Here is a 57,671-nt window from a genome sequence, read left to right as displayed (position 1 = left end):
GAAGGTCTTTTTCATCATCACGCTGCCGATGATTATGCCTGCGGTGATCTCCGGCTGGCTGCTGGCCTTTACCCTGTCGCTCGACGATCTGGTGATCGCCAGCTTTGTTTCCGGGCCAGGGGCGACGACGCTGCCAATGCTGGTCTTCTCCAGCGTGCGCATGGGGGTGAACCCGGAGATCAACGCCCTGGCGTCGATTATCCTCGGCGTGGTCGGAATTGTCGGATTTATCGCCTGGTATTTGATGGCGCGCGCGGAAAAGCAGCGCGTGCGCGATATCCAGCGTGCAAGACGCGGCTGAAGGAATTATTATTTCCAGTGATGTGCCGCGCATGACGCGGCACTGTTTTTCAGGGAAGTAAAACATTGGGATTATTAAAAAAATCACGTCTTACGCACGCTCGTCCAAACGTACCTGCGCTGGTGCAGGTGGCGGCGCTCGCTATTATTATGATCCGCTGTCTTGATGTACTGATGATCCTCAACACCCTGGGGGCGCGCGGCATCGGTGAGTTCATTCACCGCAGCGTGCAAACCTGGAACCTCACGCTGGTATTCCTCAGCAGCCTTGTGCTGGTGTTTATCGAAATCTACTGCGCGTTTTCGCTGGTTAAAGGGCGCAACTGGGCGCGTTGGATCTATCTGCTGACGCAGGTGACCGCCGCCAGCTATCTGTGGGCCGCCTCGCTGGGCTATGGCTATCCGGAGCTGTTCAGCATTGCCGGTGGATCCAAACGCGAGATCTTCCATGCGCTGGTCATGCAGAAATTACCCGATATGCTGGTGCTCCTGCTGCTCTTTGCTCCAGCCTCAAGCCGGCGGTTCTTCCGCCTGCAATAATGTGTATAATCGCAGCCCTCGTTATTCTTAAGGTTTTCCTATGCAGTGCGCACACTATGACGCCGGACGCTGCCGCTCCTGTCAGTGGATAGAACAGCCGGTCTCTCAACAACTCACCGCCAAAATGGCCGACCTGCAACAGCTGCTGGCTGAACATGCGGTGGGTGAGTGGTGCGCCCCCGTCAGCGGCCCGGAGCAGGGTTTTCGTAATAAAGCCAAAATGGTGGTCAGCGGCAGCGTAGAAAAACCGCTGCTGGGCATGCTGCATCGCGACGGTACGCCGGAAGATCTCACCGGCTGCCCGCTTTATCCTGCCTCGTTTGAGCCGGTCTTCGCGGCACTCAAACCGTTTATTGCCCGCGCGGGGTTAACGCCTTATAACGTCGCCCGTAAGCGCGGCGAGCTGAAATATCTCCTCCTGACCGAAAGCCAGATGGACGGCGGTATGATGCTGCGTTTCGTGCTGCGCTCGCAAGCCAAGCTGGAACAATTGCGCGCGGCGCTGCCGTGGCTGCAGGAGCAGCTTCCGCAACTGAAGGTCATTACCGCCAATATTCAGCCGGTGCATATGGCGATTATGGAGGGGGAGACAGAGATCTTCTTCACCGGGCAGCATGCGCTGGCGGAAACGTTCAACGACGTGCCGCTGTGGATCCGCCCGCAAAGTTTCTTCCAGACCAACCCGACGGTGGCGAGTGCGTTATATGCCACCGCCCGCGACTGGGTAAGGGCGTTAAACATCCATCATATGTGGGATCTGTTCTGCGGTGTCGGGGGCTTTGGTCTGCACTGCGCCACGCCCGAGATGCAGCTGACCGGGATTGAGATCGCCGCCGAAGCGATTGCCTGCGCGAAACAGTCTGCCGCTGAGCTCGGATTAACCAATCTGCACTTCCAGGCGCTGGACTCCACGCAGTTCGCGACCGGCCAGGGCAACGTACCGGAGCTGGTGCTGGTCAACCCGCCGCGCCGGGGCATTGGCAAGGCGCTGTGCGACTATCTGAGCCAGATGGCGCCGGATTACATTATTTACTCCAGCTGCAACGCCCGTACCATGGCGACAGATATCGCTCATCTGCCGGGCTACCGCGTTGAACGCGTTCAGCTTTTCGATATGTTCCCGCATACCGCGCATTATGAAGTGTTGACGTTGTTGGTGAAAACGCGCTAATCCTTAACATCGCCCGGTGGCGCTGCGCTTACCGGGCCTACAAGTTCGGGTAGGCCGGGTAAGGCGTAGCCGCCACCCGGCTTTGTTTGCTTACCCCAGTAATGCGACTCCCGCCTCTGTTTTTAGCCAGCGTGGCGCTTTCAACTGGTCGGCAAAATAGCCTGTCAACTCAAAGAGCAGATCGCCCATTACGCGCGCTGACTCCGGCGCAAGTACTCCCCCAAGGACAGAAAGGATAAGTTAAATCCTGCGAGGCTGATTCAGAAAATACAGAGGCGATCGGTTGAGTGGTTTGTTAGCCCGCAAATCTTCAACAAAATGTGAACTCTTCAACCCTGCGAAATCAGGTAAGCTTACGTCATAAGAGATGAAATAAGGCTTACCCATGAAGCAGATCCTGCTGGTGGAAGATGACCACGATATCGCGGCACTTCTGCGACTCAATTTAGAAGATGAAGGCTACACCATCACCCACGAGCCCGACGGCGGCAACGCGTTACAGTGCCTTGAAAAACAGCCGTGGGACGCGGTGATCCTCGATCTCATGCTCCCCAACGTCGACGGCCTGGAGATTTGCCGTCGTATTCGCCAGATGACCCGCTACCTGCCGGTGATCATTATCAGCGCCCGCAGCAGCGAAACCGATCGGATCACCGGCCTGGAAACCGGCGCGGATGATTATCTGGCAAAACCGTTCTCGGTGCAGGAGCTGATTGCGCGCATTAAGGCGCTGTTCCGCCGCCAGCAGGCGATGGGGCAGGCGCAGAGTGCCGGGAATATTCAGGCGCATGGCCTGACGATCGACCCGCTGGCCCGCAGCGTGCTGCTTCACGGCCAGATAGTGGATCTCACCCCGCGCGAGTTTGAACTGCTGTACTTCTTTGCCCGCCATCCTGGCGAGGTCTTCTCGCGTCTGGCGCTGCTGGAGCAGGTGTGGGGCTATCAGCACGAAGGTTACGAGCATACCGTTAACACCCATATCAACCGCCTGCGCATCAAGATTGAAAAAGACGCTGCCGAGCCGGAGATCATTCGCACCGTCTGGGGCAAAGGTTATAAATTTGCGGAGCCGCACCATGATGCGCCGCTTTAGCCTGAGCCAGCGCCTGACGCTGCTGTTCATTTTATTGATGATGCTCTGTGCCGCCGTCGCCTGCGCCGTCCAGCTCTACAGCAGCATGCAGTATGGTAACGCCATGGTTCAGCGTCTCTCTGGCGGCCTGGCGCAACAGATCGTGCAGCGCGAACCAATTCTGAACGCCCAGGGCAGGGTCGACCGTACCGCGCTGAAACCGCTCTTTGACAGGCTGATGACCTTCAACCCGAGCGTGGAACTGTACGTCGTCTCCCCGGATGGCGATATTCTGGCCGATGCCGCCCCGCCTGGCCATATTCAGCGACAAAGCATCAATCTCGCGCCGGTACAGGAGTTCCTCAGCGGTGCGGCCATGCCGGTTTTTGGCGACGATCCGCGTAGCCAGAACAAAAAAGTGTTCAGCGCGACGCCGTTACGTCAGGACGGCGAGCTTAAAGGCTATCTGTATATTATTTTACAGGGCGAGGAGTCGAACGCGCTGGCGGACATGGCCTGGCACAAGGCGCTGTGGAGTACGGTGCTCTGGTCAATGCTGTGGGTGGCGCTGTTTGGCCTGCTGGCGGGCTTACTGATCTGGTACTGGGTCACGCGTCCGGTTAAACGATTGACGCGTGAAGTGGCCGGGCTGGAGCATGACAGCATGAGCGCGATACGCGCGCTGGCGGTCCAACAGCCGGATGTGGCAGCAAAAGATGAAGTGGCGCTCCTGCGTAACAATTTTATCGAGCTGGCACGCAAAATCACCCACCAGTGGGATCAGCTGGCCGACAGCGACCGCCAGCGGCGGGAGTTTATCGCCAATATTTCCCACGACTTACGCACGCCGCTGACTTCGCTGCTGGGCTATCTGGAGACGCTGTCGCTGAAATCCGCCACCCTGACGCCGCAGGAGCATCAGCAATACCTCGCCACGGCGTTGCGTCAGGGGCAAAAGGTGCGTCATCTGTCACAGCAGTTGTTTGAGCTTGCGCGTCTTGAGCACGGCGGCATCAAGCCCCAGCGCGAGCGTTTTGCGATGGGAGAGCTTATTTCCGACGTGGCGCAAAAGTTTGAGCTCACGGCGCGCACGCGCGAGCTTCAGCTCCAGATAGACGTTCCCGGGCCGCTGCCGCTGGTGTATGCCGATGTCTCGATGATAGAGCGCGTGGTGACCAATCTGCTGGATAACGCCATCCGCCATACCCCCACCGGCGGCAAGATCCGTCTCGCCGTATGGCAGGAGAATGAAAAGCTACAGGTTGAGGTGGCCGATTCAGGAACCGGTGTGGATGCCGCGCTGCGCGACGATCTGTTCCAGCGGCCTTCAGCGTTGAATCCGCAGGCAACGCGGGAGAATCGCGGTGGGTTAGGGCTGTTGATTGTCAAACGGATGCTGGAACTACACGGGGGAGGGATCAGGCTGATGGAGTCGGTGAGCGGGGCGCGATTCAGGTTCTTCGTGCCGTTGTGAGAGAGTGCCGGGTGGCGCTGCGCTTACCCGGCCTACAACTTCCCCCGTAGGCCGGGTAAGGCGAAGCCGTCACCCGGCAAAAAAAGTTACTGCGGGAACCACTGGTCGCTGATTTTCTGATATGTACCGTCAGCTTTAATCGCCTTCAGCGCGCCGTTCAGTTTTGCCAGCAACGCTTTGTTATCCGGACGCACCGCAATGCCCAGACCCGTACCGAAGTACTGCGGATCGGTCACTTTTTCGGTTGCCGTACCGAGCTGCGGGTTGGTTTTCAGCCATTCGTTTACGACCGCGGTGTCACCAAATACGCCATCGATACGGCCATTTTTCAGATCGATAATCGCGTTCTGATAGCTGTCATACGCCACGGTTTTCACTTCAGGATGTTTGTCCTGCAGGTACTTCTGGTGCGTGGTGCCGTTTTCCATCCCGATGCGTTTGCCTTTCAGCTCATCAAAGGATTTATAAGCCCCTTTCTTCGCAATGACCACCGCCGAGTTGGCGTAGTACGGGTCGGTGAAGGCCACCTGCTTGCTACGCTCTGGCGTGATGTCCATACCGGAGATCACCGCGTCGTATTTTTTAAATTTCAGGGACGGGATCAGGCTGTCAAAGGCATGGTTGGTAAAGGTGCAGTCGGCCTGCATCTGTTTGCACAGCGCTTTCGCCAGATCGATATCAAAACCCACGATCTGGTTGCTGGCATCCAGCGATTCAAATGGTGGATACGTGGCAGAAACGCCGAAATTGATTTTATCGGCAGCCGTTGCGCCTGCGGCAAACGTTGCCAGTAATGCGGCCAGAACTAACTTTTTCATTGTAATACTCCCGTCTGTAGGTCTTATGAAAGTACAATGCCATTTAATGAATTTATATTCAATATAAATGATTAAATATTTATTGTGGAATAAAAAAAAGCGGATAACCCATCAGGTTATCCGCTTTATCAATACCGTTTTATGCATTTACGTGATTAATTTCTGCGCTCAAATGCCAGCGCTTTACGCTCGATCAGGCGCATCATCAGCGTCAACAGTCCGTTAACCACCAGATACACCACGCCTGCCGCGCCAAACACCATCACATCGTAGGTGCGTCCATAGAGCAGTTGCCCGTGGCCCATCACTTCCATCAGGGTGATGGTGTAGGCCAGCGAGGTACTCTTGAACACCAGCACCACTTCGTTGGAGTAAGAGGAGAGGGCACGCTTAAAGGCGTACGGCAGCAAAATGGCCAGCGTATCTTTTTTGCTCATGCCGAGCGCGCCGCAGGACTGCCATTGTCCTTCCGGAATGGCGCGGATCGCTCCGTAGAACAGCTGAGTGGTGTAGGCGGCGCTGTTCAGTGAAAGGGCGATCAGGGCACACAGCCACGGCTCAGAGAGCAGATGCCAGATAACCGGATACTCCTGTAGCGACGGGAACTGGCCCGGGCCGTAGTAAATCAGGAAGATCTGCACCAGCAGCGGCGTACCGGTAAAGAGGGTGATATAGCCGCGCACAATCCACACCAGCACCGGCGTTTTCAGCGTCAGGATGATGGTAAAGATCAGCGCCAGGATCAGCGCCACGATGATGGACGCCACGGTCAACGTCAGGCTGGTGTGCAGCCCTTTCATCAGCTCGGGTAAATAGTCCAGCATCAGCCTGGTCTCCGTTCAAAGCGCGTCGCACGCAGGTCAATACGCTTAAGGATGTACTGACTCAGCAACGTGATCACCAGGTAGATAGCCGCCGCCACAATGTACCAGGTAAACGGCTCCTGGGTGCGGGTAGCGATGCTTTTGGTTTGCAGCATTAAATCGTTAACGCTTATCAGGCTCACCAGCGCGGTATCTTTCAGCAGCACCAGCCACTGGTTCCCTAAACCCGGCAGGGCATGACGCCACATCTGCGGCATCACCAGGCGGAAGAAGATCGCCGCTTTCGACATTCCCAGCGCCTGGCCAGATTCCCATTGTCCTTGCGGTACCGCTTTCAGCGCACCGCGCAGGGTTTGCGACGCGTACGCAGAATAGAGCAGGGAAAGGGCAATGACGCCACAGAGGAACGGGCTGACGTCGAAGTTTTCAATCTGCATCTGCACCGGGATCTGCACGACGCCAAGATTGAGGGTAAAGCCGTCCGACAGCGTCAGCAGCAGCTGTGAGGAACCGAAATAAATAAACAGGACCACCAGAATCTCCGGTAGCCCACGCAGCACGGTGACCAGCGCGGAGCCAGTCCAGGCGACAGGGAACCACTTTGCAGATTCCCATACCGCAAAGAACATCGCCAGCACCAGGCCGATAATCAGTGCGCAAACGGCAAGGCCGACGGTCATCCCGGCGGCGCTTGCTAAAGGAAGAATTTCATTCATCAGGAATTACTTCTGGAACCATTTTTTATAGATGGTTTCGTAGGTGCCGTCTTTCTTCACTTTTTCCAGCGCAGCGTTGAATTTCTGCTGCAGCTCAGTGTTGCCCTGACGAACGGCAATCCCCAGACCTGTGCCGAAGTAGTCCTTATCGGTCACTTTGTCGCCCACCGGCGCGAGTTTATCGTTGGCTTTCAGCCATTCGGTCACTACCGCGGTGTCACCAAACACGCCATCGATACGGCCATTCTGCAGATCCAGCTTCGCGTTCTGGTAGCTGTCGTAAGGCACGGTGGTGATTTCCGGATGTTTATCCATGATGAATTTCTGGTGCGTGGTGCCGTTCTGTACGCCCACTTTTTTGCCTTTCAGCTGGTCAACAGAGGTAAATTTCCCTTTCTGACCAATAAACAGGGCGGAGTTGTCATAGTACGGCGTGGTGAACAGCACCTGCTTTTCACGCTCTGGGGTGATGTCCATACCGGCCATCACGGCGTCGATACGGCGGAACTTCAGGCTTGGGATCAGGCTGTCAAACGCCTGGTTGCTGAAGGTACAGGTCGCGTCGATCTCTTTACACAGCGCGTTAGCCAGATCGACATCGAAGCCCACAATCTTGTTGTTGGCGTCGATAGATTCAAACGGAGGATAGGACGCTTCGGTGGCGAAACGGATGGTCTGGGCTGCGGTAGCGGAAAGGCAGACGCTAGCGAGCAGCGCGGCAATCAATACTTTTTTCATTATCATTTTCCCTGGCACTCTCAGTGAGATAAGTAGTTTTTGAAGGCATCGGTTTGCGGGTTGGTAAAGCAACTCGCATCACCTTGCTCAACGATATACCCGTTTTCCATGTAGACCACACGGCTGGCGGTTTTACGCGCCACTTCCACTTCATGGGTGACGATGACCTGAGTAATGTTGGTTTCCGCCAGCTCACGAATGATGCTCACGATCTGGGCGGTGATTTCCGGGTCCAGCGCGGCGGTCGGCTCATCAAACAGCAGCACCGCTGGCTCCATCATCAGCGCACGGGCAATCGCCACACGCTGTTGTTGACCCCCGGAGAGATGCAGCGGATAACGATCGCTGTAGGGCTTAAGGCGCAGACGCTCCAGCAGCTTTTCAGCACGCGCCATCGCCTGATCCTTGCTCAAACCGAGAACGCGGCAGGGCGCTTCAATCAGGTTTTGCAGGACGGTCAGGTGCGGCCAGAGGTTGTATTGCTGGAAGACCATGCCAACGTTTTGACGCAGTTCACGAATCGCTTTATCGGACGGCGTTTTCGCAAAATCAAAGTGGTTACCGGCGATAGCCAGCGTTCCTGAACGGGGCATTTCAAGCAGATTAAGGACACGCAAAAGAGAACTTTTACCCGCGCCACTTGGGCCAAGCAAAACCAGCGTTTCGCCTTCCGGGCACTCCAGCGTGATGTCGAACAGCGCCTGGTGTGCGCCGTAGAAGCAGTTAATGCCGTTTAGTTTAATACTCATCGGGGCAGTCTTTACTCATCCAGGCAATCTATAGCAATTGAGGCCGCAGATAGTACCGTTGACAGAATAGTTATGCAATATTTCTGCGTTAAAAGTTAAATATAACCCGTAATACCCCTTAAACATAGCACAAAATAGCGAAGCCCAAGGTCGGCGAGTATAAATGTCGGCATTCCGCATGAAATGCCGCACATTTTTCGGGGTTTACAATTCTGAAACAGTGGGTTTAGCGATTCTCAATCGACTGGCGCAGCGTGCCTGCCGGGGCATGTACGCTCCCGCCGATATAGCGTACGTCATCCACCGCCCAGCACTGGCCTTCGCGGATCATCAGCACTTCATCCTGCCAGGTTTGGGTGCCCTGGGTCAGCTTCACACGCAGGGGGATGTTACGCGCATCGGTGTTCGGGATGGTCGAGGCGCTGGCCACCTCGGCGCTGTCCGGCAACGTCGTGCGACTGGAGAACGGATCGGATTTCAGCAGCGCGTTGTGCTGCGGATCGCGCGTGGCATCGTTCAGCAGTTTTGCCAGCCCATCGCTCAGATACGGACGCAGGCCGGTGAGATCGTTGCTGCGGTGTTGAATGCGATAATCATAGAACTGTTGCGCCACGGTATCCGGGCCGCCCTCTATACAGGGGCCGCTGCGGGTACCGATATCCTTAAAGGCTGGCGTGACCGTGGTGGTACACGCGCTGAGCACCAGCGCGCAGGGCACCAAAAGCGTTAAAGCAGAGTAGCGCACGTTGATTTCCTTATTTATTAACTATCCTTTCAATCATAGCGTAACGAACCGATAATGCTGGTGAAGTTATGGGCTAAGGCATTGAACGCTAAAGAAGGAGAGAAACCATGCAGTTTTCAACAACGCCAACCCTGGAAGGGCAGCCGATTACCGAGTATTGCGGTGTGGTCACGGGCGAAGCCATTCTGGGGGCCAACATTTTTCGCGATTTCTTTGCCGGTATCCGCGATATCGTCGGCGGCCGCTCTGGCGCGTATGAAAAAGAGCTGCGTAAAGCCCGGGAAATCGCCTTTAAAGAGCTGGGCGAACAGGCCAAGGCACTGGGGGCGGATGCGGTCGTGGGAATTGATATTGACTACGAAACCGTCGGTAAAGAAGCGAGCATGCTGATGGTGAGCGTAAGCGGTACGGCGGTGAAAACCCGTCGATGAAACGCGCGTTTTCAACACTCCTGCTGGCGCTGTTGCTGGCAGGGTGCGCCACGGAAAAAGGCATTGTGGATAAAGGCGCCTATGAACTGGATACCCGCCACCAGGCGCAGGCGGCCTATCCGCGCATCAAGGTGCTGGTTATCCACTATACGGCGGATGACTTTGACAGCTCGCTGGCCACGCTGACGGACAAGAACGTCAGCTCCCACTATTTGATCCCGGCGAAGCCGCCCGCGCCGGACGGTAAACCGCGTATCTGGCAGCTGGTTCCCGAGAACGAACTGGCCTGGCATGCGGGTATCAGCTTCTGGCGCGGCACCAACCGCATTAATGATACGTCGGTTGGCATTGAGCTTGAGAATCGCGGCTGGCAAAAAACGGCCGGGGTAAAACACTTTTCCCCGTTCGAACCCGCGCAAATTGCGGCCCTGGTGCCGCTCGCAAAAGACATTATTGCCCGCTATCACATTAAACCCGAGAACGTGGTGGCCCATGCGGATATCGCGCCTCAGCGCAAGGACGATCCCGGTCCGCTGTTCCCGTGGCGCGAGCTTGCAGAGCAGGGGATTGGCGCCTGGCCCGACGCGTCCCGGGTGGCGTTCTATATGAACGGGCGGCCACGGTATCAGGCCGTGGAGACCGCAGCGTTACTCGATTTGCTCGCGCGTTACGGTTACGAGGTCCCCGACAACAGCACCCCCGCTCAGCAGAAGCGCATCATTATGGTCTTCCAGATGCACTTCAGGCCGCAGCTGTGGAACGGCGTGGCAGATGTGGAAACGCTGGCCATTGCCGAAGCACTTTTAGAGAAATACGGGCAGGGGTAATCCTTCGGGATTAACCCGAATGCCTCGTTTTTGTGAGATTGATCATAAGATTAATCTTAAGTACATTCTCAATTCATTTTAAGTAAATTGATTTAAAATCGCCCTCAACTAAGATTGATTCATCGATTCACAGCATGAATCAAATTAAAGAAACAGTCCTCTTCTGGTTTTTTTAATTTCAAAAAGAATACCAACACATTTTACGGCAACGTAACGCCTTGCCGGACAATTTTCTTATTTAAACATCTTAATTGGGTATAATAATGTTAAGCATTTTTGGTAAAAAAACACGTCCCCATCATGAAATGGAAGCCATTATTTCTGCAACGGCCGGGTATGAAGAAAAAACGTTAAGAAAATGGCAAAAAATATCAACCTGCAACTCCGATAATATTCACATTATCGTCAGCGGAGAAGTCGAATTCCGCCGCAGTTCTGATGACTTATGTATGTTTACGTTACAGGGACAATGTATCTTTGGTCTCTCCGCTATTTTCTACAATTCTACGCATATGCAGGGCGTGGTGCGCAGTAATACCGTGGTTCGTACCATACATAAGGACGAATTCCAGCAGTTAATGACTCAGCACGGGCTGTGGCCTGAACTGACTAAAGTGCTGGCATGGTATATCTGTTTGCTCAGCAAGCGTGATGATGTTTTGGTTGCCCGCAGCGCGTACTCCGTCGTCCGTGAATTCCTGATAGAAATTAACGAACTGATTGTTGATCATCAGCGAGATATTAATATTTATGATTATATTCAGGAATACACCAACCTGGCACGTAGCACCATTATTAAAATTCTCTCAGACCTGAAAAAAGGTCAATATATTGTGGTCGAAAAAGGGCGACTGATTAGCCTGACCTCCCTGCCGGAAAAATATTAATCCCCTCCCGCGTCTCCTTTTATTATCTAAGGAGACGCATTTTGCGTTTCGTCAACCGGTGGTGCGGGCATTTTTCCCTTCGCCATATCATCCTGCTGCTGTTTTAGCGCCTGCATAAATAACGTTTTTAATGAATTGTCTTCATCCGGCTGCGTTGCCTGCGCGTGTTTCATCGCCTGTTCGTGCGCTTCGGTGCCGGGTAAGGTATCGCGCGAGGTATCATGCGTGACGGGGCTGTCCGGCAATGCGCCATCAGGTGCCTGCTGCCAGTCATTTTCGTCGCTATTAATGGGCATATTGTCCATCGGCGGTAAATCTTCCTGCACTTTTACCGACTGCGGCTTTAGCTGCGGGTGCGGGAACGGTTTGGTGACATACACATAATGCATATCAGAAAGGGTGGTGTCTGGCTTCGCGACGCTCACCTTTTTTATCACCGGTGCCGGGTGGCGCAGGTTCCAGTACACGTGCGCATAGAGGCCAGCGACGATCAGCGCGCACAGCCCCAGACACCAGAGCGTCACCACGCTGATAATTTTACTGAATGACGGCAAACGCCATGAGAACCAGACCGGTTCCCCGGTGGTATAGCTGCGCTGGGCAGCGAGGCAGATGGTAGACATTATGCGTGCTTCTCTTGCGTAGTCGGGTTAGCCTGGGTTGTCTGGATCAACACGCTCGGCGTGGTATGGGTTTCGCGCATCAGCTGCATCAGGGTGTCTTCACCCGGAATACCGTCGACGCGGAGGTGCATTTTTTCCTGGAATTCGCGGGTGCGCTTCATCAGCTCCGCCGTCCAGTTTTTATCGTGCGTTTCGCTTTCGCCCAGCGCCACGCTCAGCTGCTGATCCAGCCACTCAAGATCTTTACTGTCGCTGGCGGCGGTGATTTCGTCTTTGCCTGACGGGGTCAGGCGGTGCAGAAGGGTGTAATTGCCCGTTGCATGCTGGTTATACCACGTGCGGCTCACCTGCCAGGTGCGGTTGTTCATCAGTAGATCGAGGGAATTTTTCCCGGCACGCGCCACGACGGCGTAATTAATGTGATCGCCTGTTTTAATCTCGCTCACCCACGGGTAACCGTCATTCGCCAGCGTGTCCAGGGAGGCATTACCCTGTTTACACATCAGGTTCACTTTTGCGGCATTCTGGCACAGGGCATCGTCGGCAGAGGCGTCATAGCCCCACATGGCGTAAAGCTGGTGCATGGCATCGGGCTGATTCACCACCTCCTGTTCGATAACCGGAAGTACCGGCGCGTCTGGCGTTTTTACCTGCTGTTTCCAGCTGGCCGGTACCGGCAGCGCCATCGGCAGTTTTGCCGTAATGGACGAGGTCATCATCCAGCCGCAGGCGGCGAACAGGACGGACGCGAACAACCCGACGGAGGCCAACGTTTTACCACGCTTAGGCGCTGGCAGGGCTTCACCGGTGGCGAGACGCAAATGACGCGGTCCAACGTTTGGCGCCCGTTCGGTCCAGGCGGCCAGCATGGAAAGATGAGCCAGTTCGTTCAGCTTGCTGATGTTGCCTTTAGTCAGGGCGTGGATTTTTTTCACGCGAGCGGGCGTAAGCGGAGAGACATCCGCGCCGTGCTCGTGGCACTGGGCGTCAACGTAGCTCAGGAACTCGCGGCAGGTCAGGTTGCGCAGGGTGTGGCAGGTCAGCACATATTCCTGCAGGGCAGAGGCTTTCAGCATCACTTCCTGGTCGGCCGTGCCCATCAGCACAATCGACAGGCGAACATCCAGCTCCTGCGCACGGGTAAGCAGTATGCCCAGCACGTCATAGCCGCTGGCCTTCATCGCCTGCGCCTGGGAAATGACCAGCACCTTGTGGGTCGACTTCGCATCGCGCCACTGGCGAATAATGGCGTCAACCGCCTGGAGCTTGTTCTTCTCTTTCGCTACCGGGTTGAGTTTGAAGAGCAGGCTACTGGCGCTCAGCTTTGGAAAGGCATTAATGCAGAGCACCGACTTGCTGCTGGCTTTGAGGGCATCGCTGAACTGCCCCAGCAGTTCGCTGTCGTGGTAAAAGAGCCCGATGATCCCTGCCTGCTGGCTTTTCTCTTTCAGAAGATTAAACACATCCTGATGATAAGGCACCAGAAAATCGCCCGACTTGCGGGTGATATTTCTGAACGGCGGGGTACTGAATTTAAAATGGCTCTGATACATAACGACTTACCGTCTCTTCTCTTTAATAGCAATGGGCGAAAAGTACGGTAAGCCCCTGTCATGGTCAATTTAACACCAGAGTAAAAATAACCTGTCAGGCTGCATCTAACATTACCGTTTTTTCCGGTCAATCATTTTCTTCATTAAAGTTAATAGCGAAGCCGGTGGTTTGCACTGGTCACGCTTATTACTATTTGCTCACTAAGTTATGCAGCATACCGCTGCGAATTCCTGCTTTGCTAAAAGGCCCGATAATAATGAGGAACGCATTCCTTTCCAGGCTAATGACGCCCTGCATAATGCTAGTCATGCTAATTTTTTGCAGCCAGCAGGGTTATGTCGTTTTTAAAGATTATAAAAAGGTTACGAATAAGTTAGCGAATGCTGATAAAGCGCCGCTAAAACCGCGTAACAGTGACAAAACGTTTGGTCTTTTTACGGCTGCGGTCCGTCAGGCCGACGTTCCGGCGGCGGTAAAAGCGCCGCTGTCTGCAGAAATTGAAGGCATCATCCGCAGCGATGAGTCGTGGCTGTCGTTCGCCGTGATTAAGACCCCGGCCGGGCAGCAGAGCTACCGGGAAGGGGAACCGCTGGTGGGGTTCGACGACGCGTATGTGGATGAAATTAATAAAGATAATGTGGTTGTTCAGTATGAAGGCACGAAGCAAACGCTCGCCCTCAAACAGCCGCCTTATTTTAAGGGCGATGCAGGCAATAGCCCGGTGACGAAATCGAAAAAAGATGCCGGCGCGGACAGTCTGCATCTCGATGATTATCTGGTGTTAAAGCCGTTAATCGATAAAGGCCAACTGGAAGGCTTTAACATTAATCCACGCAATGCTTCGCCTTTTTACAGTGAAACAGGACTGAAACAGGGTGATGTGGTGGTGAAAGTGAATGACGTCGATATGACGAAAGAAGCGCAGGCGAAAAATATTATCGCCAACTGGTCGAAAATGAAAGAAGCGGAGGTCGTCGTCAGACGGCACGCTCACCTTGAAAATATTCGGGTTAATGTTCTAAACAATTAACAAGTGTAAATCATGAAGAAATTTCCATGGGCGTGCGTGGCGCTGACCGCATTGTCGTTATATTCCGGTTCGCTGTTTGCAGCCAACTTTAGCGCCAGTTTTAAAAATACCGATATTCGCGAATTTATCGATACGGTAAGTCGCAATCTAAATAAAACGATTCTCGTCGATCCGTCCGTTCAGGGCACGGTGTCGGTGAGAACCTATAACGTGCTGTCGGAAGAGGAATATTATCAGTTCTTCCTGAGCGTGCTGGATCTCTATGGTCTGTCGGTTATTCCGATGGATAACGGCATGGTCAAAGTGGTGCGTTCCAGCGTGGCGCGTACCGCCGGGGTGCCGGTGGCCGACAGCAAAAACCCGGGCAAAGGGGATGAGATCATCACCCGCGTAGTGCGCATGGAGAACGTGCCGGTACGCGAGCTGGCCCCGCTGCTGCGCCAGCTGAACGATGCCTCGGGGATCGGTAACGTGGTCCACTTTGAACCCTCTAACGTGCTGCTGTTAACCGGGAAAGCCTCGGTGGTGAACCGCCTGGTGGATTTGGTTCAGCGCGTGGACCGTTCCGGTATGCAGCGTCGCGAAATCGTACCGTTGCGCTATGCCTCGGCGAAAGAGCTCTCCGATATGTTGAACAACCTCAACAATGAAGAGCAGAAAGGGCAGAACGCGCCACAGCTGGCGACTAAAGTGGTGGCCGATGATGAAACCAACAGCCTGGTGATCAGCGGCACCGAAGATGCCCGCGCGCGTACCCGCTCGCTGATTGGCCAGCTCGACCGCGAACAGAACAACGAGGGCAATACCCGCGTCTTCTACCTGAAATACGCCAACGCCTCGAAAGTGGTGCCGGTGCTGACCGGTATCGGTGAGCAGCTGAAAGACAAAGCCGGTACCGCGAAAAGCAAAACCGCCACAACCAATAGCGAGCTGAATATCACCGCCGATGAGTCCACCAACTCGCTGGTGATCACCGCTCAGCCAAACGTCATGAACTCGCTGGAGAAGGTGATCGACAAGCTGGATATTCGTCGTCCGCAGGTGCTGGTGGAAGCCATCATTGCGGAAGTGCAGGACGGTAACGGCATGGATCTCGGCGTGCAGTGGACCGGCAAACACGGCGGCGTGCAGTTCGGTTCAACCGGTCTGCCCATTAGCCAGGTCAAAAACGGCACGATCAAAGGGGCCTCCTTTACTGGCCTGGCGACCGGTTTCTTCAACGGTGACTATGGCGCACTGCTGACCGCGCTCTCCACCAGCGGCAAGAACGATATTCTCTCCACGCCAAGCGTGGTGACGCTGGATAACAAAGAAGCGTCGTTCAACGTGGGTCAGGATGTGCCGGTGCTGTCGGGTTCTCAGACCACCAGCGGCGACAACGTCTTTAACTCAGTTGAGCGTAAAACCGTCGGTACCAAGCTGAAGATTGTTCCGCAGATCAACGACGGGGACATGATCCACCTGAAGATCGAGCAGGAGGTCTCCAGCGTTGACGCCAGCGCCACCGAAGACGCCAGCCTCGGCCCAACCTTCAACACCCGTACCATCAACAACGAAGTGATGGTCCACAGTGGCCAGACGGTGGTGCTGGGCGGTCTGATGGAAAACGTCAGCAAACAGAACGTGTCGAAAGTGCCGCTGCTCGGCGATCTGCCGCTGGTGGGACAGCTGTTCCGCTATACCTCGGAGGATACGTCGAAGCGCAACCTGATGGTCTTTATCCATACCACCGTCCTGCGTGATGACGACAACTACAGCGCGGCGACGAAGGAGAAATACGACCAGATCCGCGCCCGTCAACAGCAGCGTCTGGAGGAGAAAAAGCTCGGCATTGTTGAGAACACCGATAACGCCGTCCTGCCTGCCTATCCAAAGCAGGATCACTCCATGCCGGTCGGCGTGAGCGCACCTGCCACCACGCGCAACCCCTTCAAAGAGTAAGGGGAGGTGACGCGTGGATGAACTGACGAAACAGCTTTGCACCAGCGGCTTTGCGAAGGAGAACGGCATCCTTTTCTGGAACGACACGGTCTATATCCGTGACGACGTCCCCGCGTTTGCGCTACTGGAGATGCGCCGGGTACTGGGGCGCGCCTTTGTGCCCCAGACGCTGAGCGCGGAAGCGTTTGATGAGATGCTGGCTAAAATCTGGCAGCAGAACAGCGGCGTTTCGCAGCAGCTGGTGGACGATATGGATGCGGATATCGATCTGATGGCGTTAACCGAGGAGATCCCGGACAACGAAGATCTGCTGGATAACGACGAAAACTCGCCGGTGATCCGCCTGATCAACGCCATTCTCGGCGAAGCGGTGAAAGACGGTGCATCGGATATCCATATCGAAACCTTTGAGCGCACGCTGAGCATCCGTTTTCGCGTTGACGGCGTGCTGCGCCCGGTGCTCCAGCCCGCACGTAAACTGGCCCCGCTGCTGGTCTCGCGTATTAAGGTCATGTCGAAACTCGACATCGCCGAAAAACGTCTGCCGCAGGATGGCCGTATCTCCCTGCGCATTGGCCGCAAGGCGATTGACGTGCGTGTCTCGACCATTCCGTCGCAGTACGGCGAGCGCGTGGTCATGCGTCTGCTCGACAAGAGCAACCTGAAACCGGATATCAACAAGCTCGGACTCATTGATGAAGAGCTGGAAAAACTGAAAGGGCTGATTAACCGCCCGCACGGCATCATCCTGGTCACCGGGCCGACAGGCTCCGGTAAAAGTACCACCCTGTATGCCATTCTGTCGGCCCTGAACGGACATGAACGCAACATTCTGACCGTCGAAGATCCGATTGAGTACGAGCTGGAAGGGGTGGGGCAGACGCAGGTCAACCCGCGCGTGGACATGACCTTTGCCCGCGGCCTGCGCGCCATTTTGCGTCAGGATCCGGACGTGGTGATGATCGGGGAAATTCGTGACGGTGAAACCGCGCAAATCGCGGTGCAGGCGTCGCTCACCGGTCACCTGGTCATGTCTACGCTGCACACCAACAGTGCGGCGGGGGCCATCACCCGTCTGCGGGATATGGGGCTGGAGTCCTTTTTAATCGGTTCGTCGCTACTCGGCGTCATTGCCCAGCGTCTGGTGCGTCGGCTGTGTCCGCACTGCCGTACCACCAGTCCGCTGGATGACAATGAAAAAGCGCTGTTTAGCTTTATGGATAAGCCACCAAAGGCCATCTATCGCGCCGTTGGTTGCGACCAGTGCCGCCAGAGCGGGTATCAGGGACGCGCGGGCATTCACGAGTTTCTGGTGGTCGATAGCGCCATGCGTCGCGCCATTCATGAAGACAAAGATGAGATGTCCATTGAGACCGAGCTGTTCAAACAGGCCTACAGCCTGCGCGAAAACGGGCTGATGAAGGTCATCAGCGGTATCACGTCCCTTGAAGAGGTGATGCGCGTGACCGCCGAGCGTGGAGGCGATGAATAATGGCTTTCTACGCGTGGACCGCGACCGATGCCGCCGGAAAAACCCAGCGCGGCACGCTGCAGGCGGAAGGACCTAAGCAGGTGCGCCAGTCGCTGCGTGAGCAGAAGCTGATGCCGCTCACCATCACCGAAACCCGTGAAAATGCGGCCAGCGCTAAAGCCAAAACCGGCGCCAGACTCTCTGTGCCGGTGCTGTCGATGTTCACCCGTCAGCTGTCAACGCTGGTTAACGCGTCGCTGCCGCTGGAAAGCGCCCTGAAGGCCATTTCAAAGCAGACGGAAGACAAAAAGCTGGCGGCTATGGTGACGGAGATCCGCGAGAAAGTGGTGGAAGGCCATACGCTGTTTGATGCCTTCAGCCAGTTCCCGCGCACCTTTGACAAGCTGTACTGCACGCTGGTGATGGCCGGGGAAAAAACCGGCCACCTCGGCGATGTGCTGGAGAAGCTGGCGGAGTACAACGAGCAGCGCCAGAAGATGAAAAGCAAGCTGACGCAGGCGATGGTCTACCCGATCACCCTGACGGTGGTTGCCGTGGCGGTGATCAGCATCCTGCTGGTGGCGGTGGTGCCGCAGGTCATCGAGCAGTTCGTGCACATGAAACAGCAGCTGCCGATCACCACCCGCACGCTGATTGCGGTGAGCGATTTTCTGCAGGCGTACGGGATCTACATTGCCGGGGGGCTGTTCGGCGCAATCGTGGGCTTTAAGACGTGGGTGAAGAAAACCACGAACCGCTTTCGCTGGCACAGCTGGCTGGTGAATGGCTCGCCGATCAAAAAGCTGGTTTGCGCCATCAACAGCGCCCGCTATATCCGCACGCTCAGCATTCTGCAGGCCAGTAGCGTCCCGCTGCTGGAGGGGATGTATATCGCGATGGACGGGATCGAAAACCTCTATGCCCGGCAGGTGCTGGAGCAGGCGGCGGATACCGTACGTCAGGGCGCTTCTCTGTATAACGCGCTGGACCAGGCGAAGCTCTTTCCGCCGACCATGCTGTACATGATTGCCTCCGGCGAAGAGAGCGGGGAATTAGGTTCATTAATGGATCGCGCCGCGGAAAACCAGGAATCGGCATTACAGCATCGAATTACGTTAACGCTGTCGGTATTTGAACCGGCACTGGTGGTGACAATGGCGACAGTGGTTTTATTTATCGTGCTGTCAATATTACAACCGCTTCTTCAGCTCAATAATATGGTGGGTTAAATATGTCTTTAAAACGAAATAGCCTGAAAGGTCAGGCCGGCTTTACCTTGCTCGAATTAATGGTGGTGATCGTTATTCTCGGTGTGCTTGCCAGTATGGTGGTACCAAATTTAATGGGGAATAAAGAAAAAGCCGATGCCCAGAAAGCAACCAGCGATATTGTGGCGCTGGAAGGTTCGCTGGATATGTACAAGCTGGATAACCACCGTTACCCCACGACGGAGCAGGGGTTGCAGGCGCTGGTCACCAAACCTGATATCGCGCCTATCCCGAAAAACTACCGTGATGATGGCTATATTCGCCGCCTGCCGGAAGATCCGTGGGGCAATGATTATATTCTGGTCAGCCCGGGTGAACATGGCGCAGTGGATGTTTTCTCTGCGGGCCCGGATGCCGAAGCGAATACCGCGGATGATATTACCAACTGGTCTTTAGATAAAAAAGAGAAGTAATGAATAAGCAACGTGGGTTTACCTTACTGGAAATTATTCTGGCGCTGGTGATATTCGCCTCCTGCGCCATGATGGTGGTGTCGACAATCCCCTCGCGCAGCGGCGCGGATATTTTCGGTCAGCAGTTAAAAGCCCTCGTTGAATATGGTTCAGACCGTGCGGTAATGGACGGAAATATCGTTGGGCTGGTGATCACCACCTCAGAATATCAGCTGGTGACCTGGGCCGAAAAAGAGGGCGAACGACACTGGGAACCCTTAACCGCCGGGCGCATTGTCACCCACGGCCAGTTCCCGGAAGAGATGCACGTGTCGCTGTCACCGCAGCGCATTGCTGCCACAACCGACGCCACGCCGCAGATTGTCTTTTTGCCGGACGGGGAGATAAGCCGCTTCACGCTGTCCCTGCAGAGTTTCGATAAAAAACAGCGTTTTCGCGTGGTGTCGCAGGGGGCATCACCGGTTTCGGTAGAGAACGATGACTAAACGCAAAGAACAGGGGATGACCCTGCTGGAAGTGATGGTCGCTCTGGTCATCTTCTCCACCGCCGCGCTGGCGCTGATGAACTCCGTCTCGCTGAACGTGCGCTTTACCCATGGCCTGGCCGATTCGCTGCAGGCGAGCTGGGTGGCGGAAAACCAGCTGGCGGAAGCAAAGCTGAGCAACACGCCGTTCCCGGATGCCCTGCAGACAGGGACAGAAATCATGGGGGGGCGAAGCTGGATCTGGCGCAAGCAGCGGGTGAAAACCGCCGAAAATCGCTTTGCCGATGAAGTGCAGGTGTACGCCGAAGATGATGAAGACAAACCGGTGTTGAGCCTGCAGATACCGGAACCCGGAGAGGTGAAATGAGCAAGCACATTCAGCGTCAGCAGGGCTTTACGCTGCTGGAGATCATGATTGCGCTAACCATCTTCGCGGTTATCAGCACGCTTGCCTGGCAAATTCTGGACGGGGCGATGCGCACCTCGAACGCCACCGACGTGGCGGCGACTCAACTCAACCAGCTTCAGCGCGCCTATAACCTGCTGGAGCGGGATTTCTTTCAGCTTCAGGCACGCGCGCCACGCAACGAGCCTGACGTATTTGTCCAGCACGACGATGCGCTGGAGCTGACCACGCTGAACGGCGTGAGCGGTCAGGTCCAGCTGGAGCGCGTGCGCTGGCGGCTTGAGGACAAAAAACTGTGGCGCGATATCTGGCCGGTTATCGACAGCCCTGCCGATGTGAAGCCTGAAGAGGTGCCGATCCTCAGCGATGTCAAAGAGATGACGTGGCGCTTCTGGAAAGAGGGCTGGCAGAACAAATGGACCGACACGGCGCATCAGCCGGACGGCGTAGAACTTCTGCTGACCATGGAGAATGGCGATACCTGGCGCTGGGTATTTACCACGCCGGGTGATATGCCGGTCGCCCCGGCGGCACCAACAGAACAAACGCCTGCGCCATCGGGGGATGCGGCCACGCCAGCGCAGCCACAACCGCAGCCGGTGCCCGCTCCGTCAGGAGAGAACAAATGAGCGGAAAATCGGTTCGAAAACAGCGCGGTGTCGCGCTGCTGGTGGTGCTAATTTTGCTGGTCATGATGTCGGCGCTGGCGGCCAAAATCAGCCAGCAGTTCTGCCGCAATTTGCAGAAAACCCGTTATCAGGTGAGTCAGCAGCAGCTGCGCTGGGCCATTCAGAGCCAGCAAAAAACCATTGAAGGTCTGCTTCAGACCTACGCCAGCGGTGACAGCCAGGGGCTGTCGCCCAAAGGGGAGTGGACAGAGCCGGTGGAGACAGAGGGTGAACACTACACCGTGGTGAGCCAGATTGAGGATGCCCAGACCTGCTTTAACGTCAATAACCTGCTGGCGGCCGATCCGACCCCCGCGGTACAGACCGCAGGGGCGCTGCCGGAAAAACCGGTCAAAGCGCGCATCGTTGAGCAGCTTCTGACCGACAGCGGCATTTCCGCCGGTGACGCAGAAGAGATTTACCAGCAGCTGATGGACTATCTCGACGGTGATACCACAACGGCCAAAGAGGGGCTGGAGACAGATGCCTGGGCCGGCGTTGAGCCCGCGCGGCTGCCTGCGAATCAGATGATGCGCACCCCGGGGGAGCTAAAGCTGCTGCCCGCGTTTCCGGTGGCGGCCTACGGCAAGGTCAGTAAAGTGCTGTGCGCCTTACCCGACACCGCCAGCAAGGTGGATGTAAACACCCTGACCGAAGAACAGGCACCGCTGCTGGCAGCCCTGTTTATCGGCTCGCTGAGCGAGGACGAGGCCGCCCGTCTGATCGCCTCCCGCCCGGAAGAGGGCTGGGAGTCGATGGAGGCATTCCAGAAAGAGCTTGAGACAAATTATCCGCAGACCAAAGACGCCCTCAAGCAGGTTCAGGCGTTTCTTGCGGTAAACAGTCACTATTTCCGGGTCAACAGTACCGGCAATACCGATGATTTAACGCTGCGCGTCGTCAGCCAGCTTCATGTTGATAATGAAGCCGGGAAGGTGATTACCTGGCAACGTCGCTACCGAATGGTTGAATAACACAAGACGAATTCTATGAAACAGGTGCTTTTTATTCGTCCCGACACGCATGAGGACGGGAACATAATGTGGTGCGAGTCCGGTAGCGACCAGGTGGAACAGCGTCAGGGCGGGGCGTCACTGGCGGCGCTTGCCGGTCACGCGTTAGCCGCACGCGTCTGCCTGCTACTGCCGGCCAGCGAAATGATCTTCCGTCGCTTCACGTTGCCCAAAAAAGGCAGCGTTGAGTTCTCCTGGCTGGCGGAAGAGACGCTGATTGGCGATGTGGACACGCTTCACTGGACGGTGCTCAACAAGAAGGGGCGGGAAGTGGACGCGGTGGCCATTGATGCGGCGCGTCTGCAGTACTGGCTGGACCGCTGTGCCGATGCCGGGCTGACGGTGGTGCAGGTGCTGCCCGATGCGATCCTTCTGCCGGTGACGGAGGGCGGCAGCACGCTGGTGTCCACCGACAGCGGCTACTGGATGCGTTATTCGCCGTTTGGCGCCTGTGAAACCGACGCTGCCCTGTTGCCGCTGCTGTTGAGCCAGCAGTGCGCCGGTAACCTCGTCTGTTACGGCGATGTGCCAGCGGATGTGCAGGTGGATGAGCAACGGGCCTGGCAGCATCCGCTGGTGCTGATCCAGCCGCAGTGGAAAAGCAGCAAAGCAAACCTGCTGCACGGCATTTTTAGCGCCACGGGTGCACAGACCGGTTTCCGTTATGCGAAATCGGCCCTTGCCGCCATGGCGGTGCTGAGTATCGGGTTGCTGGTTGGCCCTCGTATCGGCATGGCCTGGATGCTCTCTAACCAGGAAAACCTGGCCCAGCAGCAGATGGTGGAATTGGCCCAGCACTATTTCCCCACGCTGCGCCAGACCACCAACCTGAAGTACCACTTCGGGCAGAACATCAAGAAAGAGAAGAAAGGGATCTTTCTTCAACTGGACGCACTGGAGCAGGTCAAGCAATCGCTCCCGGCGGTCGAACTGAGTGAAGTGGGATACGACGACACCCAGAATCAGCTCACGCTGAACATCCGTTCGATGGATCCCACGGCGTTGCAGGCGTTCGTCAATAAGGCGAGTGATACCTTCGACTTTACGCTGCAGCCGGTCTCCAGTGAAGCGCCTTATACCGCTATCATCACAGGGAAATATAAATGAAAGAGAAAATTGGACAATTAAAAGCACGCTATTTGCGTTACAGCCCGCGCGAACGAACGCTGATTAAACTCTGTGGTTCGGCGCTCTGTTGCGCCATTATCTGGTACGGTGTGATGACCCCACTGGATAATATTATTAAAAATGAGAAAGCCACGCTGCAAAAACAGAAACAGACCCTGAACTGGATGCGTGCAGAAATTAATAAAAATCACCTTCAGGCGAAAGTATTAAAAACCAGTAACCCGAGAAGCGTGGTGGAAGAGAGTGCCAAAGAGATCCACGTTGCGCTGAGTAATATCCAGCAGGACGGGCAAACCCTGACGTTTAATATTGATCGGGTCAACGTTTATGAACTGAAAAACTGGCTTCGGGAGGTGAATTTAACCACCGGGGTTCGTCTGGAGAAAATGGATCTCACGCCGGTTGATCACCTTAGCGATGTAAAGGCCCAGATTAAGCTCTCCTGGGCGAAAGTGGCATGAACTCGCTGACGCTGCTTCAGGGCAGCCAGATGCCCGCCCTTTGCCTGCTCAGTGGCACGCTTGGCGGCATTATCGGCAGCTTTCTGGGGGTGGTGGTCGAACGCATTCCCCCGCTCATTAAAGAGGAGGAGGGTGCCGGAAACCTGCTGTTTCCGGCCTCCCACTGTCCCGCATGCTCCCACACGCTCGCCTGGTGGGAAAATATCCCGGTTCTGAGCTGGTGTTGCCTGCGTGGGCGCTGCCGCTGCTGCCAGACCGCGATCCCGCTGCGTCTGCTGTTGCTTGAACTTTCCAGTGCCCTGTTTTTTGCCCTGACGGCGGCGTACGCCCCGTCTGCGGCTGCATTGATGTCGCTATGGGTGCTCTGGTGTGGACTGCTGCCGCTGGCGGCGATAGACGCAAAACACATGCTGCTGCCGGACTGCCTGACGCAGCCGCTGCTTTGGGCGGGCCTGCTGAATCATGCGCTTTTTCATACCTTACCGTTGTCGGATGCCCTGTTTGGCGCAGCGGCGGGCTACCTGTCGCTGTGGCTTCTCTACTGGGCCTTTCGCCTGACAACAGGACGCGAGGGATTGGGCTACGGTGATTTTAAGCTGCTGGCTGCGCTGGGCGCGTGGTGCGGCTGGCAGGCGTTACCTTCGTTATTGCTCGCGGCGGCATTAAGCGGTATCGCACTGTATTTTGTTTTTTATAAAGCGGTTAAAGAAAATAGCGTTATTCCGTTTGGCCCTCTGTTGTCACTCGCCGGTTTGGTTATTTTTATTCTGCAGACCTTGCAATTCACATTCTGATTTACGCGGTCAAGTTTTTTTTGAAATTTTTTCGCTGAGGGAATGAAAGGACGTCAACAAATTCCCGGAGTATTGTAAGAAACATAAGCTGTAAGGATTGCCGCTCATGTCTTTTTATGGAGGGTATATTAGCACTATACATGGTTAGTAAAATTAAATTGGGTTTGTGGTTTTAATTAAATAGCTTATTCAGTACTCGCCCATGTTATATGGAATACATGGTCCTTTTCATTTATCAAAAATAAGATTATCAGGAATTAATAATGAAATTTATGAAGCCAACCTATCTGGCACTCTTTGTCGCAGCCGTTTCCGGCTCTGCGTTCGCCGCAGCGCCAGGTACGCCTTCAATCAGCAGCGGTAACGATAAATTTGCCATCGTTGAAGTGGACCAGGCCGTAGTGGACTACGGTAATCTTGTTAAGGTTCATAACGACGGTGTCGACGTAAAAGTCGAGTGGAACGTCTGGAGCGGCGACGCGCCGACCTCCGGTAAAGTGCTGCTGGATGGCAAGACCGTCTGGTCCGGTGCTGCCGGTGCATCCGGTTCTGCCACCTTTAAAGTGAAAAAAGGCGGTCGCTACCAGGAGCAGGTTGAACTCTGTAACAACAGCGGCTGTACCAAAAGCGCAAGCAAGCTGATCATCGTGGCGGATACTGACGGTAGCCACCTCCTGCCGCTGAATGCGCCTCTGCAGGAAAACAACAAAACCTTCGCAAAACATACCGATAAAGTGGTTGCCGCCTACTTCCCTGAGTGGGGCGTTTATGGCCGTAACTTCCCGGTCGATAAAATCCCTGCCGCTAACCTGAACCACATCCTGTACGGCTTCATTCCAATCTGTGGCGGCGACGGCATCAACGACGGTCTGAAAACCGTTGAAAATGGCAACAGCTTCGCCAACCTGCAGAAAGCCTGTGCTGGCCGTCCTGACTACACCGTGGCGATCCACGATCCGTGGGCTGCGCTGCAGAAACCACAGTCCGGCGTATCTAACTGGGACGACCCGTACAAAGGTAACTTCGGCCAGCTGATGGCGCTGAAAAAAGCCCATCCTGACCTGAAAATTCTGCCATCCATTGGCGGCTGGACCATGTCCGATCCGTTCTATCACATGAACGATTCCGCGATCCGTGCACGTTTCGTGGCCTCTGTTAAAGACTTCCTGAAAACCTGGAAATTCTTCGACGGCGTGGATATCGACTGGGAATTCCCGGGCGGCGGCGGTGTGAACGAATCGCTGGGCAACCCGCAGGTGGATAAAGCAACCTACACCGCGCTGATGCACGATCTGCGTACCATGCTGAACGAACTGTCAGCTGAAACCGGGCGCACCTATGAACTGACCAGCGCCATCGGTGCCGGTAAAGATAAGATTGAAGACGTGGATTACACCACGGCGCAGCAGTATCTCGATCACATCTTCCTGATGAGCTACGACTTCTACGGCGCGTGGAGCATGACCGATCTGGGCCACCAGGCTGCGCTGCATGCACCAGCATGGCGTCCGGACACCAACTACACCACCGAAAATGGCGTTAACGCGCTGCTGGAGCAGGGCGTACAGCCAGGCAAAATCGTGGTGGGTACCGGCATGTACGGTCGTGGCTGGACTGGCGTTCACGGCTATACCGGCAACAACCCGTTCACCGGTACCGCGACTGACGGCGTGAAAGGCACCTGGGAACCAGGCGTTGTTGACTATCGTCAGATTGTGAACGAGTACAAAGGCAAGCCAGGCTGGGAATATGGCTATGACGCAGACGCTGAAGCGCCATACGTCTTCAACAAATCCACCGGCGAGCTGATCTCTTATGAAGATGCCCGTTCCGCAACGGCAAAAGGTAAGTACGTTCTGGCGAAAAACCTGGGCGGCCTGTTCGCGTGGTCTATCGACTCCGATAACGGCGATATCCTGAACGCGATGAACGAAAGCCTGCTGGGCAGCTCCACGCCAGATCCGGTGGTGACCAACCATGCGCCGGTTGCTTCTGCGGCGGATCAAACCGTGACCGGCCCTGCGACCGTGACTCTGGATGGCTCTGCCTCCACCGATCCTGATGGCGATGCGCTGACCTACAAATGGACCCAGATCTCTGGCCCAAGCGTTACCCTGACCAACAGCACCAAAGCGAAGGCGACCTTCTCCGTTGGCGCTGTGACCAGCAACCAGACCCTGGCATTCCGTCTGACCGTGACCGATCCAAAAGGTCTGAGCAGCACCGCTGACGTACAGGTTGTGAACAAAGCGCCGAAAGCCAACCAGGCCCCTGTGGTTAACCAGATGCAGAACGTCACTCTGGAAGCCGGTCAGACCTACGCCCTGAACGTGCAGGCAGCGGATCCAGACGGTGATGCACTGACCTACGCCTGGAGCGTACCATCTGATATGCACGCGACCGGTACTGATACCTCCAGCGTACAGATCACCGCGCCGGACGTTACAACTGACTCAACCTACACCCTGAGCGTTGTCGTAAGCGACGGTAAAACCAGCGTACAGTCTAACGTACAGGTTACCGTAACGCCGAAAGCCACCCCGGTTGTGCCTGATGAAGACAATACCCCGTCTGACGAAGGCAACACGCCATCCGATGAAGGTAACACCCCATCTGATGAAGGCACTGCAACCGGCAGCTGCGATAACCCGGTAGATGCCAATGCCAGCAAATACGCGGCATGGGAATCCAGCAAAATCTACAACAACGGCGACATGGTCAGCTCCGATAATCTGGTATGGAAAGCGAAGTACTGGACTCAGGGCAACAAACCTGGCTTTAACGCCGATGCATGGGAACTGGTCAGCCAGGTGAAAATGAACTGGCGCTCCGACATGGTCTACAACGGTGGTGACAAGACAACCTATCAAGGTTTCGAGTACCGCGCGAAATGGTGGACAAAAGGTGACAAACCAGGCAACAGCGATGTATGGGTGAAAGAAGGCGCGTCAGCAGACTGCAAATAATCTTCTGAGCTTGAAATTGTGGGTGTGATATCAGCCCACAATCACTGGTCACACCCCGCTTCGGGTGTGGCCAGTACCTTCCACTAATTTAACAGGACGTGTTTGAGGAGAATAAAAAACGGCCACGCAGGTGAAGAATGAAAAGGTTTCTGTTTTTGTTATTGATATTAAGTCATAGCGCATTTGCAAATTGCTGGAATAAAGCGGCGCATTATTATCATATTGATCCGTTTTTACTTTATGCCATCGCGAATGTGGAATCGGGAATGAACCCGAACGCCATTGGCATCAATCATGACGGAACGCGCGATGTCGGATTAATGCAAATCAACAGCTCGCACTTTCCTGAACTTGAACGCAAAGGCATTAATGAAAACCGTCTGATGACAGAGCCCTGTACCTCCATTATGGTCGGCGCCTCTATTTTGTCAGGCATGATTAAGGTTTATGGATACAACTGGGAAGCGGTAGGTGCGTATAACGCCGGGCTTAAAAAAGAAAATTACCCTAAGCGCATGGTCTATGCCCATAAGGTCTGGAAAAAGTATCAGCAGTTAAAATTAGCCGCCCGCGACAGAACCAACTGGTGAGTTTTTTGTTTTTTGAAGAGTACCCACCCGTATTCTTCAGAAAATGAAAAGCAGCTGTCTGAAGTTTATTTATTAACGGATTAATAAATGAATTTAGATTTATTTAACTTTATCGAAATTAACAGGAATAACCGAGATGAATAAAAGGACATTACTGAGCGTGCTTATTGCCGGTGCCTGCGTAGCGCCGGTAATTGCTCAGGCCACCATGCTGAAGGCGGAAAGCAGTGTGCCTTACACCATGAAAGCCAGCGATCTGGCTAAAAAGGAAAAAGAGCTCACCGATTTCCCACTGATGAAATCCGTGAAGGATACCATCCGTACGCTGGACAACGCTCAGGTCGAGCAGATTGAGCCAGGCCGTGCAGCCAACCCGGTAAACGTGAAACGCGTTGAAGGGATCCTTAAAGAGAGCGACTGGGAATACCTGTTCCCGCTGCGCGCGAAGGATTACAGCTACAGTAACTTCCTGAAAGCTGTGGGTAAATTCCCGGCGCTGTGTGATACCTACAACGATGGCCGCGACAGCGAAGCTATCTGCCGTAAAGAGCTGGCAACCATGTTTGCTCACTTCGCACAGGAAACCGGCGGCCACGAAAGCTGGCGTCCGGAGCCGGAATGGCGTCAGGCGCTGGTCTATGTGCGTGAGATGGGCTGGAGCGAAGGCCAGAAGGGCGGCTATAACGGGGAGTGTAACCCGGACGTCTGGCAGGGTCAGACCTGGCCGTGCGGTAAAGACAAAGATGGCGACTTCCTGAGCTACTTTGGCCGCGGCGCTAAGCAGTTGTCCTACAACTACAACTACGGCCCATTCTCTGAAGCAATGTACGGCGATGTCCGCACGCTGCTCGACAAACCTGAGCTGGTGGCCGATACCTGGCTGAACCTGGCGAGCGCCATCTTCTTCTTCGCCTATCCACAGCCGCCAAAACCAAGCATGCTTCAGGTTATCGACGGCACCTGGCAGCCGAACGACCACGATAAAGCCAACGGTCTTGTCCCTGGCTTTGGCGTGACCACCCAGATCATCAACGGCGGCGTAGAGTGCGGTGGCCCGACTGAAATTGCCCAGTCTCAGAACCGTATCAAATACTACAAAGAGTTCGCTAACTACCTGAAAGTCCCTGTACCGGCTGACGAAGTGCTTGGCTGTGCCAACATGAAGCAGTTTGATGAAGGTGGCGCAGGTGCCCTGAAGATCTACTGGGAACAGGACTGGGGATGGAGCGCGGATACCCCTGATGGCAAGACCTACGCTTGCCAGCTGGTGGGTTACCAGACGCCATTTAGCGCGTTCAAAGACGGCGACTACACCAAGTGTGTACAGAAGTTCTTTAACGTAAACATCGTTAACGACGACGGTTCCGCGGTCGTGCCGGATGAAACACCGGCTCCTGCTCCAGCCCCGTCTGAAGATGAGACGCCAGCGCCGACACCAACACCGGATGAAACCCCGGCACCTGTGCCAGACGACATCCCGGCCGTGGTAAACCATGCGCCAGTAGCGCAGATTGCCGGTCCGATCGGTGCGGTTGAAGCCGGTGCGCAGGTCTCCCTGAGCGCAGAAGGCTCTACCGACGAAGACGGCAATAAGCTGACCTACACCTGGCGTTCCCAGGACGGCCAGACCGTTACCGGCGACGATAAAGCGGTGGTGACCTTCAACGCGCCTGAAGCCGCGACGGCGCAGCAGTATGAAATCAGCCTGACCGTCAGCGACGGCGAGCTGAGCAGCACCACCACATACCTGCTGAACGTAAAAGCCAAAGCAGCCACCCCGTCTCAGGACGAAGGCACTTCCGGCTCTTACCCGGCGTGGAGCGCGAACAGCAAGTACAGCGCAGGCGATATCGTGAACAACCACGGTAAACTGTTCCAGTGCAAACCGTTCCCGTACAGCGGCTGGTGTAACAATGCACCAATGTACTATGAACCAGGCGCAGGTCTGGCATGGTCTGAGGCCTGGACGGCATTATAAACAGCAAACGGCAACCGAAAGGTTGCCGTTTTAGTCTTTACTCTCTCTCCCTGTGGGAGAGGGCCGGGGTGAGGGCATCAGGCCGCACCCAATTAACTACCGATGCAACTTCCCATGGTCCCGCAGCCACGCCGCGGTACGCACAATCCCTTCATCCAGGGTCACAATCGGCTTATACCCCAGCTCGTTCTCCGCGCGCGAAATATCCAGCGTGAAATCAAAATTCAGCTTCGACACGCCGTAATGCGTCAGCGCAGGCTCTTTGGCGGTTTTGCTGCCAAAACGCTCCATGCTGCGGGCAATCATATCCAGCATAGGATAAGGCACCGAGCGAATGCGGCAGTCGATGTGCAGCTCGTCGATCAGGCGCTGCACAATGGTGCGAAGGCGGCAGGGTTCACCGTTGGTAATGTTATAGGCGCGACCGGACGCCAGTTTATCGCTGTCCGGCTGGCTCGCCAGCCACATGGCGTACACGGCATTTTCGTAGTAAGTCATGTCCACCAGCGCATCACCGCCGCGCGGCAGCAGCACGCTGCCGTAGTGGTGCATCATCTGCGCCAGGCGTGGAATAAACACTTTATCGTGCGGTCCGAAAAGACTTTGCGGACGCAGGATCGTAAAGCGCGTATGCGGGTTCGACTGCGCCAGCAGGTCGATCACCTCTTCGCTGGCCGCCTTGCTGCGGGCAAACTCACAGGCAAAACGGGCCGGACGGAACGTTTCCTGGATATCCCGGTGGTGGTGATAGTCGAAGTAGAGCGACGGAGAGGAGATATGAATAAAGTTACGCACGCCCCAGGCAACGGCCCACTCGCCCAGACGGCGCGTGGCGCGCACGTTGGCGAGATCAAAGGCTTCCTGGGTTCCCCATGGAGAGGTAAAACTGGAGCAGTGCCACAGGGTGTCGATTCCGGCGAGCATCACTTTCGCCTGAGAGGAGACCAGCTCCGTCAGGTCGGCATGGACAAACTCTGCGCCCATTTTTTGCAGCAGCTTACCCATCGCCTCGTTGCGACCGGTAGCCCTGACGCTAATGCCTTTGTTGCGCAGAAATTCGACCGCATTTCGGCCTAAGCCGCTGGTCGCCCCGGTAACCAGTACCTTCATAACAATCCACTGTGTTGAAAAGAATTTCGTGCGCATTCTTTCGTGAATTACGGCGGGTTGCAATGGGAAAGGTGAAAGAAAGCGAGTTTTATTTAGTTCTTTTCCGTTTTTTGTTCTGCCAGTTGCGCAATCCGTTTTGCCATCCCGCGGAAGATAAACAGATGTGCGGGGATCATCAGTAACCAGTAGAACAGACCGGGCATCCCATGTGGGTGCCACCAGGCGCGGACGTCCAGTTCACGGCAATCGCCTTTGTCTTTCAGCGTGAAGCAGAGCCGTCCCAGCCCTGGCGCTTTCATGCCGAACAGCAGCGCCAGCTGTTTTTCCGGTTCGACGATGATGACTTTCCAGCTGTCGACCGTATCACCCACTTTGAGGTACGGCTGCGCAGGGCGGCCTTTCGCCAGCCGGTGGCCCACCAGCAGATCCATCGCTCCGCGTGTCTGCCAGAGAATATTGCCGAAGAAATAACGCTCTTTGCCGCCGATCTGGTTCACCACCTCCCACAGCGATGCCAGGCTGGCCGAGGTTTTCACCGTGCAGCCCGCCTGTTTCGGGTAATAACCGTACTCCGGCCGCCAGCGGGCAAACGCCTGCGCGTCGTAGCCCCAGTCGCTGGAGTTCACCAGCTTCTCTTCTTCTTTCAGGGTATGGCGTACCGCGTCGTCAAAACGGATCAGCGTCTGCGGAATTAATGCGCGCAGTTCGCCATCGTCCGCCAGCAGATCGTGCTTCAGCCCCTGGATCAGCGCTTTCGCTGTCGTCGGCGGCACCGAGGTAATAACGTTTAAAAACCACACGGAGATCCAGCGGGTCGGGAAGGGAACGGGGATGAGCCAGCGTTGGCGGCCGCTGACGCGCATAAAATGCTCGAACTGTTCCTGATAGCTCAACACCTCCGGCCCCGCGGCCTCAAGCACGCGGTGCTGTTCGGCGGGATGGTCCAGCAGTGCCACCAGGTAATGCAGCAGGTTTTCCAGGGCAATCGGTGTGGTGCGCGACCGCACCCAGCGCGGTGGGGTGAGTACCGGCAGGTTGTAGACCATATCGCGCATCACTTCGAAGGCGGCAGAGCCCGCGCCGACGATGATCCCCGCCCGCAGTTCGGTGACGGGGATATCCGCACTGCGCAAGGTGTCCGCGGTAAGCTGACGGGCGCGCAGGTGGTCGGACTGCTCATTTTCGGGCGCCTGGAGCGAGCTTAAAAAAATCACCTGCTTAACCGGCGTTTGCCGCAGGGCATCGCGGACGTTCAGGGCCACCTGACGTTCGTGGGCGATAAAATCGCCGCCTTCGCCCATGCTGTGCACCAGGTAATACAGCGTGTCGACCCCTTCCAGCAGCGCGGGCAGCGACTCAGGCCAGTTAAGGTCGACGTTGTGGCAGGTGACGCCAGGCAGGTTTAGTTTTTGCAGGCGTTCCGTGTTGCGTGCCGCCGCCAGCACCTGATGTCCCTGCTGGCTTAACGCCGTGGTCAGATGCTGACCGATATACCCGCTGGCACCAAGCACCAGAATACGTTGCGGCACGTTCTGCTCCTTAACGCCGTAAAAACGCCTGCCAGTGTTTCACAACGTCCAACAGCTGCTCGCGGCTGACGTCGAGATGCATCACCAGACGCACAACAGGTGACGCGTTGATGAGTACGCCACGCGCTTTCATGAACTCCCCAAGCGCAGCGGCGTGCTCATCACCCACGCGAACAAACAGCATGTTGGTGTCGTGTCGCATCACGTCGGCGCCAATTTCACGCAGTTGCCCGGCCATCCACGCGGCGTTGTCGTGATCGTCCTGCAGGCGTGCCACGTTGTTTTTAAGGGCATACAGACCCGCTGCGGCCAGAATACCGGCCTGGCGCATGCCGCCGCCGGTCATCTTGCGCCAGCGGTTGGCGCGTTTGATGTAGTCCGCATCGCCCACCAGCAGAGAACCCACGGGGGTGCCCAGCCCTTTTGAGAGGCAGATGGTGAACGAGTCACAATACTGCGTAATCTCGTTCAGCTCGCAGCCGTAGGCCACCACGGCGTTAAAGATTCGTGCGCCGTCCACGTGCAGGCCGAGCCTGCGCTCGCGGGTAAATTCCCACGCCGCTTTGAGGTACTCGCGCGGCAGGACTTTGCCGTTGTGGGTGTTTTCAAGGCTGAGTAATTTGGTGCGGGCGAAGTGGATGTCGTCGGCTTTGATTTTTGCGGCGACCTTGTCGAGCGGGAGAGTGCCGTCCGGTGCGGCGTCGATCGGCTGCGGCTGAATGCTGCCGAGCACCGCCGCGCCGCCCGCTTCGTACAGGTAGTTATGCGCTCCCTGGCCGACGATGTACTCTTCACCGCGTTCGCAGTGGCTGAGCAGCGCCACCAGGTTGGCCTGCGTTCCGGTGGGCAGGAACAGGGCGGCCTCTTTACCGCTGAGTTCTGCGGCATAGCGCTGCAGTTCGTTGACCGTTGGATCGTCACCGTAGACGTCGTCCCCGACCGGGGCGGCCATCATCTCTTCGAGCATGGCGCGACTCGGACGGGTAACGGTATCACTGCGTAAATCAATCATTTCACATCCCTTTATTTTAAGAGGTCATGCGAAATGTTTTACCTGAGCCAGTTAGTTTTTGCCAGTTCGATCACTTCATCGCCGCGGCCGCTGATGATCGCCCGCAGCATGTAGAGGCTAAAGCCTTTGGCCTGCTCCAGCTTGATCTGCGGCGGGATGGCCAGCTCCTCTTTGGCGACCACCACATCCACCAGCACCGGGCCGTCGATGGAAAACGCCCGTTGCAGAGCTTCATCCACCTCGGAGGCTTTCTCCACGCGGATACCGGTTATGCCGCAGGCTTCGGCAATGCGGGCGAAGTTGGTGTCGTGCAGCTCGGTGCCGTCCGTCAGATAGCCCCCGGCCTTCATCTCCATCGCCACAAAGCCCAGCACGCTGTTATTGAAGACCACGATTTTCAGCGGCAACTTCATCTGCACCACCGACAGGAAATCGCCCATCAGCATGCTGAATCCGCCGTCACCGCACATCGCCACCACCTGACGCTCCGGGGCGGTGGCTTTGGCGCCCAGCGCCTGCGGCATGGCGTTGGCCATTGAGCCATGGTTGAACGAGCCGAGCAGGCGGCGTTTGCCGTTCATCTTCAGGTAGCGTGCCGCCCAGACGGTTGGCGTGCCGACGTCACAGGTAAAGATGGCATCGTCGTCCGCGAAGTGGCTGATCTGCTGCGAGAGATACTGCGGGTGGATCGCTTTGTCGCTCGGTTTGGCGAGTTCGTCCAGCCCCTTACGCGCATCGCGGTAATCGCTCAGGGCTTTGTCGAGGAATTTACGATCCGTTTTCTCTTCCAGCAGCGGCAGCAGGGCGGCAAGGGTGGATTTAATGTCGCCCACCAGCGCCATATCGACCTTGCTGTGTGCACCGATGCTGGCCGGGTTAATATCGATCTGAATGATTTTGGCATCCGTCGGGTAGAACGCGCGATAGGGGAACTGGGTACCGAGCAGGATCAGCGTGTCGGCATTCATCATGGTATGGAAGCCGGACGAAAAACCGATCAGCCCGGTCATGCCCACGTCGTAAGGGTTATCGTACTCAACGTGCTCTTTGCCGCGCAGGGCATGAACAATTGGGGCTTTTAGCTTACCTGCAAATTCAAGGAGTTCCTTATGCGCGCCAGCACAGCCGCTGCCGCACATCAGGGCGATATTGCTGGCGTAACGCAGCAGTTGCGCCAGTTTTTTCAGCTCCTCTTCAGCTGGGGTAACGACCGGCTGGGGGGCGTGATACCAGTGGGTGCTGGCCCCTTCGGGCGCAGCCTTGAGCGCCACATCCCCCGGGATCACGACCACAGAAACACCCCGGTTCAGCACCGCCTTGCGCATGGCTATCGCCAGAACCTGCGGGATCTGCTCCGGCGAGGACACCAGCTCGCAATAGTGGCTGCATTCACGGAACAGCTCCTGCGGATGCGTCTCCTGAAAATAGCCACTGCCGATTTCAGATGAGGGAATATGGGCGGCAATTGCCAGCACCGGCACGTGATTGCGGTGACAGTCGAACAGCCCGTTAATCAGGTGCAGGTTCCCTGGGCCACACGACCCGGCGCAGACGGCCAGCTCCCCGGTGAGCTGTGCTTCGGCCCCGGCGGCAAAGGCGGCGACCTCCTCATGACGGGTCGGCATCCATTCAATGGTTTTCATCTTGTTGAGGCTGTCGCTCAGCCCGTTCAGTGAATCGCCGGTTACGCCCCAGATACGTTTTACACCTGCCTGTTCAAGGGTCTTCGCTATGTATGCAGCCACGGTTTGTTTCATGGTTGTCCGTCTCCTTTTTGTGATATCGCTTTCAAGCTTAGAAGAAAGTCACTGTATTGCCTGCACAATACCCCTCATTTCAGGGTGGTTTTCACCGGCAATGATTCGGCATAATCTGGCGACAGATTGGGTGAAAACGGGAATCATTTCAGATGGTTAAATCATTGTTAATTGCTGTAAACGAAAAGCTAACGTGCGACGATCTCGGCAAACTCTTGTTACGACTTGCCGTCGGTGGGCTGATGTTGTTTCACGGATTACACAAGTTATTTGGCGGTGTGGGCTTTATCAGCGGCCTGCTGGTGGAAAAAGGGCTGCCGGGGTTTATTGCTTACGGCGTATTGATTGGCGAAGTGGTGGCACCGATCCTGATCATTGTCGGCCTCTTTACGCGCCCGGCGGCGCTGGTGCTGGCGTTTACCATGATTGTGGCATGGCTGATGGTGGGCACGGGCAAAACCTTTGCACTCGATGCCGTTGGTGCGTGGGCCATTGAGAGCCTGGTGTACTTCTTTATCGGCTCGCTGGCGGTGGCGTTTTTAGGGGCAGGGCGGTACGCGGTAGGGAAAGGTCCTGCGTGGCGATAGGGTTGTTGTAGGTCGGGTAAACGTAGTGCCACCCGACAAAAAGCCCGGTGGCGCTGACGCTTACCGGGCCTACGATCGAACATTTAACGTTTATGCAAGGACCAGGTCCCCCTGCGGATGACATGAGCACGCCAGCACATAACCTTCAGCAATTTCTGCATCGGTCAGCGTCATGGTGCTGGTCACGCTGTACTCCCCGGAGACTACCTTCGTTTTACAGCATCCGCATACGCCCGCGCGACAGGCAGCCACCACGGGCACCTTATTGCTTTCCAGCGCCTCCAGCAGCGTGGTGCCGACGCGGCCAAAGAAGGTTTGCGCCGGTTGCAGTTTGGTGAACTGAATCCCGCTGGTTGCCGCCTCCGCCACCGGCGTGAAGAACTGCTCTTTGAAGAAGCGGGTTACGCCCAGGGCTTTCACTTCCTGTTCCACAATCTCCATATACGGTGCCGGGCCGCAGGTCATCACGGTACGGTTCGCTATATCGGGCACGCTTTGCAGCAGCTCGCGGCTCAGACGTCCCTCGACAAAACCGTGCGTCGCGTTGTGCTCTGCCACCAGCGTCACCGGGTAGTTGCGCCACTCATCGGCAAAGATCACATCGTCCGGCGAGCGCACGCTGTAGATCACCTGCACGTCGGCCTGCGGGCGTTTTTTGGCCAGCCAGCGACGCATTGACATGATCGGCGTGACGCCACAGCCTGCGGCCAGCAGCAGGAATTTATCTTCGCTCTTGTCGTCACAGGTAAATTCCCCCTGAGCGTCAGACAGCCAGATGTAATCCCCGCGCTTGACGTCACGCGTGAGCCACTGCGAGCCTGCACCGTCATCGATGCGGCGGATAGTGAGCGTAATGTATTCGCTCACGCCCGGCGTCGAGGAGATCGTATAGGCGCGCAATGTGTCCGCGGAGTTGCGGACACTGACCAGCGCATACTGACCGGCACGGTACGGGTAGTAGTCATGGCACAGCAGCGACAGCGTCCACACATCCGGCGTCTCCTGATGGATGTGATGAACCTGCATCCGCCACGGGCACTGAGAGGTTGGCATGGTCATGAAATACTCCTTACGCGCTCAGCAGTTGCTGCATATCTTCTTCTACGGTGGTCACGGAACGCAGACCGAATTTCTCGTTCAGCACGGCCAGCAGGTCCGGCGTCAGGAAGCCTGGCGCGGTTGGGCCGGTGACGATATTGGTTACGCCCAGAGAGAGCAGGGTCAGCAGGATCACAATCGCTTTCTGCTCGAACCAGGAGAGCACCAGCGACAGCGGCAGATCGTTCACGCCGCAGCCCAGTTTCTCCGCCAGCGTGACCGCCAGAATGATGGCTGAATAGGCATCGTTACACTGACCAGCATCCACCAGACGCGGCAGCCCTTCGATGTTGCCGAAGTCCAGCTTGTTGAAACGGTATTTACCGCAGGCCAGCGTCAGGATCAGGCAATCTTCCGGCACGCGGGTGGCGAAATCGGTGAAGTAGTTACGCTCACCGCGCGCGCCGTCACAGCCGCCAATCAGGAAGATGTGGCGCAGTTTTTCACGGCTGACGAGGTCAATCAGCGAGTCTGCGGCGCCGAGCAGCGTTTCGCGGCCAAAGCCAACGGTGATCAGGTGCGGAATTTCACTGTACGGGAAGCCCGCCATCTGCTGCGCCTGGGCGATCACCGGACCGAAATCGTCACCTTCAAGGTGGCTCACGCCCGGCCAGCCGACGATGCTGCGGGTCCAGATGCGGTCATCATACGCGCCGACGGTCGGGTCGATGATGCAGTTAGAGGTCATCACAATTGGGCCCGGGAAGCGGGCGAACTCAACCTGCTGATTCTGCCAGCCGCTGCCGTAGTTCCCGATCAGATGTTTGAATTTACGCAGTTCCGGGTAGCCGTGTGCGGGCAGCATTTCGCCGTGGGTATAGACGTTAACGCCGGTGCCTTCGGTCTGCTTCAGCAGGTTGTAGAGATCTTTCAGGTCGTGGCCGGAGATGAGAATACATTTGCCTTCGGTCGCTTTCACATTGACCTGCGTTGGCGTTGGATGACCGTAGGTGCTGGTTTCACCGGCATCCAGAATGCTCATCACTTTGAAGTTCATCTGGCCGATTTCCATAGAGCACTCAAGCAGCGCATTCATATCGGCAGGCCAGGTGCCCAGCCACGCCATGATTTTGTGGTACTGCGCGTAGATGTCGTTATCGTACTGGCCAAGCACGTGCGCGTGCTCCATATAGGCTGCGGCACCTTTCAGGCCGTACAGGCACAGCAGGCGCAGGCCGAGAATGTTCTCGCCAATCGCCGCTTTGTCTTTGTTCGGGGTAAATTCTGCGGCCTGACGCTGTAATTCGCCCAGGTCGTCACTCACCAGCTGCAGTTCTGACATCGGGTTGTCCACGCGGGCGCTGGCATCGGCATTCAGGCACTGCGCTTTCAGCGCTTCGCGCAGGGCAATCGCTTCACGGGCGTACCCGACAATGCGCGGCGAATCAAAGTTAACGTTAGTCAGCGTGGAGAAAAAGGCGCGCGGCGCAAAGCTGTCTACGTAGTGGTCGACAATACCGTACTCGCGGGCTTTGAATGCCCAGGCGGAAAGCCCCTGCAGGGCAGCAATCAGCAGATCCTGCAGGTCTGATGTTTCTGCGGTTTTACCGCACATACCCTGCGCGTAAGAACAGCCATTGCCTGCCGGGGTACGGATAGTTTGTTCACATTGCACACAAAACATAATCACACCTGTTAAAGTTATATTTGATATACATGTTTAAGGTTATGCCTGTGTCCGGGCGGTGAAAAGGGCTTTTTTTGACAAAGTAGAGGGAGATTGATTTAGCGCAATTTTGGCGGCAGGAACCCTACCGCCAGAGAGGTATCAGGCGGAGAAAAAGGCCATCAGAACAGGCACCAGCAGGCTCAGAATAAAGCCGTGTACGATGGCGGCGGGCACCATTTCCAGCCCGCCAGAGCGTTGTAATACCGGCAGGGTAAAGTCCATCGACGTCGCCCCGCTCAGACCCAGCGCGGTAGAGCGGCTGCGGCGAACCAGACCCGGGATCAGCATGATGGCGATTAACTCCCGCGCCAGGTCGTTAAAGAAGGCGGCGCTGCCAATAACAGGGCCAAACGACTCGGTTAGCAGAATACCGGAGAGGGAATACCAGCCAAATCCGGAGGCCATGGCCAGGCCGGTTTTGAGCGGCAGGTCGAGAATCAAGGCGTTAATGACGCCTGCTACCATTGAACTGGCGACCACAATAACGGCAACAATCATTCCCCGACGATTCAGGACAATCTGTTTCAGGGTCATGCCATTATTGCGTAGCTGGATACCAATAAGGAACAGCAGGAAGATCAGGGTATATTCGCTGGCTTCGGTGGCGTGCTGCAAAAAAGGCCATCCGGTGAGTCCAAGGACAAAACCGAGCACCACGACGCCGCACAGTTTTAATGATTCCAGCGCCATCGCAATTCGGGAAGGCAGTTTTTCCTGATGGTGATGGTTTTTCCACGGAATAGTGCGTTCAAGCCAGAATAAGGCGGCGATATTGCAGAGCAAAATAACCACAACAGTGACCGCAGAATAATGCAGGATGGAAAGCAGATTGGTCGCCAGGTTATCCAGAAAGGCCAGGCTAATCCCCATAAAGAACAGAATGACGTAAACAATCCAGCTGAGAAAACGGTTGATAAGCCGTAATGCCGATGCCTGATGCAGCGGGATAAGATAGCCCACAATAAGGGGCAGCAGAATAATGAGGAGTCCTGAGAACATGAACAACCGGTCCTTGTGAGTAGCTGTTGAGCGCCAGAGACACTACCCAATAAAGGCTGTTCAGTAAAGCGGCAAAAGAAAGCCGGGTGTCGGCTGCGCCTTACCCGGCCTGTTGCCCTCACCCTGGCCCTCTCCCACAGGGAGAGGGAGGGAAAGATTAATCGCGTTTTTCCAGCAGGGTGCGATACAGCACGCCGCCCAGAATACCGCCGACGATCGGCATTACCCAGAACAGCCACAGCTGCTCAAGTGCCCAACCGCCCTGGAAGATGGCGACGGCGGTGCTGCGCGCCGGGTTCACCGAGGTGTTGGTCACCGGAATGGAGATCAGGTGAATAAGCGTCAGTGCCAGACCAATGGCGATAGGCGCGAAGCCCGCAGGGGCGTATTTGTCGGTCGCGCCGTGGATCACCAGCAGGAAGCCGGCGGTCAGCACAATTTCAATCACAATGGCAGAGAGCATAGAGTAGCCGCCAGGCGAGTGCTCACCGAAGCCGTTGGAAGCAAAACCGCTGGCTGCGGCGTCAAAGCCGGCTTTACCGCTGGCAATCACGTACAGCACCGCGGCAGCAATAATACCGCCCACAACCTGAGCGACAATATAGCCAATGACCTCTTTGGCCGGGAAGCGACCACCAGCCCATAAGCCTAATGTCACGGCCGGGTTAAAATGACCACCGGAAATATGTCCTACGGCGAAGGCCATGGTTAATACCGTTAAACCAAATGCCAGCGCGACGCCGACAAAACCAATGCCGAGTTCCGGAAATGCTGCTGCCAGAACGGCACTACCGCAGCCACCAAACACCAGCCAGAATGTACCAAAGCATTCTGCTGCTAATTTTCTGAACATAACCACCTCAATTAACTACCGCACGCTTTCCCGCGCGCGGGATATATCGCCATAAAGGGATGACGACTCAAAGAGCCATTATTTTAGAAACCAACAACACCCCTTCGCCACTTAAATAAATTCGGATAATTTGATTTAAGGCAATGTGATGTCAATCCTTGTTCAAACTGGAGGTGAATAGATCATAGTCCAATTTGCGGGCGATAGTTTGTGGTGCTATTGAGACTATTTCAAATGAAACCTTGCACGTAAATTCTGAATTTTTCGTGCTGAGACAAAATAATCAGGAGGCCTGACAGTGTTCTGCGCGGCATCCTCCCGCTATACTGCTGATAACTTAAAGGAAAAAGTGATCATTTCTCGGGGGATGTATGCTTCTCGAACGTGTGGAAATTGTCGGGTTTCGCGGTATAAACCGTCTGTCACTCCAGCTGGAGCAGAATAACGTCCTCATCGGCGAGAACGCCTGGGGTAAGTCCAGCCTGCTGGACGCGCTGACGCTGCTGCTTTCGCCCGAAGGCGATTTGTATCACTTCGTTCATGATGATTTCTGGTTTCCGCCCGGCGATGTCAACGGCCGCGAGAAGCATCTCCATATCATTCTGACGTTCCGCGAATCCGAGCCGGGGCGTCACCGGGTGCGTCGCTTCCGCCCGATGTCACCGTGCTGGGTTCAGAGCGATGATGGCTTCCACCGTATTTTTTATCGTCTGGAAGGCGAGATGTCAGAGAATGAAGGGGTGCTGACCCTGCGTGAATTTCTCGACCAGAAAGGCAACCCCATCCCACTGGACAATATCGACGAGCTGGCCCGGCATCTGATTCGTTTGATGCCGGTGCTACGCTTGCGCGATGCGCGTTTTATGCGGCGTATCCGTAACGGTACCGTGCCGCATATGCCGGAAGTAGAAGTCACCGCCCGCGAGCTTGATTTCCTGGCACGCGAGCTGGTTTCGCGTCCGCAAAATCTCACCGATGGGCAAATCCGCCAGGGGCTCTCTGCCATGGTGCAACTGCTGGAGCACTATTTTTCCGAGCAGGGAACCTCGCAGTCGCGCCATCGTCTGATGCGCCGTCGGTCCCATGATGAGCAACGAAGCTGGCGCTATCTCGATATCATTAACCGGATGATCGACCGGCCCGGCGGACGCACTCATCGGGTGATTTTGCTGGGGCTGTTTTCCACTCTTCTGCAGGCCAAGGGAACCGTTCGTCTGGATCGCGATGCGCGTCCGCTGCTGCTGGTGGAAGACCCGGAAACACGTCTGCACCCCATCATGCTCTCCGTTGCCTGGCACCTGCTGAATCTGCTGCCGCTTCAGCGCATTACCACCACCAATTCCGGCGAGTTGTTGTCGCTGACGCCGGTCGAGTATGTTTGCCGCCTGGTGCGTGAATCATCGCGCGTTTCTGCTTACCGGCTGGGGCCGGGAGGGATGAATGCCGAGGATGGTCGCCGTATTGCGTTTCATATCCGCTTTAATCGCGCCTCGTCGCTTTTTGCCCGCTGCTGGCTTCTGGTGGAGGGGGAAACCGAGACCTGGGTCATCAACGAGCTGGCGCGCCAGTGCGGCCACCATTTTGATGCGGAGGGGATTAAGGTCATCGAGTTTGCGCAGTCAGGGTTAAAGCCGCTGATCAAATTCGCCCGGCGGATGGGCATAGAATGGCACGTGCTGGTCGACGGCGATGAGGCGGGTAAAAAATACGCATCCACCGTGCGCAGCCTGTTGAACGATGAGCGAGAAGAAGAGCGGGATCATTTAACCATGCTGCCCGCCATGGACATGGAGCACTTTATGTACCGCCAGGGGTTCGATGACGTGTTCCACAGGATAGCGATGGTGCCGGTCGATGTGCCGATGAACATGCGGCGCGTGATCGCCAAAGCGATCCACCGCTCTTCAAAACCGGATTTAGCCATTGAAGTGGCAACAGAAGCAGGGCGGAGAGGGATCGAATCGGTGCCTACGCTGCTGCGTAAAATGTTCTCCCGCGTCCTGTGGCTGGCACGCGGGAAAGCCGATTAACGCCGGGTTGCCTGGGTGACCTGCTCCGTCAGGCTATCCAGCAGCTCATAGCGGCGGCGATATTCCGCGCGTTTTTTACTGGCAATCTCTTCCATGGACTTACGCGGCATGGCAAGCGGCAGTTCAAAGTTACCGTTATCCTGTTTGTGTCCGCCGAGGGAGATCCAGAAGCTGTCGTAATCCGCCAGCAGTTTCCCCTCTTTTTTCTTGCGATATCGCCAGCTGCGATAGATGTGGGTGGCATTACTCACCGCCACAATCTGCTCCACCGGAAAGGCGCTGCCGAGCGTCATAACCGCTTCAACCAGCAGACGTTTCGGGAAAAGGCCATGGCACGCCTTGGTTGCCTTCTGGATCAGCTCATGCGGAACGTGGGCTTTCGCCCCCTGCAGACCGCCGATAAAGAGCGTGCTTTTGCCTTCAAACGGGCACAGCGTAAACGTTATTTCCGCCAGCACGGTATCCTGATGGTCACTGAAAAAGAGGGTAGCTTCTCCCTCTTTATCCAGGAACGCATCGGCGCACAACCGAACGGTAAACTGCTGTTCATCCTTACCGGTTAAGGTCAGGAGCGTCACGCCCTGCTTAGAAAGATAGCCTTTGAGCAGCGCGGCCGGCAGGTGGTCACTCATGGTCTGGTAGTGCCAGTTCAGGGCTTCCAGCGCATGCGGGCGATCCATATTCACGGTCAGCCAAGGGCGATGCAGGCGACAGGGCAGGCCAGGCTGGACCTGCAGCATTTGCATCAAACGGGGCTGCTTTGCCAGGCTTGAGAGCAGACGTGCGGTGCTGAGCGGTGTGGCCAGCGTGCGAAGCGCAAACTTACGTCGATAGGCGGGATTTTGCCATGCCAGGCCCGGCGTAATGGCGCCAGTGACCAGGCTTTTAAACAGCTGCCAGCCGGATTTAGGCTGCGACAGAGTGGAATACGGTGTATCGACGATGGAAGACATGTGAGATCCTGCTTCTTATGGAATGGCGTTATTTCAGCAGGCCCTTTGTCAACGTTGTGTCAACAAATCCAGGCATTTCCTGAATTCAGGGGTTTCGTTGAGGAGTGGTTTAGATAGAATCGACGTTGATGTAAGCCAGAATAATTATTTGGAATATTTATGAACCTCAAGGGAAAACGCAGAAAGTGGTTTCTGCTGCTGGCGATAGCGGTGATAGCGGCCGGATACTGGTTATGGCAAGTGCTCAACGCGCCGGTTCCGCAGTATCAAACGCTGATCGTCCGTCCGGGTGAATTGCAGCAAAACGTACTGGCGACCGGCAAACTTGATGCGCTGCGCAAGGTTGACGTGGGCGCACAGGTTAGCGGGCAGTTAAAAACGCTGTCCGTTGAGATTGGCGATAAGGTGAAAAAGGGGCAACTGCTCGGCGTTATCGACCCGGAACAGGCTGAAAACCAGATCCGGGAAGTGGAAGCCACGCTGATGGAGCTGCGCGCGCAGCGTGCGCAGGCGCTGGCGGAACGTAATCTTGCCCAGGTGACCCTGACGCGTCAGCAGGCGCTGGCCAAAACGCAGGCGATCTCGAAACAGGATCTCGACACGGCCGCCACCGAACTGGCGGTGAAACAGGCGCAGATTGGCACCATTGACGCGCAAATCAAGCGCAACCAGGCCTCGCTGGATACGGCGAAAACCAACCTCGATTATACGAAGATTGTGGCGCCCATGGCCGGGGAAGTGACCCAGATCACCACGCTTCAGGGTCAGACGGTGATTGCCGCCCAACAGGCGCCGAACATTCTGACGCTGGCGGATATGAGCACTATGCTGGTGAAAGCGCAGGTTTCCGAGGCGGATGTTATCCATCTTAAGCCGGGGCAGAACGCCTGGTTCACCGTACTGGGCGATCCGCAGACGCGCTATGAAGGCGTGCTGAAGGACATTCTGCCTACGCCGGAAAAAGTGAACGACGCGATCTTCTACTATGCCCGTTTTGAAGTCCCCAACCCGCAGGGCGTGCTGCGTCTGGATATGACCGCGCAGGTCCATATTCAGCTGACCGGCGTAAAAAACGTGCTGACCGTTCCGCTCTCTGCGCTGGGGGAATCCGCCGGGGATAACCGCTATAAGGTGAAGGTGTTACGCAACGGCGAAACGCGCGAGCGTGAAGTGGTGATTGGCGCACGCAACGATACCGACGTGGTGGTGGTGAAAGGGCTGGAAGAGGGTGACGAGGTGGTCACCAGCGAAACCCTGCCCGGAGCGGCGAAATGACGGCGTTGCTTGAGCTGACTGATATTCGTCGCAGCTATCCGTCGGGCGATGGTCCGGTGGAGGTGCTGAAGGGCATCTCCCTGCGCGTGGAAGCGGGCGAGATGGTGGCGATTGTTGGCGCGTCGGGTTCCGGTAAATCGACGCTGATGAACATTCTTGGCTGTCTGGATAAACCGACCAGCGGTACCTACCGCGTGGCCGGAACGGACGTTTCCACTCTGGACGGCGACGCGCTGGCAAAGCTGCGTCGGGAACACTTCGGCTTTATCTTTCAGCGTTACCATCTGCTCTCTCACCTGAGTGCGGCGCAGAACGTGGAGGTCCCGGCGGTCTATGCAGGCGTGGAGCGCAAGAAACGCCTTGCGCGCGCGCAGGCGCTGTTAACGCGTCTTGGTCTGGCGGAGCGGGTAGAGTATCAGCCCTCGCAGCTTTCTGGCGGTCAGCAGCAGCGCGTGAGTATTGCCCGTGCGCTGATGAACGGCGGGCAGGTGATCCTGGCCGATGAACCCACCGGAGCGCTCGACAGCCATTCCGGTGAAGAGGTGATGGCGATCCTCCATCAGCTTCGCGATCAGGGGCACACGGTCATTATCGTGACTCACGATCCGCAGGTGGCGGCGCAGGCTGAGCGCATTATCGAGATCCACGACGGCGAGCTGGTGAGCAACCCGCCACCGCGTGCGTCCAGAGCGGCCGCGCCAAAAGAAGCCTTGCCTGCTGCAACCGGCTGGGGACAGTTTTCCAGCGGTTTTTGCGAGGCGCTGACCATGGCCTGGCTGGCGATGGCGGCCAATAAAATGCGCACCCTGCTGACCATGCTTGGGATCATCATCGGTATTGCATCGGTGGTGTCGATTGTGGTGGTGGGCGATGCAGCCAAACAGCTGGTGCTGGCGGATATCCGCGCTATCGGGACCAACACCATTGACGTCTATCCCGGGAAAGACTTTGGTGATGACGAACCGCAGTATCAGCAGGCGTTGAAATACGACGATCTGGCGGCCATTCAGAAACAGCCGTGGGTCAATTCGGCGACGCCTGCCGTGTCGCAAAACCTTCGCCTGCGCGTGGGTAACGTGGACGTTGCCGCCAGCGCGAACGGCGTCAGCGGAGATTATTTCAACGTCTACGGCATGACCTTCAGCGAAGGGGCGACCTTCAACGCCGAACAGCTGGCGGGCAGGGCGCAGGTGGTGGTACTGGACGCGAACTCGCGCAGACAGCTCTTCCCCAATAAAACCAACGTCGTGGGCGAAGTGATTCTTGTAGGGAACATGCCAGCCACCGTGATTGGCGTGGCGGAAGAGAAGCAGTCCATGTTTGGCAGCAGCAAGATCCTGCGGGTCTGGCTACCGTACAGCACCATTTCCGGGCGGATTATGGGGCAGTCATGGCTGAACTCCATCACTGTTCGCGTGAAGGAGGGCTATGACAGCGCGCTGGCCGAACAGCAGCTTGAGCGGCTGTTAACCCTGCGTCACGGGAAGAAGGATTTCTTCACCTGGAATATGGACGGCCTCTTGAAAACGGCGGAAAAGACCACACGTACTCTTCAGCTGTTCCTCACGCTGGTGGCGGTGATTTCGCTGGTCGTTGGCGGTATCGGGGTAATGAATATCATGCTGGTCTCGGTGACGGAACGTACCCGGGAAATTGGTATTCGCATGGCGGTCGGGGCCAGAGCCAGCGACGTACTGCAGCAATTTTTGATTGAAGCGGTGCTGGTGTGTCTGGTGGGCGGCGCCATGGGGATTGCGCTGTCGATGATGATCGCCTTTGCCCTGCAGATTTTCTTACCCGGCTGGGAGATTGGGTTTTCACCGGTGGCCATTCTTACCGCATTTTTATGCTCGACCTTTACCGGCATCTTGTTTGGCTGGCTCCCGGCCCGCAACGCGGCGCGGCTGGATCCGGTGGATGCGCTGGCTCGGGAATAACCCGAAAATAAAAATGCCAGCCGATCGGGCTGGCATTTTGACTGCGGGATGTACACAATAAAACAGAGAGCTAAGCAACCGTTTCTGCTTCAATCGGTACAATAAGGCTTGCGTGATTGCCTTTGGGTCCCTGATGTACATCGAACCGGACGGACTGCCCGGCTTTGAGCGTTCTGTAACCATCCATCTGAATGGTGGAATAGTGAGCGAATATATCCTCGCCGCCGCCTTCGGGGCAGATGAAGCCAAACCCTTTGGCGTTGTTGAACCACTTAACAGTACCCATTTCCATGCTTCGACATCCTTCGTAAATCTTATAAGTTAAGATGGAATGAACCGGTGGTGGAGTGGGGGCTGTTCAAAACCTCGCCATCTCACGCTTGTACAATTTAGAGAATCGAAAGACATCGTCAAGCGTTTGGCGCTGGAGATGGGACAATAATCAACCAAAGTTTGAAGCAGTTAACGCTATTGCAACAGTTTGTGACAGACATCGCGGATGACAGTAATAGATGATTGTTATCTAACATCTGAGGTAGATTCAAAGTGGTTATGCAAAATGGGTAAGACCAACGACTGGCTGGATTTTGACCAGCTGGCGGAAGACAAAGTGCGTGACGCGCTAAAACCGCCATCTATGTATAAAGTTATGTTAATGAACGATGATTACACGCCGATGGAATTTGTTATTGACGTGCTACAAAAGTTCTTTTCTTATGATGTAGAACGTGCAACGCAACTGATGCTTACCGTTCATTATCGTGGCAAAGCTATCTGCGGCATCTTTACTGCCGAGGTGGCGGAAACCAAAGTGGCGATGGTGAACGACTATGCGAGGGAGAACGAGCATCCGTTGCTGTGTACGCTGGAAAAGGCCTGATAAGGCATAAAATTGGGGGAGGTGCCTATGCTCAATCAAGAACTGGAACTCAGTTTAAATATGGCTTTCGCCAGAGCGCGTGAGCACCGACATGAGTTTATGACCGTCGAGCATTTACTGCTCGCACTGCTTAGCAACCCATCCGCCCGCGAAGCGCTGGAAGCCTGCTCCGTGGATCTGGTGGCGCTACGTCAGGAACTCGAAGCCTTCATCGAACAAACGACACCGGTGCTGCCAGCCAGTGAAGAAGAGCGCGACACACAGCCGACGCTCAGCTTCCAGCGTGTGCTGCAGCGCGCGGTATTCCACGTCCAGTCTTCCGGACGTAGCGAAGTGACGGGCGCAAACGTCCTGGTCGCCATCTTCAGCGAGCAGGAGTCGCAGGCGGCCTACCTGCTGCGCAAACACGAAGTCAGCCGACTCGATGTGGTTAACTTTATTTCCCACGGCACGCGCAAAGACGAGCCTAACCAGGCATCGGATCCCAGCAATCAGGTCAATAACAATGAAGAGCAAGCAGGCGGGGAGGATCGTATGGAAAACTTCACCACCAACCTTAATCAGCTTGCTCGCGTTGGCGGTATCGACCCGCTGATTGGTCGCGATAAAGAGCTGGAGCGCGCGATTCAGGTGCTGTGCCGTCGCCGCAAAAATAACCCGCTGCTGGTGGGGGAATCGGGCGTGGGTAAAACCGCGATTGCCGAAGGTCTCGCCTGGCGCATTGTGCAGGGCGACGTACCGGAAGTAATTGCCGATTGCACCATCTACTCGCTGGATATCGGCTCTTTGCTGGCGGGCACCAAATACCGTGGTGATTTTGAAAAACGCTTCAAGGCGCTGTTAAAACAGCTGGAGCAGGATACCAACAGCATCCTGTTTATCGATGAAATACATACCATCATCGGTGCGGGTGCCGCTTCGGGTGGGCAGGTGGACGCCGCTAACCTGATCAAACCGCTGCTCTCCAGCGGCAAGATCCGGGTGATTGGCTCGACCACTTACCAGGAGTTCAGCAACATTTTTGAGAAGGATCGTGCCCTGGCACGTCGCTTCCAGAAAATCGATGTCACTGAACCGTCCGTCGAGGAAACGGTGCAGATCATCAACGGCCTGAAACCGAAGTATGAAGCGCACCACGACGTGCGTTACACCGCGAAAGCGGTGCGTGCGGCGGTGGAGCTGGCGGTGAAATACATCAACGATCGTCATCTGCCGGATAAGGCGATTGACGTGATTGACGAGGCAGGGGCGCGTGCGCGTCTGATGCCAGCCAGCAAGCGTAAGAAAACCGTCAACGTGGCGGATATTGAGTCCGTAGTGGCTCGTATCGCGCGCATTCCTGAGAAGAGCGTTTCTCAGAGCGATCGCGACACGCTGCGTACCCTTGGCAATCGTCTGAAGATGCTGGTCTTTGGTCAGGATAAAGCCATTGAGGCCTTAACCGAAGCGATCAAGATGGCCCGTGCCGGACTTGGGCATGAGCATAAGCCTGTCGGTTCGTTCCTGTTCGCCGGTCCAACCGGTGTCGGGAAAACCGAAGTAACGGTGCAGCTCTCCAAAGCGCTGGGCATTGAACTGCTGCGCTTTGATATGTCCGAGTATATGGAGCGTCACACCGTCAGCCGCTTGATCGGTGCGCCTCCGGGATACGTGGGCTTTGACCAGGGCGGTCTGCTCACCGACGCGGTGATCAAGCATCCACATGCGGTACTGCTGCTCGATGAAATCGAGAAAGCGCACCCGGATGTGTTCAACATCCTGCTGCAGGTGATGGACAACGGGACGCTGACCGACAACAACGGGCGCAAGGCGGACTTCCGTAACGTGGTGCTGGTGATGACCACCAACGCCGGTGTCCGTGAAACCGAGCGTAAATCCATCGGCCTGATCCACCAGGATAACAGCACCGATGCGATGGAGGAGATCAAGAAGATCTTTACGCCGGAGTTCCGCAACCGTCTGGACAACATTATCTGGTTCGATCATCTGTCTACCGAGGTGATCCATCAGGTGGTGGACAAGTTCATTGTCGAACTGCAGGTTCAGCTTGATCAGAAAGGCGTGTCGCTGGAAGTGAGCCAGGAGGCCCGCAACTGGCTGGCTGAGAAAGGCTACGACCGTGCGATGGGTGCCCGTCCGATGGCGCGTGTGATTCAGGACAACCTGAAGAAACCGCTGGCGAACGAACTGCTGTTTGGCTCGCTGGTGGACGGCGGCCAGGTGACAGTGGCACTGGATCAAGCGAAGAACGAACTGACATACGATTTCCAGAGTGCGGCGAAGCACAAGCCGGAAGCGGCTCACTGATTTCTTACGTAGGTCTAAAAACCGGGCATCAGCCCGGTTTTTTTATGCCTGTCTTTCTCCCTCTCCCTGTGGGAGAGGGCTGGGGTGAGTGAGGGCATCATGCCGCAGAGGAATTTTGCGAGGCGCTTTCCAGTTTCGTTCGATGTTGGTTCTGGATAAATCCACAGCCATAAATTGGCGCCTCTGTACAACCGTGGAAGACAATACACCAACACTAAAGCCATGAATAAAAAAAAGGCCGGGATTATCCCGGCCTTTTTTAATATTCATCTGCCATTACAGGCGAAAACAATTAGCGACTACGGAAGACAATGCGGCCTTTGCTCAGGTCGTACGGGGTCAGTTCAACAGTCACTTTGTCGCCCGTCAAAATGCGGATATAGTTTTTGCGCATTTTACCGGAGATGTGCGCAGTTACCACGTGACCGTTTTCCAGCTCTACGCGAAACATGGTGTTAGGCAACGTATCAAGTACGGTACCCTGCATTTCAATATTGTCTTCTTTGGCCATCTAATCCTCTGGGGTATCACTACCAAGTTTTGAACCGGCAAGATAATGCCGAAATTCATCAATTAAGTAAAGAATTGCGCGTTTAAAACGCAGCAAAACAGTTTCGGCGCATTGCCCAAGCGTCACGGTACAACCGAACGGAAAGCGCATTCGTAAAGGGGATACAACAGGATAAACGTCAGGACGTTATCTGAAGCGAAGGTCCCAAACGGCGGCGGGGCAACAGGCAGAAGCTACTCTGCGGCATAATTATAACACCCTCATAAAAAATATGCGGAAAACATTTAGACATTGGGCATAAAGAGTGTCCGCGGTACCCAAAAATCGCGCGGCAGCTTCTCCTGACGGCAGTTATCCAGGTGCTCAATGTAGTGGCGGCGGGAGATTTCAACCGCACCGAGGGAGGCGGTATGCTCGTTCAGAACCTGACAATCCAGCAGCTGCCCGCCGCGCTGAGCAAACTCCAGGCAGAAAACCAGCAGGGCCGTTTTCGAGGCGTTTACCGCACGGGAGAACATCGACTCACCGCAGAATAACGTCCCCTGCGCGACGCCGTACATACCGCCAACAAGCTCGCCACCCTCCCATACCTCAATGGAGTGGGCGTAGCCAAGCTCGTGCAGTTGATGATAGGCAGTGATGATATCGCGGGTGATCCATGTCCCCTCATGACGGTCTTCCGCACACCCTTCTATCACCTGACCGAAGGCGTGATTCAATGTGACCCGGTACGGTGATTTTGCGTGGAAACGCTTCATGCTGCGGCTCAGGTGAAACTGCGTGGGCCAGAGCACGGCGCGCGGATCGGGAGACCACCATAAAATAGGGTCGCCAGGTGAAAACCACGGGAATATGCCGCGCTGGTAGGCCATCAGGAGCCGGGCAGGGCTGAGATCGCCGCCAAGTGCCAGCAGCCCATTGGGTTCACGCAGCGCTCCCTCTGGCGACGGGAACGCAATGTTATGACGAGAAAGCTGGACCAGGCGCATGACAGCAAAACTCCAGTACGCGAGTGAGGACGCTACAAATATAGTCTACAGACGCTGTTTAAACTGGTAGTAGCGACCCTGTTTCGTCAACAGCTCTGCGTGACTACCTTGCTCAATAATGTGTCCGTTGTCCATCACAATTATCCGATCAAAACTTGCCAGTCCACGCAGGCGGTGTGTCACCATCAGTACGGTTTTACCGGCCATAACATTCGCAAGTAAATCAAGGATCTGGCTTTCAGTTGTCGCATCAAGCCCTTCTGTGGGCTCGTCGAGCAACATCAGCGGCGCATCATGCAGCAGCGCGCGCGCAATCGCCAGACGACGCAGCTCACCGCCAGAGAGTTGACGACCGCCTTCACCCAGCCAGCTGTTCAGGCCATCGTCTTCAAGCAGCTTATGCAGCCCGACCTGCTCCAGCATGGCGCGGAGTACGTCATCAGTGGCCTCCGGTGCAGCCAGCAGCAGGTTATCGCGCAGCGTGGCGCTGAAGAGATGAACGCGCTGTGGAACCACGCTGACGGTTTTGCGCAGCGCCTGTTCGCTGAAGTCTGCCAGCGGAGTTCCGTTAAACTGAATCTGACCTTGCTGTGGATCCCAGGCTCGCGTTAACAACTGCAAAAGCGTGGATTTGCCGCAGCCGGTACGGCCGAGGATCGCAATCCGCTGACCCGCATCCACAGCGAGGCTAATGCCTTCCAGCGCATTCTGTGCCTGCTTGTCATAGGCGAAGGTGACGTTATTGAGCGTCAGGGCAACCTGCTCAGGCGTGGCCGTTTGCTCTGCGGTGAACTTCACCTCCGGATCCTGCTCCGCAATCTCCGTGATGCGCAGGGCGGAGGCGATGACCTGACCGAGATGCTGGAAGGCACCCGTCACCGGCGCCAGCGCTTCAAAGGCCGCCAGGGCACAGAATACGAACAAGGCAATCAGAGGGCCCGGCTGTGCGTTATTGCCAACGCCACCGGACGCCATCCAGAGCATGGCGATGACCGCGACACCCCCGATTAACATCATAAGCGCCTGAGAGAACGCGGTAAGCTCAGACTGACGGCGCTGGGCTTCATGCCAGTTCAATTCTGTGTTCTCCATTCGCACACGGTAGCGCTCGCTGGCGCCAAATATCGTCAGTTCGGCCTGCCCCTGTAACCAGGAGGTGAGCTGCTGGCGGTACTCCCCGCGCAGACGCGTCAGGTTCTCTCCGGTGGATTTACCCGCGCGGTAAAATAGCGGCGGCAGGATAATGAGCGTCAAAAGCATGATCCCGCCCAGCGTCAGCGCAACAGCGACATCCAGCACCGACAGACCCAGCGTGACTACCACAATCACCACAAACGCGCCGACAATCGGAGAAATCACGCGCAGGTAGAGGTGATCCAGGGTGTCGACATCCGCAACCACACGGTTGAGCAATTCCCCCTGACGAAAACGCGCCAGTCCGGCAGGGGAGAGGGGCAGCAGTTTACTGAAGGTGTAAATGCGCAGATGTTGCAGCACGCGGAATGTCGCGTCATGGCTGACCAGTCGCTCGAAGTACCGTCCAGCCGTACGGGTAATGGCGGTGCCGCGGACGCCCGCCGCCGGAAGCATGTAGTTGAAGCTGTAGAGCCCGGCAACCCCCGCCACGGCAGAGGCAGACAAGAACCAGCCGGAAAGCGTGAGCAGGCCGATGCTGGCAAGCAGGGTCACAATGGCCAGCACGATGCCCAGCGTCAGCATCCATTTATGGCGTTTATAGAGCGCGAGATAGGGAAGCAGGGCACGCATCAGATGTCCTCCTGACGATTCGCCAGCAGGGCAGCGAAAGGACCCTGCGCGGTAACGAGAGAGGCGTAATCGCCTTGCTCAACAATACGACCGTTTTCCATGACCCAGATCTGGTCCCAGTCGGCAATGCCTTCCAGCTGATGAGTGACCATCAGGGTGGTTTGCTGCCGCGAGGCGGCGTTCAGGGCCGCCATCACGCGCTGTTCACTGTGCGCATCCAGGCTGGCCGCAGGCTCGTCCAGCAGCATTAACTGGCATGGATTAAGCAACGCGCGGGCGACCGCCACGCGCTGCGCCTGGCCCACGGATAACCCGGCAGACTGATCGCCGACAACGGTATCGACGCCATGCGGAAGCAGCGGCAGAAACTCGCTGACCCAGGCGCGGTCGAGAACAGATTGCAACTCGTCTTCACGTGCATCCGGGCGAGCCAGCAGGACATTTTCCCGCAGCGTCGGGGCTGGCAGCTGCGGGTTTTGCCCCACCCAACTGAGCTGTTTTCGCCAGGCGTTCGGATCGAGATCGCGCAGTTCGGTTTTGTTGATGCGCAGTGAGCCGGTATAAGCCATAAAACCGGATAACGCATTAATCAGCGAGCTTTTCCCTGAACCACTGGTCCCTACCAGCACCACCCGTTGCCCGGCGGGTAAGGTAAAGTTCAGTGGGCCAGCCAGCACTTTCCCTTCCGGTGATAGGATAGAGAAATCACGTGCTTCAATGGTCACGGGTTCATTGGCGTTCAGCGTTACCTCTCCCCGCTCCGGATGCGCCAGCGGCGTCTCCAGGAACGTTTTCAGGCTGTCAGCCGCGCCAACGGCCTGCGCTTTGGCATGGTAGAAGGTGCCAAGATCGCGAAGCGGCTGGAAAAATTCCGGAGCCAGAATAAGCGCCAGGAAACCGGCCGACAGTGTCACCGCCGTGCCGTAGTGACCAAAATCCAGCGCGCCGAGATACGAGAAACCAAAATAGACCGCCACGAGGGCGATAGAGAGCGAGGTAAAGAATTCCAGTACGCCAGACGACAGAAACGCCAGACGTAACACTTCCATCGTGCGCTGACGGAAATCCTGCGACGCCAGGCGAATGTTTTCCGTTTCGGCTTCACCCCGGCCAAAAATGCGTAACGTCTCCATCCCGCGCAGACGATCAAGGAAATGGCCACTCAGGCGACCCAACGCAAGGAAGTTACGGCGGTTAGCATCGGCTGCTCCCATCCCCACCATCGCCATAAACAGGGGGATCAGCGGGGCGGTACCCAGCAGGATCAGCGCTGCCACCCAGTTGACAGGGAAAATGGTTATCACAATCAGCAGCGGGACGCATACGGCCAGCGCCATCTGCGGAAGATAGCGGGCGTAGTAGTCGTGCATATCGTCAATCTGTTCAAGAATTAACGTTGCCCAGCTTCCGGCTGGTTTTCCCTGGATCCATGCGGGCCCGGCTTCCTGAAGACGATCAAGCACCTGTCGGCGAATTTCGTAGCGAATATGCTGCCCCGCATGAAAACCAACGCGTTCGCGCAGCCAGACGACCCAGGCGCGCAGAATGAAAACCAGGATCAGGACGATGAAGGGCAGCAGAAGCGCTTCACGCGGAATGTTCTCCATGATCATATGATTGAGAATGCGGGCCAGCAGCCATGCCTGGGCAACAATCAACAGACCACTGATCAGTCCCAGAAGACGGGAAATCATGAGCCAGCGGCGGGAAAGAACGCTCTGCTGTTTTAGCCAGCGTGTTAACTCTTGTTGACGGGTTTTTTCCATTGCGTGCTTTGCAGGTGATGTTATTAGAAAGTGGGCAGCGCAATGTTACAACGAGGAGACAATAAAGGCGACTTATCGCCGCCTTTATTTACGTTTGTTACTGACTTGTAAAGATTATTTACCTTGTTCAGCCAGCCCATCAAGGTAGCGTTCAGCGTCCAGCGCGGCCATGCAACCGGTGCCTGCGGAGGTGATCGCCTGACGGTAAATGTGGTCCATGACGTCACCAGCAGCGAACACACCCGGGATGCTGGTCTGGGTCGCGTTGCCGTGAATACCGGACTGCACTTTGATGTAGCCGTTTTCCAGCTCCAGTTGCCCCTCGAAGATCGCCGTGTTCGGGCTGTGACCGATAGCCACAAACAGGCCCGCCACTTCCAGCGTTTCGACGTTATCGGTGTTCTGGGTATCACGAATACGCAGACCGGCAACGCCCATCTGATCGCCCGTCACTTCTTCCAGCGTACGGTTGGTGTGCAGCACAATGTTGCCGCTCGCCACTTTATCCATCAGACGTTTGATCAGGATTTTCTCGGCGCGGAAAGTGTCGCGACGGTGGATCAGGTGCACTTCTGAAGCGATGTTCGCCAGATAGAGCGCCTCTTCTACGGCAGTGTTGCCGCCGCCGATGACCGCGACTTTCTGGTTGCGATAGAAGAAACCGTCGCAGGTTGCGCAGGCAGAAACGCCTCGACCTTTGAACGCCTCTTCTGACGGCAGGCCGAGGTAGCGGGCAGAAGCGCCCGTTGCGATGATCAGCGCATCGCAGGTGTACTCGCCGCTGTCGCCCGTCAGGCGGAACGGACGGTTCTGCAAATCGACCTTGTTAATATGGTCGAACAGAATTTCGGTTTCGAATTTAGCCGCATGCTCGTGCATACGCTCCATCAGCAGCGGCCCGGTCAGGTCGTTAGGGTCGCCTGGCCAGTTTTCCACTTCAGTGGTGGTGGTCAGCTGACCGCCTTTTTCCATACCGGTAATCAAAACCGGTTGCAGGTTAGCGCGTGCAGCATAGACCGCCGCGGTATATCCCGCAGGTCCAGAACCAAGAATTAGCAGCTTACTGTGTTTGGCCGTGCCCATGAGATCCCCATTGTTGTTGGCAGACAGTTGGCTGGATTGTAGGGAATTTGTTGCCGTAAAAAAAGAGCACAGCAATGTTGATCTCAATCTGTACGATAGGCAATGACGATAAATTGAGCGCTATAACATCAGGCTTACTTCTTAAATTCGCTTGTTTATAAGGCAATAAAATGAGGATTAATACCCCACCGAAATGAATATCCGGCATGTTGTACTAAAAATCGATGTTTTGCTTTGACAATCCCCTGCGCTTTTGCGAAAACATTCAAGGAAGAAAAAAAACCGCGTTAACCGTGTGCCGCATAGGCATGCATGTAAATGCCATTTTTACCGGGTCAGTGAAATCTACGCATGGCGTGGACAGACGCCATACGTGATGTCGGTGACTGCCTTCGGGCAACGGTCTTCTTACCAACAGAACCCGAATCCGCATCGCGTCTAATAGATAACCAGGCGATGTGATGACTAACGGGTACAGGCTCTGAACAGTGATGTGCACAGGGTCCAGGCAGGAGTAGGGAAGGAATACAGAGAGACAATAATAATGGTAGATAGCAAGAAGCGCCCTGGCAAAGATCTCGACCGTATCGATCGTAACATTCTTAATGAATTGCAAAAGGATGGGCGTATTTCCAACGTCGAGCTTTCAAAACGTGTGGGACTTTCCCCGACGCCGTGCCTTGAGCGTGTGCGCCGACTGGAAAGACAGGGTTTTATTCAGGGCTATACGGCTCTGCTGAACCCGCATTATCTGGATGCCTCACTTCTGGTATTTGTTGAGATTACTCTGAATCGTGGTGCACCGGATGTGTTTGAGCAATTTAACGCCGCTGTACAAAAACTTGAAGAAATTCAAGAGTGTCATCTGGTTTCTGGCGATTTCGACTACCTGTTGAAAACCCGCGTACCAGATATGTCCGCCTACCGTAAGCTGCTGGGTGAAACCCTGCTGCGTCTGCCAGGCGTGAACGACACCCGTACCTATGTGGTGATGGAAGAGGTCAAACAGAGCAATCGTCTGGTTATTAAGACGCGCTAACACGGAACAGGTGCAAAATCAGTGTAGTTTGATTACACTCCTGTTAATCCATACAGCAACAGTGCCGGGGTGTCCCGGCGCTGTTGTCCGTTTTAGCAAACAGGCAGGATATGCCTGATACCTGGAGAGCCTTTCTTGAGCCAGGAATACACTGAAGACAAAGAAGTCACATTATCGAAGCTAAGCAGCGGACGTCGGCTCCTTGAGGCGTTGCTGATTGTTATTGCCCTTTTTGCCGTCTGGCTGATGGCAGCCTTACTCAGTTTCAACCCCTCAGATCCCAGCTGGTCACAAACTGCATGGCATGAGCCTATCCATAATTTAGGCGGCGTTCCCGGTGCCTGGCTTGCGGACACCCTGTTTTTCATTTTCGGTGTGATGGCCTATACCACTGTCTCTTATACACCTCTGACGCTGCCGGGGAATGAAGAGGTTGTAA

Annotated in this window: 54 protein-coding genes (1 of these 54 running past the window's edge); 31 read left to right on the top strand and 23 right to left on the bottom strand. The window is 55.9% G+C overall.

Features of this window, described 5'->3' with window-relative positions; all coding sequences use genetic code 11:
- From potI to APU11_RS25780, 5 genes are all read left to right on the top strand, one after another.
- Positions 1–301: the end of a putrescine ABC transporter permease PotI gene (gene potI, locus APU11_RS25805; protein ID WP_020689897.1), read on the top strand. It extends 545 nt beyond the left edge of the window; 301 of the gene's 846 nt are visible here — the last part of the coding sequence; its start codon lies beyond the left edge, outside the window; it ends in the stop codon at positions 299–301.
- 65 nt (positions 302–366) lie between these two features.
- Positions 367–840, top strand: coding sequence for a YbjO family protein (locus APU11_RS25800; protein WP_040022848.1), 474 nt, complete (start codon positions 367–369; stop codon positions 838–840).
- Positions 841–880: 40 nt separating this feature from the next.
- Positions 881–2,011 (top strand): 23S rRNA (uracil(747)-C(5))-methyltransferase RlmC, encoded by a 1,131-nt coding sequence (rlmC, locus tag APU11_RS25795; protein WP_058650629.1) that lies wholly within the window; start codon positions 881–883, stop codon positions 2,009–2,011.
- Positions 2,012–2,396: 385 nt separating this feature from the next.
- On the top strand, positions 2,397–3,104 hold the full coding sequence (locus APU11_RS25785) for a response regulator transcription factor (protein ID WP_020689900.1): 708 nt from the start codon (positions 2,397–2,399) through the stop codon (positions 3,102–3,104).
- Entirely contained in the window at positions 3,088–4,557 is a 1,470-nt protein-coding gene (locus APU11_RS25780; protein ID WP_044158735.1) for an ATP-binding protein, read from the top strand. Before APU11_RS25785 ends, APU11_RS25780 begins: the two co-directional genes overlap by 17 nt.
- An 86-nt stretch (positions 4,558–4,643) precedes the next feature.
- On the opposite strand, the gene artJ is transcribed toward APU11_RS25780, so the two are convergent.
- From artJ to APU11_RS25750, 6 genes are all read right to left on the bottom strand, one after another.
- Positions 4,644–5,375 (bottom strand): arginine ABC transporter substrate-binding protein ArtJ, encoded by a 732-nt coding sequence (artJ, locus tag APU11_RS25775; RefSeq protein ID WP_013097364.1) that lies wholly within the window; start codon positions 5,373–5,375, stop codon positions 4,644–4,646.
- A 155-nt stretch (positions 5,376–5,530) separates the two neighbouring features.
- Positions 5,531–6,199 (bottom strand): arginine ABC transporter permease ArtM, encoded by a 669-nt coding sequence (gene artM / locus APU11_RS25770; protein WP_013097363.1) that lies wholly within the window; start codon positions 6,197–6,199, stop codon positions 5,531–5,533.
- A complete protein-coding gene (artQ, locus tag APU11_RS25765) occupies positions 6,199–6,915 on the bottom strand; it encodes an arginine ABC transporter permease ArtQ (protein ID WP_013097362.1) in 717 nt (238 codons plus the stop codon). Before artQ ends, artM begins: the two co-directional genes overlap by 1 nt.
- A gap of 6 nt (positions 6,916–6,921) precedes the next feature.
- Positions 6,922–7,653 carry an arginine ABC transporter substrate-binding protein ArtI gene (artI, locus tag APU11_RS25760; protein WP_058650630.1) on the bottom strand — a complete coding sequence of 244 codons (732 nt, stop codon included), beginning with the start codon at positions 7,651–7,653 and terminating at the stop codon, positions 6,922–6,924.
- A 20-nt stretch (positions 7,654–7,673) separates the two neighbouring features.
- A complete protein-coding gene (gene artP / locus APU11_RS25755) occupies positions 7,674–8,402 on the bottom strand; it encodes an arginine ABC transporter ATP-binding protein ArtP (RefSeq protein WP_013097360.1) in 729 nt (242 codons plus the stop codon).
- Positions 8,403–8,628: 226 nt separating this feature from the next.
- Complete coding sequence (locus APU11_RS25750) at positions 8,629–9,147, bottom strand: lipoprotein (RefSeq protein ID WP_013097359.1); 519 nt, start codon at positions 9,145–9,147, stop codon at positions 8,629–8,631.
- A gap of 107 nt (positions 9,148–9,254) precedes the next feature.
- On the opposite strand from APU11_RS25750, the gene APU11_RS25745 reads away from it, so the two are divergent.
- The 3 genes from APU11_RS25745 to APU11_RS25735 all read left to right on the top strand — a co-directional run bounded on the left by APU11_RS25745 (position 9,255) and on the right by APU11_RS25735 (position 11,292).
- Positions 9,255–9,578 carry a heavy metal-binding domain-containing protein gene (locus tag APU11_RS25745; protein ID WP_029883199.1) on the top strand — a complete coding sequence of 108 codons (324 nt, stop codon included), beginning with the start codon at positions 9,255–9,257 and terminating at the stop codon, positions 9,576–9,578.
- Complete coding sequence (locus tag APU11_RS25740) at positions 9,575–10,405, top strand: N-acetylmuramoyl-L-alanine amidase (RefSeq protein WP_013097358.1); 831 nt, start codon at positions 9,575–9,577, stop codon at positions 10,403–10,405. Before APU11_RS25745 ends, APU11_RS25740 begins: the two co-directional genes overlap by 4 nt.
- Positions 10,406–10,668: 263 nt before the next feature.
- Positions 10,669–11,292 (top strand): helix-turn-helix domain-containing protein, encoded by a 624-nt coding sequence (locus APU11_RS25735; RefSeq protein ID WP_058650631.1) that lies wholly within the window; start codon positions 10,669–10,671, stop codon positions 11,290–11,292.
- A gap of 26 nt (positions 11,293–11,318) precedes the next feature.
- On the opposite strand, the gene APU11_RS25730 is transcribed toward APU11_RS25735, so the two are convergent.
- Positions 11,319–11,915, bottom strand: coding sequence for a hypothetical protein (locus tag APU11_RS25730; protein ID WP_058650632.1), 597 nt, complete (start codon positions 11,913–11,915; stop codon positions 11,319–11,321).
- Entirely contained in the window at positions 11,915–13,468 is a 1,554-nt protein-coding gene (locus tag APU11_RS25725) for a peptidoglycan-binding protein (protein ID WP_058650633.1), read from the bottom strand. The genes APU11_RS25730 and APU11_RS25725 overlap by 1 nt, the downstream gene beginning before the upstream one ends.
- Before the next feature lie 299 nt (positions 13,469–13,767).
- Here APU11_RS25725 and gspC point away from each other — a divergent pair, with 299 nt between their 5' ends.
- The 15 genes from gspC to APU11_RS25650 all read left to right on the top strand — a co-directional run bounded on the left by gspC (position 13,768) and on the right by APU11_RS25650 (position 30,081).
- Positions 13,768–14,499, top strand: coding sequence for a type II secretion system protein GspC (gene gspC, locus APU11_RS25720; protein WP_029883203.1), 732 nt, complete (start codon positions 13,768–13,770; stop codon positions 14,497–14,499).
- A 12-nt stretch (positions 14,500–14,511) separates the two neighbouring features.
- Complete coding sequence (gene gspD / locus APU11_RS25715) at positions 14,512–16,440, top strand: type II secretion system secretin GspD (protein WP_058650634.1); 1,929 nt, start codon at positions 14,512–14,514, stop codon at positions 16,438–16,440.
- A gap of 13 nt (positions 16,441–16,453) precedes the next feature.
- Positions 16,454–17,932, top strand: coding sequence for a type II secretion system ATPase GspE (gene gspE, locus APU11_RS25710; protein WP_013097351.1), 1,479 nt, complete (start codon positions 16,454–16,456; stop codon positions 17,930–17,932).
- Positions 17,932–19,140, top strand: coding sequence for a type II secretion system inner membrane protein GspF (gene gspF, locus APU11_RS25705; protein ID WP_020689910.1), 1,209 nt, complete (start codon positions 17,932–17,934; stop codon positions 19,138–19,140). Before gspE ends, gspF begins: the two co-directional genes overlap by 1 nt.
- A gap of 2 nt (positions 19,141–19,142) precedes the next feature.
- Positions 19,143–19,592 (top strand): type II secretion system major pseudopilin GspG, encoded by a 450-nt coding sequence (gene gspG, locus APU11_RS25700; RefSeq protein ID WP_013097349.1) that lies wholly within the window; start codon positions 19,143–19,145, stop codon positions 19,590–19,592.
- Positions 19,592–20,077, top strand: a complete 486-nt coding sequence (gene gspH / locus APU11_RS25695) for a type II secretion system minor pseudopilin GspH (RefSeq protein WP_020689911.1) — start codon at positions 19,592–19,594, stop codon at positions 20,075–20,077. The genes gspG and gspH overlap by 1 nt, the downstream gene beginning before the upstream one ends.
- Complete coding sequence (gene gspI, locus APU11_RS25690) at positions 20,070–20,444, top strand: type II secretion system minor pseudopilin GspI (RefSeq protein ID WP_029883205.1); 375 nt, start codon at positions 20,070–20,072, stop codon at positions 20,442–20,444. The genes gspH and gspI overlap by 8 nt, the downstream gene beginning before the upstream one ends.
- The gene (gene gspJ / locus APU11_RS25685; RefSeq protein ID WP_038419012.1) at positions 20,441–21,112 is read left to right on the top strand and encodes a type II secretion system minor pseudopilin GspJ; all 672 of its coding nucleotides are present in this window, start codon (positions 20,441–20,443) and stop codon (positions 21,110–21,112) included. The genes gspI and gspJ overlap by 4 nt, the downstream gene beginning before the upstream one ends.
- The gene (gene gspK / locus APU11_RS25680) at positions 21,109–22,125 is read left to right on the top strand and encodes a type II secretion system minor pseudopilin GspK (RefSeq protein WP_013097345.1); all 1,017 of its coding nucleotides are present in this window, start codon (positions 21,109–21,111) and stop codon (positions 22,123–22,125) included. Before gspJ ends, gspK begins: the two co-directional genes overlap by 4 nt.
- 15 nt (positions 22,126–22,140) lie before the next feature.
- Positions 22,141–23,271, top strand: a complete 1,131-nt coding sequence (gene gspL / locus APU11_RS25675; protein ID WP_058650635.1) for a type II secretion system protein GspL — start codon at positions 22,141–22,143, stop codon at positions 23,269–23,271.
- Positions 23,268–23,753, top strand: coding sequence for a type II secretion system protein M (locus tag APU11_RS25670; protein WP_013097343.1), 486 nt, complete (start codon positions 23,268–23,270; stop codon positions 23,751–23,753). The genes gspL and APU11_RS25670 overlap by 4 nt, the downstream gene beginning before the upstream one ends.
- Positions 23,750–24,547, top strand: coding sequence for an A24 family peptidase (locus APU11_RS25665; RefSeq protein ID WP_013097342.1), 798 nt, complete (start codon positions 23,750–23,752; stop codon positions 24,545–24,547). Before APU11_RS25670 ends, APU11_RS25665 begins: the two co-directional genes overlap by 4 nt.
- Positions 24,548–24,810: 263 nt before the next feature.
- Complete coding sequence (locus APU11_RS25660; protein WP_058650636.1) at positions 24,811–27,513, top strand: glycosyl hydrolase family 18 protein; 2,703 nt, start codon at positions 24,811–24,813, stop codon at positions 27,511–27,513.
- 137 nt (positions 27,514–27,650) lie between these two features.
- Positions 27,651–28,103 carry a type III secretion system invasion protein IagB gene (iagB, locus tag APU11_RS25655; protein WP_058650637.1) on the top strand — a complete coding sequence of 151 codons (453 nt, stop codon included), beginning with the start codon at positions 27,651–27,653 and terminating at the stop codon, positions 28,101–28,103.
- A 136-nt stretch (positions 28,104–28,239) separates the two neighbouring features.
- Positions 28,240–30,081 carry a glycoside hydrolase family 19 protein gene (locus APU11_RS25650; protein WP_013097339.1) on the top strand — a complete coding sequence of 614 codons (1,842 nt, stop codon included), beginning with the start codon at positions 28,240–28,242 and terminating at the stop codon, positions 30,079–30,081.
- 96 nt (positions 30,082–30,177) lie between these two features.
- Here APU11_RS25650 and APU11_RS25645 read toward each other — a convergent pair whose 3' ends face one another.
- The 4 genes from APU11_RS25645 to poxB all read right to left on the bottom strand — a co-directional run bounded on the left by APU11_RS25645 (position 30,178) and on the right by poxB (position 35,489).
- Positions 30,178–31,191, bottom strand: a complete 1,014-nt coding sequence (locus APU11_RS25645; RefSeq protein WP_013097338.1) for an NAD(P)-dependent oxidoreductase — start codon at positions 31,189–31,191, stop codon at positions 30,178–30,180.
- Between the two features lie 92 nt (positions 31,192–31,283).
- On the bottom strand, positions 31,284–32,720 hold the full coding sequence (locus APU11_RS25640; RefSeq protein WP_058650638.1) for an SDR family oxidoreductase: 1,437 nt from the start codon (positions 32,718–32,720) through the stop codon (positions 31,284–31,286).
- A gap of 10 nt (positions 32,721–32,730) precedes the next feature.
- Positions 32,731–33,732 (bottom strand): low-specificity L-threonine aldolase, encoded by a 1,002-nt coding sequence (gene ltaE, locus APU11_RS25635; protein WP_058650639.1) that lies wholly within the window; start codon positions 33,730–33,732, stop codon positions 32,731–32,733.
- A 38-nt stretch (positions 33,733–33,770) separates the two neighbouring features.
- Entirely contained in the window at positions 33,771–35,489 is a 1,719-nt protein-coding gene (gene poxB, locus APU11_RS25630) for a ubiquinone-dependent pyruvate dehydrogenase (RefSeq protein ID WP_058650640.1), read from the bottom strand.
- A 152-nt stretch (positions 35,490–35,641) separates the two neighbouring features.
- Between poxB and APU11_RS25625 the strand changes: the two genes are divergently transcribed.
- Positions 35,642–36,076 carry a DoxX family protein gene (locus APU11_RS25625; RefSeq protein WP_029883004.1) on the top strand — a complete coding sequence of 145 codons (435 nt, stop codon included), beginning with the start codon at positions 35,642–35,644 and terminating at the stop codon, positions 36,074–36,076.
- Between the two features lie 90 nt (positions 36,077–36,166).
- Here APU11_RS25625 and hcr read toward each other — a convergent pair whose 3' ends face one another.
- The 4 genes from hcr to aqpZ all read right to left on the bottom strand — a co-directional run bounded on the left by hcr (position 36,167) and on the right by aqpZ (position 40,695).
- On the bottom strand, positions 36,167–37,135 hold the full coding sequence (gene hcr, locus APU11_RS25620) for an NADH oxidoreductase (RefSeq protein ID WP_058650641.1): 969 nt from the start codon (positions 37,133–37,135) through the stop codon (positions 36,167–36,169).
- Between the two features lie 10 nt (positions 37,136–37,145).
- Entirely contained in the window at positions 37,146–38,798 is a 1,653-nt protein-coding gene (gene hcp / locus APU11_RS25615; RefSeq protein ID WP_023622157.1) for a hydroxylamine reductase, read from the bottom strand.
- Positions 38,799–38,942: 144 nt separating this feature from the next.
- Complete coding sequence (locus APU11_RS25610; protein ID WP_013097331.1) at positions 38,943–39,842, bottom strand: lysine exporter LysO family protein; 900 nt, start codon at positions 39,840–39,842, stop codon at positions 38,943–38,945.
- A gap of 157 nt (positions 39,843–39,999) precedes the next feature.
- Positions 40,000–40,695 carry an aquaporin Z gene (gene aqpZ / locus APU11_RS25605; RefSeq protein ID WP_013097330.1) on the bottom strand — a complete coding sequence of 232 codons (696 nt, stop codon included), beginning with the start codon at positions 40,693–40,695 and terminating at the stop codon, positions 40,000–40,002.
- Between the two features lie 371 nt (positions 40,696–41,066).
- Between aqpZ and APU11_RS25600 the strand changes: the two genes are divergently transcribed.
- Positions 41,067–42,725: an ATP-dependent endonuclease gene (locus APU11_RS25600; protein WP_013097329.1), complete on the top strand. Its 1,659-nt coding sequence runs from the start codon at positions 41,067–41,069 to the stop codon at positions 42,723–42,725.
- Here APU11_RS25600 and APU11_RS25595 read toward each other — a convergent pair.
- The gene (locus APU11_RS25595) at positions 42,722–43,678 is read right to left on the bottom strand and encodes a VirK/YbjX family protein (RefSeq protein ID WP_013097328.1); all 957 of its coding nucleotides are present in this window, start codon (positions 43,676–43,678) and stop codon (positions 42,722–42,724) included. The genes APU11_RS25600 and APU11_RS25595 overlap by 4 nt on opposite strands.
- 159 nt (positions 43,679–43,837) lie before the next feature.
- On the opposite strand from APU11_RS25595, the gene macA reads away from it, so the two are divergent.
- Both macA and macB read left to right on the top strand, forming a co-directional pair.
- Positions 43,838–44,953 (top strand): macrolide transporter subunit MacA, encoded by a 1,116-nt coding sequence (gene macA, locus APU11_RS25590; RefSeq protein ID WP_058650642.1) that lies wholly within the window; start codon positions 43,838–43,840, stop codon positions 44,951–44,953.
- Positions 44,950–46,890, top strand: a complete 1,941-nt coding sequence (gene macB / locus APU11_RS25585) for a macrolide ABC transporter ATP-binding protein/permease MacB (RefSeq protein WP_058650643.1) — start codon at positions 44,950–44,952, stop codon at positions 46,888–46,890. The genes macA and macB overlap by 4 nt, the downstream gene beginning before the upstream one ends.
- 70 nt (positions 46,891–46,960) lie before the next feature.
- Here macB and cspD read toward each other — a convergent pair whose 3' ends face one another.
- Positions 46,961–47,182, bottom strand: coding sequence for a cold shock-like protein CspD (cspD, locus tag APU11_RS25580; protein WP_008499993.1), 222 nt, complete (start codon positions 47,180–47,182; stop codon positions 46,961–46,963).
- A gap of 267 nt (positions 47,183–47,449) precedes the next feature.
- Between cspD and clpS the strand changes: the two genes are divergently transcribed.
- Positions 47,450–47,770: an ATP-dependent Clp protease adapter ClpS gene (gene clpS, locus APU11_RS25575; RefSeq protein WP_006174393.1), complete on the top strand. Its 321-nt coding sequence runs from the start codon at positions 47,450–47,452 to the stop codon at positions 47,768–47,770.
- Positions 47,771–47,797: 27 nt separating this feature from the next.
- Entirely contained in the window at positions 47,798–50,077 is a 2,280-nt protein-coding gene (clpA, locus tag APU11_RS25570; protein WP_023622164.1) for an ATP-dependent Clp protease ATP-binding subunit ClpA, read from the top strand.
- Positions 50,078–50,369: 292 nt separating this feature from the next.
- Here clpA and infA read toward each other — a convergent pair whose 3' ends face one another.
- The 5 genes from infA to trxB all read right to left on the bottom strand — a co-directional run bounded on the left by infA (position 50,370) and on the right by trxB (position 56,193).
- Positions 50,370–50,588, bottom strand: coding sequence for a translation initiation factor IF-1 (gene infA, locus APU11_RS25565; protein ID WP_002211347.1), 219 nt, complete (start codon positions 50,586–50,588; stop codon positions 50,370–50,372).
- A 284-nt stretch (positions 50,589–50,872) separates the two neighbouring features.
- On the bottom strand, positions 50,873–51,577 hold the full coding sequence (gene aat / locus APU11_RS25560) for a leucyl/phenylalanyl-tRNA--protein transferase (protein ID WP_038981359.1): 705 nt from the start codon (positions 51,575–51,577) through the stop codon (positions 50,873–50,875).
- 45 nt (positions 51,578–51,622) lie between these two features.
- Positions 51,623–53,344, bottom strand: coding sequence for a cysteine/glutathione ABC transporter ATP-binding protein/permease CydC (gene cydC, locus APU11_RS25555; protein ID WP_058650644.1), 1,722 nt, complete (start codon positions 53,342–53,344; stop codon positions 51,623–51,625).
- Complete coding sequence (gene cydD / locus APU11_RS25550; protein WP_013097322.1) at positions 53,344–55,110, bottom strand: cysteine/glutathione ABC transporter permease/ATP-binding protein CydD; 1,767 nt, start codon at positions 55,108–55,110, stop codon at positions 53,344–53,346. The genes cydC and cydD overlap by 1 nt, the downstream gene beginning before the upstream one ends.
- A 114-nt stretch (positions 55,111–55,224) precedes the next feature.
- Positions 55,225–56,193 carry a thioredoxin-disulfide reductase gene (trxB, locus tag APU11_RS25545; RefSeq protein WP_013097321.1) on the bottom strand — a complete coding sequence of 323 codons (969 nt, stop codon included), beginning with the start codon at positions 56,191–56,193 and terminating at the stop codon, positions 55,225–55,227.
- Between the two features lie 544 nt (positions 56,194–56,737).
- On the opposite strand from trxB, the gene lrp reads away from it, so the two are divergent.
- Complete coding sequence (lrp, locus tag APU11_RS25540) at positions 56,738–57,232, top strand: leucine-responsive transcriptional regulator Lrp (protein WP_000228469.1); 495 nt, start codon at positions 56,738–56,740, stop codon at positions 57,230–57,232.
- A 135-nt stretch (positions 57,233–57,367) separates the two neighbouring features.
- The coding region (locus tag APU11_RS25535) for a DNA translocase FtsK 4TM domain-containing protein (RefSeq protein ID WP_060578771.1) at positions 57,368–57,671 on the top strand (304 nt) is incomplete at its 3' end.

Source organism: Enterobacter sp. 50793107, from assembly GCF_001463365.1.
Lineage (GTDB): Bacteria > Pseudomonadota > Gammaproteobacteria > Enterobacterales > Enterobacteriaceae > Enterobacter > Enterobacter cloacae.
The sequence above is the reverse complement of the archived record's forward strand: the minus strand, read 5'-3'. Positions and strand labels throughout refer to the sequence as shown.

Coding starts and splice junctions, on each gene's coding strand:
- APU11_RS25645 (WP_013097338.1), bottom strand. CDS start 31,191: ATGAAGGTACTGGTTACCGGGGCGACCAGCGGCTTAGGCCGAAATGCG.
- APU11_RS25660 (WP_058650636.1), top strand. CDS start 24,811: ATGAAATTTATGAAGCCAACCTATCTGGCACTCTTTGTCGCAGCCGTT.
- gspL (WP_058650635.1), top strand. CDS start 22,141: ATGAAACAGGTGCTTTTTATTCGTCCCGACACGCATGAGGACGGGAAC.
- trxB (WP_013097321.1), bottom strand. CDS start 56,193: ATGGGCACGGCCAAACACAGTAAGCTGCTAATTCTTGGTTCTGGACCT.
- APU11_RS25730 (WP_058650632.1), bottom strand. CDS start 11,915: ATGTCTACCATCTGCCTCGCTGCCCAGCGCAGCTATACCACCGGGGAA.
- hcr (WP_058650641.1), bottom strand. CDS start 37,135: ATGACCATGCCAACCTCTCAGTGCCCGTGGCGGATGCAGGTTCATCAC.
- APU11_RS25735 (WP_058650631.1), top strand. CDS start 10,669: ATGTTAAGCATTTTTGGTAAAAAAACACGTCCCCATCATGAAATGGAA.
- APU11_RS25625 (WP_029883004.1), top strand. CDS start 35,642: ATGGTTAAATCATTGTTAATTGCTGTAAACGAAAAGCTAACGTGCGAC.
- APU11_RS25665 (WP_013097342.1), top strand. CDS start 23,750: ATGAACTCGCTGACGCTGCTTCAGGGCAGCCAGATGCCCGCCCTTTGC.
- artQ (WP_013097362.1), bottom strand. CDS start 6,915: ATGAATGAAATTCTTCCTTTAGCAAGCGCCGCCGGGATGACCGTCGGC.
- gspH (WP_020689911.1), top strand. CDS start 19,592: ATGAATAAGCAACGTGGGTTTACCTTACTGGAAATTATTCTGGCGCTG.
- APU11_RS25595 (WP_013097328.1), bottom strand. CDS start 43,678: ATGTCTTCCATCGTCGATACACCGTATTCCACTCTGTCGCAGCCTAAA.
- gspJ (WP_038419012.1), top strand. CDS start 20,441: ATGAGCAAGCACATTCAGCGTCAGCAGGGCTTTACGCTGCTGGAGATC.
- artJ (WP_013097364.1), bottom strand. CDS start 5,375: ATGAAAAAGTTAGTTCTGGCCGCATTACTGGCAACGTTTGCCGCAGGC.
- poxB (WP_058650640.1), bottom strand. CDS start 35,489: ATGAAACAAACCGTGGCTGCATACATAGCGAAGACCCTTGAACAGGCA.
- hcp (WP_023622157.1), bottom strand. CDS start 38,798: ATGTTTTGTGTGCAATGTGAACAAACTATCCGTACCCCGGCAGGCAAT.
- APU11_RS25600 (WP_013097329.1), top strand. CDS start 41,067: ATGCTTCTCGAACGTGTGGAAATTGTCGGGTTTCGCGGTATAAACCGT.
- gspF (WP_020689910.1), top strand. CDS start 17,932: ATGGCTTTCTACGCGTGGACCGCGACCGATGCCGCCGGAAAAACCCAG.
- lrp (WP_000228469.1), top strand. CDS start 56,738: ATGGTAGATAGCAAGAAGCGCCCTGGCAAAGATCTCGACCGTATCGAT.
- aqpZ (WP_013097330.1), bottom strand. CDS start 40,695: ATGTTCAGAAAATTAGCAGCAGAATGCTTTGGTACATTCTGGCTGGTG.
- aat (WP_038981359.1), bottom strand. CDS start 51,577: ATGCGCCTGGTCCAGCTTTCTCGTCATAACATTGCGTTCCCGTCGCCA.
- APU11_RS25745 (WP_029883199.1), top strand. CDS start 9,255: ATGCAGTTTTCAACAACGCCAACCCTGGAAGGGCAGCCGATTACCGAG.
- gspG (WP_013097349.1), top strand. CDS start 19,143: ATGTCTTTAAAACGAAATAGCCTGAAAGGTCAGGCCGGCTTTACCTTG.
- macB (WP_058650643.1), top strand. CDS start 44,950: ATGACGGCGTTGCTTGAGCTGACTGATATTCGTCGCAGCTATCCGTCG.
- gspI (WP_029883205.1), top strand. CDS start 20,070: ATGACTAAACGCAAAGAACAGGGGATGACCCTGCTGGAAGTGATGGTC.
- macA (WP_058650642.1), top strand. CDS start 43,838: ATGAACCTCAAGGGAAAACGCAGAAAGTGGTTTCTGCTGCTGGCGATA.
- cydC (WP_058650644.1), bottom strand. CDS start 53,344: ATGCGTGCCCTGCTTCCCTATCTCGCGCTCTATAAACGCCATAAATGG.
- APU11_RS25670 (WP_013097343.1), top strand. CDS start 23,268: ATGAAAGAGAAAATTGGACAATTAAAAGCACGCTATTTGCGTTACAGC.
- infA (WP_002211347.1), bottom strand. CDS start 50,588: ATGGCCAAAGAAGACAATATTGAAATGCAGGGTACCGTACTTGATACG.
- iagB (WP_058650637.1), top strand. CDS start 27,651: ATGAAAAGGTTTCTGTTTTTGTTATTGATATTAAGTCATAGCGCATTT.
- gspC (WP_029883203.1), top strand. CDS start 13,768: ATGCTAGTCATGCTAATTTTTTGCAGCCAGCAGGGTTATGTCGTTTTT.
- APU11_RS25780 (WP_044158735.1), top strand. CDS start 3,088: ATGATGCGCCGCTTTAGCCTGAGCCAGCGCCTGACGCTGCTGTTCATT.
- artP (WP_013097360.1), bottom strand. CDS start 8,402: ATGAGTATTAAACTAAACGGCATTAACTGCTTCTACGGCGCACACCAG.
- cspD (WP_008499993.1), bottom strand. CDS start 47,182: ATGGAAATGGGTACTGTTAAGTGGTTCAACAACGCCAAAGGGTTTGGC.
- APU11_RS25785 (WP_020689900.1), top strand. CDS start 2,397: ATGAAGCAGATCCTGCTGGTGGAAGATGACCACGATATCGCGGCACTT.
- APU11_RS25610 (WP_013097331.1), bottom strand. CDS start 39,842: ATGTTCTCAGGACTCCTCATTATTCTGCTGCCCCTTATTGTGGGCTAT.
- artI (WP_058650630.1), bottom strand. CDS start 7,653: ATGAAAAAAGTATTGATTGCCGCGCTGCTCGCTAGCGTCTGCCTTTCC.
- artM (WP_013097363.1), bottom strand. CDS start 6,199: ATGCTGGACTATTTACCCGAGCTGATGAAAGGGCTGCACACCAGCCTG.
- clpA (WP_023622164.1), top strand. CDS start 47,798: ATGCTCAATCAAGAACTGGAACTCAGTTTAAATATGGCTTTCGCCAGA.
- ltaE (WP_058650639.1), bottom strand. CDS start 33,732: ATGATTGATTTACGCAGTGATACCGTTACCCGTCCGAGTCGCGCCATG.
- gspK (WP_013097345.1), top strand. CDS start 21,109: ATGAGCGGAAAATCGGTTCGAAAACAGCGCGGTGTCGCGCTGCTGGTG.
- APU11_RS25725 (WP_058650633.1), bottom strand. CDS start 13,468: ATGTATCAGAGCCATTTTAAATTCAGTACCCCGCCGTTCAGAAATATC.
- APU11_RS25740 (WP_013097358.1), top strand. CDS start 9,575: ATGAAACGCGCGTTTTCAACACTCCTGCTGGCGCTGTTGCTGGCAGGG.
- cydD (WP_013097322.1), bottom strand. CDS start 55,110: ATGGAAAAAACCCGTCAACAAGAGTTAACACGCTGGCTAAAACAGCAG.
- gspD (WP_058650634.1), top strand. CDS start 14,512: ATGAAGAAATTTCCATGGGCGTGCGTGGCGCTGACCGCATTGTCGTTA.
- clpS (WP_006174393.1), top strand. CDS start 47,450: ATGGGTAAGACCAACGACTGGCTGGATTTTGACCAGCTGGCGGAAGAC.
- APU11_RS25650 (WP_013097339.1), top strand. CDS start 28,240: ATGAATAAAAGGACATTACTGAGCGTGCTTATTGCCGGTGCCTGCGTA.
- rlmC (WP_058650629.1), top strand. CDS start 881: ATGCAGTGCGCACACTATGACGCCGGACGCTGCCGCTCCTGTCAGTGG.